This window comes from Rothia nasimurium (genome assembly GCF_928382285.1).
GTDB classification, from domain to species: domain Bacteria; phylum Actinomycetota; class Actinomycetes; order Actinomycetales; family Micrococcaceae; genus Rothia; species Rothia nasimurium_E.
Window position 1 is genome coordinate 287503 of record NZ_CAKMSS010000002.1, and the last position, 57381, is coordinate 344883.

51 protein-coding genes (2 of these 51 cut by a window edge) are annotated in these 57381 nt (G+C 58.8%); 20 read left to right on the forward strand and 31 right to left on the reverse strand.

Features of this window, described 5'->3' with window-relative positions; translation table 11 throughout:
• The 3 genes from L6758_RS04155 to L6758_RS04165 all read right to left on the reverse strand — a co-directional run.
• Positions 1 to 1117: the 5' portion of a PIG-L family deacetylase gene (locus L6758_RS04155; RefSeq protein WP_237204608.1), read on the reverse strand. Its footprint begins 182 nt before the window's first position; only the first 1117 of its 1299 coding nucleotides appear in the window; the start codon lies at positions 1115 to 1117; its stop codon lies beyond the left edge, outside the window.
• Between the two features lie 198 nt (positions 1118 to 1315).
• Complete coding sequence (typA, locus tag L6758_RS04160; protein WP_237204609.1) at positions 1316 to 3229, reverse strand: translational GTPase TypA; 1914 nt, start codon at positions 3227 to 3229, stop codon at positions 1316 to 1318.
• 306 nt (positions 3230 to 3535) lie between these two features.
• Positions 3536 to 5482: a BCCT family transporter gene (locus L6758_RS04165; protein ID WP_237204610.1), complete on the reverse strand. Its 1947-nt coding sequence runs from the start codon at positions 5480 to 5482 to the stop codon at positions 3536 to 3538.
• Between the two features lie 300 nt (positions 5483 to 5782).
• Here L6758_RS04165 and pgi point away from each other — a divergent pair, with 300 nt between their 5' ends.
• Entirely contained in the window at positions 5783 to 7462 is a 1680-nt protein-coding gene (gene pgi, locus L6758_RS04170) for a glucose-6-phosphate isomerase (protein WP_237194541.1), read from the forward strand.
• Between the two features lie 196 nt (positions 7463 to 7658).
• On the opposite strand, the gene L6758_RS04175 is transcribed toward pgi, so the two are convergent.
• Positions 7659 to 8336, reverse strand: a complete 678-nt coding sequence (locus L6758_RS04175; protein ID WP_237194543.1) for a pyroglutamyl-peptidase I family protein — start codon at positions 8334 to 8336, stop codon at positions 7659 to 7661.
• Positions 8337 to 8370: 34 nt separating this feature from the next.
• Between L6758_RS04175 and L6758_RS04180 the strand changes: the two genes are divergently transcribed.
• The 3 genes from L6758_RS04180 to L6758_RS04190 all read left to right on the forward strand — a co-directional run bounded on the left by L6758_RS04180 (position 8371) and on the right by L6758_RS04190 (position 11049).
• Positions 8371 to 8838, forward strand: coding sequence for a DUF805 domain-containing protein (locus L6758_RS04180; protein WP_237194545.1), 468 nt, complete (start codon positions 8371 to 8373; stop codon positions 8836 to 8838).
• Positions 8839 to 9088: 250 nt separating this feature from the next.
• Positions 9089 to 10294, forward strand: a complete 1206-nt coding sequence (locus L6758_RS04185) for an LPXTG cell wall anchor domain-containing protein (RefSeq protein ID WP_237218608.1) — start codon at positions 9089 to 9091, stop codon at positions 10292 to 10294.
• A 170-nt stretch (positions 10295 to 10464) separates the two neighbouring features.
• Entirely contained in the window at positions 10465 to 11049 is a 585-nt protein-coding gene (locus tag L6758_RS04190) for a TPM domain-containing protein (RefSeq protein WP_237194549.1), read from the forward strand.
• Between the two features lie 99 nt (positions 11050 to 11148).
• On the opposite strand, the gene L6758_RS04195 is transcribed toward L6758_RS04190, so the two are convergent.
• The gene (locus L6758_RS04195) at positions 11149 to 13152 is read right to left on the reverse strand and encodes an alpha/beta hydrolase family protein (RefSeq protein ID WP_237194551.1); all 2004 of its coding nucleotides are present in this window, start codon (positions 13150 to 13152) and stop codon (positions 11149 to 11151) included.
• 68 nt (positions 13153 to 13220) lie between these two features.
• On the reverse strand, positions 13221 to 14066 hold the full coding sequence (locus tag L6758_RS04200; protein WP_237194553.1) for an NUDIX hydrolase: 846 nt from the start codon (positions 14064 to 14066) through the stop codon (positions 13221 to 13223).
• Positions 14067 to 14192: 126 nt separating this feature from the next.
• Here L6758_RS04200 and L6758_RS04205 point away from each other — a divergent pair, with 126 nt between their 5' ends.
• Positions 14193 to 16415 (forward strand): NADP-dependent isocitrate dehydrogenase, encoded by a 2223-nt coding sequence (locus tag L6758_RS04205; protein ID WP_237204612.1) that lies wholly within the window; start codon positions 14193 to 14195, stop codon positions 16413 to 16415.
• Positions 16416 to 16640: 225 nt separating this feature from the next.
• Entirely contained in the window at positions 16641 to 17717 is a 1077-nt protein-coding gene (locus L6758_RS04210; RefSeq protein WP_237204614.1) for a hypothetical protein, read from the forward strand.
• A gap of 64 nt (positions 17718 to 17781) precedes the next feature.
• On the opposite strand, the gene L6758_RS04215 is transcribed toward L6758_RS04210, so the two are convergent.
• The 3 genes from L6758_RS04215 to L6758_RS04225 all read right to left on the reverse strand — a co-directional run bounded on the left by L6758_RS04215 (position 17782) and on the right by L6758_RS04225 (position 20328).
• Positions 17782 to 18645: an NgoMIV family type II restriction endonuclease gene (locus tag L6758_RS04215; protein WP_237204615.1), complete on the reverse strand. Its 864-nt coding sequence runs from the start codon at positions 18643 to 18645 to the stop codon at positions 17782 to 17784.
• Positions 18626 to 19588 carry a DNA cytosine methyltransferase gene (locus L6758_RS04220; RefSeq protein ID WP_237204616.1) on the reverse strand — a complete coding sequence of 321 codons (963 nt, stop codon included), beginning with the start codon at positions 19586 to 19588 and terminating at the stop codon, positions 18626 to 18628. The genes L6758_RS04215 and L6758_RS04220 overlap by 20 nt, the downstream gene beginning before the upstream one ends.
• Positions 19589 to 19740: 152 nt before the next feature.
• Complete coding sequence (locus L6758_RS04225) at positions 19741 to 20328, reverse strand: NADPH-dependent F420 reductase (RefSeq protein WP_237204617.1); 588 nt, start codon at positions 20326 to 20328, stop codon at positions 19741 to 19743.
• 354 nt (positions 20329 to 20682) lie between these two features.
• Between L6758_RS04225 and L6758_RS04230 the strand changes: the two genes are divergently transcribed.
• Together L6758_RS04230 and L6758_RS04235 are read left to right on the forward strand one after the other, a co-directional pair.
• Entirely contained in the window at positions 20683 to 21363 is a 681-nt protein-coding gene (locus L6758_RS04230) for a DUF6318 family protein (protein WP_237204618.1), read from the forward strand.
• A 42-nt stretch (positions 21364 to 21405) separates the two neighbouring features.
• A complete protein-coding gene (locus L6758_RS04235) occupies positions 21406 to 22335 on the forward strand; it encodes a hypothetical protein (protein ID WP_237204619.1) in 930 nt (309 codons plus the stop codon).
• 12 nt (positions 22336 to 22347) lie between these two features.
• On the opposite strand, the gene L6758_RS04240 is transcribed toward L6758_RS04235, so the two are convergent.
• The 3 genes from L6758_RS04240 to L6758_RS04250 all read right to left on the reverse strand — a co-directional run bounded on the left by L6758_RS04240 (position 22348) and on the right by L6758_RS04250 (position 25261).
• The gene (locus L6758_RS04240) at positions 22348 to 22968 is read right to left on the reverse strand and encodes a thymidine kinase (RefSeq protein WP_237186064.1); all 621 of its coding nucleotides are present in this window, start codon (positions 22966 to 22968) and stop codon (positions 22348 to 22350) included.
• Positions 22969 to 23212: 244 nt separating this feature from the next.
• On the reverse strand, positions 23213 to 24691 hold the full coding sequence (locus tag L6758_RS04245; protein WP_237204620.1) for an amino acid permease: 1479 nt from the start codon (positions 24689 to 24691) through the stop codon (positions 23213 to 23215).
• 114 nt (positions 24692 to 24805) lie between these two features.
• Positions 24806 to 25261, reverse strand: coding sequence for an OsmC family protein (locus L6758_RS04250; RefSeq protein WP_237199220.1), 456 nt, complete (start codon positions 25259 to 25261; stop codon positions 24806 to 24808).
• Positions 25262 to 25401: 140 nt separating this feature from the next.
• Between L6758_RS04250 and L6758_RS04255 the strand changes: the two genes are divergently transcribed.
• Together L6758_RS04255 and L6758_RS04260 are read left to right on the forward strand one after the other, a co-directional pair.
• Positions 25402 to 26229 carry an AzlC family ABC transporter permease gene (locus L6758_RS04255; RefSeq protein WP_237204621.1) on the forward strand — a complete coding sequence of 276 codons (828 nt, stop codon included), beginning with the start codon at positions 25402 to 25404 and terminating at the stop codon, positions 26227 to 26229.
• On the forward strand, positions 26222 to 26548 hold the full coding sequence (locus tag L6758_RS04260) for a branched-chain amino acid transporter permease (protein ID WP_237204622.1): 327 nt from the start codon (positions 26222 to 26224) through the stop codon (positions 26546 to 26548). The genes L6758_RS04255 and L6758_RS04260 overlap by 8 nt, the downstream gene beginning before the upstream one ends.
• A gap of 248 nt (positions 26549 to 26796) precedes the next feature.
• On the opposite strand, the gene tpx is transcribed toward L6758_RS04260, so the two are convergent.
• A complete protein-coding gene (tpx, locus tag L6758_RS04265) occupies positions 26797 to 27291 on the reverse strand; it encodes a thiol peroxidase (protein WP_237199217.1) in 495 nt (164 codons plus the stop codon).
• Between the two features lie 130 nt (positions 27292 to 27421).
• On the opposite strand from tpx, the gene L6758_RS04270 reads away from it, so the two are divergent.
• From L6758_RS04270 to L6758_RS04280, 3 genes are all read left to right on the forward strand, one after another.
• The gene (locus L6758_RS04270; RefSeq protein WP_237204623.1) at positions 27422 to 29785 is read left to right on the forward strand and encodes an ATP-binding cassette domain-containing protein; all 2364 of its coding nucleotides are present in this window, start codon (positions 27422 to 27424) and stop codon (positions 29783 to 29785) included.
• 94 nt (positions 29786 to 29879) lie between these two features.
• Positions 29880 to 30530, forward strand: a complete 651-nt coding sequence (locus L6758_RS04275) for a TetR/AcrR family transcriptional regulator (RefSeq protein WP_237204624.1) — start codon at positions 29880 to 29882, stop codon at positions 30528 to 30530.
• Entirely contained in the window at positions 30523 to 31215 is a 693-nt protein-coding gene (locus L6758_RS04280; RefSeq protein WP_237204626.1) for a TetR/AcrR family transcriptional regulator, read from the forward strand. The genes L6758_RS04275 and L6758_RS04280 overlap by 8 nt, the downstream gene beginning before the upstream one ends.
• Positions 31216 to 31316: 101 nt before the next feature.
• Here L6758_RS04280 and L6758_RS04285 read toward each other — a convergent pair whose 3' ends face one another.
• From L6758_RS04285 to ychF, 5 genes are all read right to left on the reverse strand, one after another.
• Complete coding sequence (locus tag L6758_RS04285) at positions 31317 to 31994, reverse strand: hypothetical protein (RefSeq protein ID WP_237204627.1); 678 nt, start codon at positions 31992 to 31994, stop codon at positions 31317 to 31319.
• A gap of 163 nt (positions 31995 to 32157) precedes the next feature.
• The gene (locus L6758_RS04290; protein WP_237204628.1) at positions 32158 to 33534 is read right to left on the reverse strand and encodes an MFS transporter; all 1377 of its coding nucleotides are present in this window, start codon (positions 33532 to 33534) and stop codon (positions 32158 to 32160) included.
• Positions 33535 to 33557: 23 nt separating this feature from the next.
• A complete protein-coding gene (locus tag L6758_RS04295; protein WP_237204629.1) occupies positions 33558 to 33914 on the reverse strand; it encodes a zinc ribbon domain-containing protein YjdM in 357 nt (118 codons plus the stop codon).
• A 122-nt stretch (positions 33915 to 34036) separates the two neighbouring features.
• A complete protein-coding gene (locus L6758_RS04300) occupies positions 34037 to 34495 on the reverse strand; it encodes a hypothetical protein (RefSeq protein WP_237204630.1) in 459 nt (152 codons plus the stop codon).
• 172 nt (positions 34496 to 34667) lie between these two features.
• Positions 34668 to 35753 (reverse strand): redox-regulated ATPase YchF, encoded by a 1086-nt coding sequence (ychF, locus tag L6758_RS04305; protein ID WP_237188077.1) that lies wholly within the window; start codon positions 35751 to 35753, stop codon positions 34668 to 34670.
• A gap of 152 nt (positions 35754 to 35905) precedes the next feature.
• Here ychF and L6758_RS04310 point away from each other — a divergent pair, with 152 nt between their 5' ends.
• Positions 35906 to 36937 (forward strand): GNAT family N-acetyltransferase, encoded by a 1032-nt coding sequence (locus tag L6758_RS04310; protein ID WP_237204631.1) that lies wholly within the window; start codon positions 35906 to 35908, stop codon positions 36935 to 36937.
• Here the strand turns inward: L6758_RS04310 and L6758_RS04315 are convergent.
• Positions 36934 to 37257 (reverse strand): DMT family transporter, encoded by a 324-nt coding sequence (locus tag L6758_RS04315; RefSeq protein WP_237199204.1) that lies wholly within the window; start codon positions 37255 to 37257, stop codon positions 36934 to 36936. The genes L6758_RS04310 and L6758_RS04315 overlap by 4 nt on opposite strands.
• An 85-nt stretch (positions 37258 to 37342) precedes the next feature.
• Between L6758_RS04315 and L6758_RS04320 the strand changes: the two genes are divergently transcribed.
• Complete coding sequence (locus tag L6758_RS04320; protein ID WP_237204632.1) at positions 37343 to 38650, forward strand: amino acid permease; 1308 nt, start codon at positions 37343 to 37345, stop codon at positions 38648 to 38650.
• A gap of 88 nt (positions 38651 to 38738) precedes the next feature.
• On the opposite strand, the gene L6758_RS04325 is transcribed toward L6758_RS04320, so the two are convergent.
• A complete protein-coding gene (locus L6758_RS04325) occupies positions 38739 to 39830 on the reverse strand; it encodes a 4-hydroxy-3-methylbut-2-enyl diphosphate reductase (RefSeq protein ID WP_237204633.1) in 1092 nt (363 codons plus the stop codon).
• Between the two features lie 20 nt (positions 39831 to 39850).
• Positions 39851 to 41050 carry a hypothetical protein gene (locus L6758_RS04330; RefSeq protein ID WP_237204634.1) on the reverse strand — a complete coding sequence of 400 codons (1200 nt, stop codon included), beginning with the start codon at positions 41048 to 41050 and terminating at the stop codon, positions 39851 to 39853.
• 243 nt (positions 41051 to 41293) lie between these two features.
• On the opposite strand from L6758_RS04330, the gene xseA reads away from it, so the two are divergent.
• The gene (gene xseA, locus L6758_RS04335) at positions 41294 to 42616 is read left to right on the forward strand and encodes an exodeoxyribonuclease VII large subunit (protein WP_237204635.1); all 1323 of its coding nucleotides are present in this window, start codon (positions 41294 to 41296) and stop codon (positions 42614 to 42616) included.
• 36 nt (positions 42617 to 42652) lie between these two features.
• Positions 42653 to 42892 carry an exodeoxyribonuclease VII small subunit gene (locus tag L6758_RS04340; protein ID WP_135013197.1) on the forward strand — a complete coding sequence of 80 codons (240 nt, stop codon included), beginning with the start codon at positions 42653 to 42655 and terminating at the stop codon, positions 42890 to 42892.
• Here the strand turns inward: L6758_RS04340 and L6758_RS04345 are convergent.
• Genes L6758_RS04345 through L6758_RS04355 form a run of 3 tightly spaced genes read right to left on the reverse strand, consistent with a single transcriptional unit; the run spans position 42889 to position 45770 of the window.
• Complete coding sequence (locus tag L6758_RS04345; RefSeq protein WP_237204636.1) at positions 42889 to 44106, reverse strand: pyridoxal phosphate-dependent aminotransferase; 1218 nt, start codon at positions 44104 to 44106, stop codon at positions 42889 to 42891. The genes L6758_RS04340 and L6758_RS04345 overlap by 4 nt on opposite strands.
• A gap of 10 nt (positions 44107 to 44116) precedes the next feature.
• Entirely contained in the window at positions 44117 to 45301 is a 1185-nt protein-coding gene (locus tag L6758_RS04350) for a glycine betaine ABC transporter substrate-binding protein (RefSeq protein WP_237204637.1), read from the reverse strand.
• Entirely contained in the window at positions 45294 to 45770 is a 477-nt protein-coding gene (locus L6758_RS04355) for an NUDIX domain-containing protein (protein WP_237186041.1), read from the reverse strand. The genes L6758_RS04350 and L6758_RS04355 overlap by 8 nt, the downstream gene beginning before the upstream one ends.
• Before the next feature lie 126 nt (positions 45771 to 45896).
• On the opposite strand from L6758_RS04355, the gene L6758_RS04360 reads away from it, so the two are divergent.
• Entirely contained in the window at positions 45897 to 46937 is a 1041-nt protein-coding gene (locus tag L6758_RS04360) for a mechanosensitive ion channel family protein (RefSeq protein WP_237204638.1), read from the forward strand.
• Between the two features lie 33 nt (positions 46938 to 46970).
• Here L6758_RS04360 and L6758_RS04365 read toward each other — a convergent pair whose 3' ends face one another.
• From L6758_RS04365 to galU, 5 genes are all read right to left on the reverse strand, one after another.
• Positions 46971 to 47897: a LysR substrate-binding domain-containing protein gene (locus tag L6758_RS04365; protein ID WP_237204639.1), complete on the reverse strand. Its 927-nt coding sequence runs from the start codon at positions 47895 to 47897 to the stop codon at positions 46971 to 46973.
• Positions 47894 to 48358: a hypothetical protein gene (locus tag L6758_RS04370; protein WP_237204640.1), complete on the reverse strand. Its 465-nt coding sequence runs from the start codon at positions 48356 to 48358 to the stop codon at positions 47894 to 47896. The genes L6758_RS04365 and L6758_RS04370 overlap by 4 nt, the downstream gene beginning before the upstream one ends.
• Before the next feature lie 360 nt (positions 48359 to 48718).
• The gene (locus L6758_RS04375; protein WP_237204641.1) at positions 48719 to 50359 is read right to left on the reverse strand and encodes a CYTH and CHAD domain-containing protein; all 1641 of its coding nucleotides are present in this window, start codon (positions 50357 to 50359) and stop codon (positions 48719 to 48721) included.
• Between the two features lie 129 nt (positions 50360 to 50488).
• The gene (locus L6758_RS04380) at positions 50489 to 51379 is read right to left on the reverse strand and encodes a hypothetical protein (protein WP_237204642.1); all 891 of its coding nucleotides are present in this window, start codon (positions 51377 to 51379) and stop codon (positions 50489 to 50491) included.
• Positions 51380 to 51580: 201 nt separating this feature from the next.
• Positions 51581 to 52486 carry a UTP--glucose-1-phosphate uridylyltransferase GalU gene (galU, locus tag L6758_RS04385; RefSeq protein WP_237204644.1) on the reverse strand — a complete coding sequence of 302 codons (906 nt, stop codon included), beginning with the start codon at positions 52484 to 52486 and terminating at the stop codon, positions 51581 to 51583.
• A gap of 100 nt (positions 52487 to 52586) precedes the next feature.
• Here galU and L6758_RS04390 point away from each other — a divergent pair, with 100 nt between their 5' ends.
• Both L6758_RS04390 and L6758_RS04395 read left to right on the forward strand, forming a co-directional pair.
• Positions 52587 to 53192, forward strand: a complete 606-nt coding sequence (locus L6758_RS04390; RefSeq protein ID WP_237204645.1) for a 5-formyltetrahydrofolate cyclo-ligase — start codon at positions 52587 to 52589, stop codon at positions 53190 to 53192.
• Between the two features lie 64 nt (positions 53193 to 53256).
• Positions 53257 to 53439, forward strand: a complete 183-nt coding sequence (locus L6758_RS04395) for an FmdB family zinc ribbon protein (RefSeq protein WP_135013206.1) — start codon at positions 53257 to 53259, stop codon at positions 53437 to 53439.
• Positions 53440 to 53496: 57 nt separating this feature from the next.
• Here L6758_RS04395 and L6758_RS04400 read toward each other — a convergent pair whose 3' ends face one another.
• Together L6758_RS04400 and L6758_RS04405 are read right to left on the reverse strand one after the other, a co-directional pair.
• Positions 53497 to 53739 carry a hypothetical protein gene (locus tag L6758_RS04400; RefSeq protein ID WP_237204646.1) on the reverse strand — a complete coding sequence of 81 codons (243 nt, stop codon included), beginning with the start codon at positions 53737 to 53739 and terminating at the stop codon, positions 53497 to 53499.
• Positions 53732 to 57381, reverse strand: the 3' portion of a protein-coding gene (locus L6758_RS04405; RefSeq protein WP_237204647.1) for a DEAD/DEAH box helicase. It continues 262 nt past the right edge of the window; only the last 3650 of its 3912 coding nucleotides appear in the window; its start codon lies beyond the right edge, outside the window; the stop codon is at positions 53732 to 53734. Before L6758_RS04405 ends, L6758_RS04400 begins: the two co-directional genes overlap by 8 nt.

The following is a 57381-nucleotide window of genomic DNA, read 5'->3' on the forward strand; positions in this document are numbered from 1 at the left end:
GCAGGGCTGCTGCCCAGTTTTTTTCGGTGTGAATGGCAACCCAGGTTGAAGCGAAGTACACGGTCAGGATGCCCAGGGCAGCACCCCAGGGTACCCAGAGCGTACTAGTGGGGTACCAGATATGGGCGTGGTACATGGTTCCGGCAAAACCTGCAATCAGCCCGAGGGCGATCGCGGAAATGGCTGAGTTGATAGGGCCGGGAGCTTCGACGCTCTCTTCGGGGGCAGCGTCCGCGGGGGTTCCCGCTTGGGCAGTACCCCAGAGTAGGCGGTAGGTTTCGGTGGGGTTGATGGGCTGGGAGACCCCGTTTGAGTATTCGAAGGTGGTATCGCTGGTGATGACAATCTGGGTGGCGTGGGCCCGCATGGCCTCGCGCTTGTGGTCGATGCTGCCCATGATGACGGCTTGCTGGCGGGTATCTTGTGGGTTGGGGTCGCCCTCGATACCCCAGAGGGCGGTGGGGGCTGAGGGGGTTCCCTCCAGGGAGCGGACGGCCGCCAGAGTAGCTTCGTAGGTGCGTTTGTGGTCGGGGTGCCCATAGCCGCCGTCCGCGTCGTAAGTGACAACGACGTCCGGCCGGATCTCGCGGATAGCGCTGGCGATAGCGTCTGCCTGGGGCTTGAGGGGCAGGCGGGTGAGGCAATCGTCGGCTGCGGCGGGGTTGGTGATGGCGCGCCCGTCCGACCCCCACGTCATACCCGAATCACGGTAGCTGGTGCGCTCGCCGGGCAGGTAACTCGCCCCCTCGCCCAGGTAGAGGTGGTGGCGGATGCCGAGGGCTTTGAGGGAGGCTTTGAGCTCCCCGGTGCGGTACTCACCCAGGGCATGGCCTCTGTCAGTGTTAGCGGGGTGGGTTGCTTCGAGATGACGCAGGGCAGGGTCGATGACTTCGCCCATTTCGCCACGGGTCATGGTGAGCAAGTATACAGTGACGCCGGCGTCGGTAAGAGCGCCGATGGTGGCACCGGTCGATGAGGCTTCATCATCTGGGTGGGCGTGCACGAAAAGAACGGTGGTGTCTTTGGGCTTGAGGCCTTCGGGAATCAAGCTAAAAGTAGCGGTATCGGTGATGACTTCACCGGCAACCGGGTAATGAGGCTGGGCGTCGAGTTCCATGGTGACGGTTTTCTGCTGGGTGCTGTTTGGTTCCTAGCAATTTTAGCTTTACTTACTGAGCTCTAGCTGGGTTTGCTGTTTTGACAATGCGCTTAGATTATCTCGTTCTTATCCCTGTGGCTATCAGTAGGGCCGTGGCCCGCTCCCCTGTTCAGGAGAACGGGCCACGGCCCTGAGAGCGTCTATGCCTTTGTAACCTTAGGCGCGGGCGCGGCGGCGGGCTTCGCGGACACGCTCGTTGGAGTCCAGGATGACCTTGCGGATGCGGATGGCTTCGGGGGTGACTTCCACGCACTCGTCCTCGCGGGCCCATTCCAGGGACTCTTCGAGAGTGAGCTTCTTGGGAGGAGTCATGTTTTCGAAGTTATCTGCTGAAGCTGAGCGCATGTTGGTCAGCTTCTTTTCGCGGGTGATGTTAACTTCCATGTCGTCGGCGCGTGAGTTCTCGCCGATGATCATGCCCTCGTAGACCTCTGAGGTGGGTTCGACGAAGATGGTGCCACGTTCCTGCAGGCCGATGATGGCGTAGGGGGTGACGACGCCGGCGCGGTCAGAAATCATGGAGCCGTTGGAGCGGTAGTCGATGTCGCCTGCCCAGGGCTCGTAGCCGGTGGAGTAGGACGATGAGATACCGGCACCGCGGGTCTCGGTGAGGAACTTGGTGCGGAAGCCGATCAGGCCGCGGGCGGGCACGGCGAATTCCATGCGGACCCAGCCGGTGCCGTTGTTGGCCATGTTTTCCATGCGGCCCTTACGAGCTGCCATGAGCTGGGTGACGGCACCCAGGAATTCTTCGGGCACGTCGATAATCATGTGCTCCATGGGCTCATGGACCTTGCCGTCGATGGTCTTAGTAACAACCTGGGGCTTGCCCACGGTCAGTTCGAAGCCTTCGCGGCGCATCTGCTCAACGAGAATTGCCAGAGCGAGTTCGCCACGGCCCTGAACTTCCCAGGCGTCCGGACGCTCGGTGGGCAGAACCTTGAGGGAGACGTTACCGATAAGTTCCTTATCGAGGCGGTCCTTCACCTGGCGGGCGGTAACCTTAGCGCCCTTGACCTTACCGGCCAGCGGTGAGGTATTGATACCGATGGTAACGGAAATCGCGGGGTCATCGACCTTAATCAGGGGCAGGGGCTTGGGGTTCTCGGGGTCGGTGAGGGTTTCACCGATGGTGATGTCTTCGATACCGGCAACCGCGACGATTTCACCGGGGCCAGCGGACTCAGCGGGAACGCGCTCCAGGGCCTTGGTGGCCAGCAGCTCGGAGATACGAACGTTCTTGGTTTCGCCATCCTGACGTACCCAGGCAACGGTCTGGCCCTTCTTCAGGGTGCCGTTGAAGATACGCAGCAGGGCCAGGCGGCCCAGGAAGGGTGAGGAGTCGAGGTTGGTCACGTGAGCCTGCAGCACCTCGTTGGGGTCGTAGGTGGGGGCAGGAACATGTTCCAGGATGGTCTCGAAGAGGGGCTCCAGGTCATCGTTATCGGGCAGGGCGCCATCGGCAGGCTGGTTCAGTGAAGCAGCGCCAGCCTTACCGGAAGCGTAGACGACGGGGACGTTCAGCAGAGCGTCGATATCGAGGTCGGGAACCTCATCAGCCAGGTCGCTAGCCAGGCCCAGGAGCAGGTCCATAGACTCGCCAACAACTTCGTCAATACGGGCGTCGGGGCGGTCAACCTTATTAACAACCAGAATAACGGGCAGCTTAGCAGCTAGGGCCTTACGCAGCACGAAACGGGTCTGGGGCAGGGGGCCCTCTGAAGCGTCCACCAGCAGCACAACACCGTCAACCATGGACAGGCCGCGCTCAACCTCACCACCGAAGTCAGCGTGACCGGGAGTGTCAATAACGTTGATGGTGATTTCTTCGCCCTTGGCTGCAGGGCCGGAGTAGAACACGGTGGTGTTCTTAGCCAGAATGGTGATGCCCTTTTCCTTTTCAAGGTCACCGGAGTCCATGACGCGGTCTTCCACGTCGGCGTGGGAGGAGAAGGCGTTGGTCTGCTTGAGCATCGCATCAACGATGGTGGTCTTGCCGTGGTCAACGTGAGCCACGATTGCCACGTTGCGAAGGTCGCTCCGTGAAGCGGTGTTCTGAGTTTCAGACATGCGGAAAGTATCTCGCTTACATGTTGGGGATAAGGACGCCGGTGCGCGGCTTATCTGCCGAATTTTCGGCACCAGCGCAGAGGGCTTTCGGTTTGATTATACCGGCGGCACCTAAACTAGCCGCTATCTTCTGGGACACATTAGAAATTTAGGGGCTTATTCAAAAGGGCGGTGTAGCAGGCTCGCAGCGAAGCTGCTGGCTCGGCGGCTGGCGTGAATCGCATTGTGAGCGAAGCGAACCATGCGAGAGGGTCGGCAGCGAGCGCGAGCCTGCGAAACCGTTCTGAATAAGCCCCTATCTATTTCCTATTTATTCCAGGGTGTCTGCTTTACATCATGGGGTTTGACTACCGGAATAGATCCGGTCACCGCACGAATCTGTTCGATTGCGGCGGTATTTGCATCGACCTGGAGAGCTACTTCGTCAACAGCCTTTTCTACGGCCTCTTCGACCTTAGCTTCAACCGCCTTATCCACGGCTTCTTCCAGGGCGGCCTCGAGCTGGCCATCCAGGTGTTCGTCAAGGTGCTCCCCCACAGCTGCGGTGACGCGCTCTTCGACGCCTTCGGCAACCAGCTCGTTGACGCGGTCGTCGATCTGCTCAGCCAGGGAGGCCTCAATCTCATGGCGAGCATTGCGACGCTGGGCGCGGACGAAAAGACGGTGCTCAACGCTCAGGGCCTTGTAGAGGGAGATACACATCAGCACGATCACTACCGAGAAAGGCAGGGCCGTCAGAATTGCGACGGTTTGAATCGCTGACAGCGATTCGCTACCACCGATGACAACCAGGGAGATCGCGGTTGCACCTGCAACCAGTACCCAGAAAACGCGGATCCAGGTTTTGGGTTCAGGTGACCCGTTAGTGGAGAGCATACCGAGCACCAGGGCGCCGGAGTCTGCCGAGGTCACGAAGAAGACGGTAATCAGCAGTACCGCACCGGCAGTCAGAATGACGCCACCGGGCAGATTGTGGAACATCTGGAAGAGGGCATTCTCTGCAGAGACGCTACCGTCTTCGCCCACCAAGCTGGTGCCGGTTCCGAAAAGTTCCTGGTGCAGGGCGGTGCCGCCGAGTACAGAGAACCAGAAGAAGGAGGTCAGAGCGGGTACCAGCAGCACACCGATCACGAATTCGCGCACGGAACGGCCCTTGGAAACGCGGGCGATGAACATGCCGACGAAGGGCGACCAGGAAATCCACCAGCCCCAGTAGAAGGTGGTCCAGGCAGCCTGGAACTGTTCACCGTCAACACCGTAGAGGGCCAGGGTCTCGAAGGTCATGGCAACGACGTTTTGCAGGTAGTTACCGATGGACCCGATGAAGTTACGGAAGAGGAAGAGGGTGGGTCCAACCACCAGCACGAAGAGGCAGACGACAGCAGCCAGAATGAGGTTGCCGTTGGAGAGCCACTTCATACCCTTTTCTAGGCCGGTGACCACGGAGAAGAGGGTGATACCCATGAGCACCACGATGATGCCCACCAGCCAGCCGTTACCCTGGGCGGGGATGTTCATATACCCCAGGCCCGCAGCAATCTGCATAACGCCAAGACCAAGAGAGGTCGCTACACCGAAGAGGGTGCCAACCAGTGCGACAACGTCGATGACGTCACCTGCGCCACCTTTTACGCGGTCACCCAGCAGGGGCTTGAGGGAGTAGCGGATAGAGAGAGGCAGCTTGAGGCGGTGGGTTGCATAGGCAATAGCAAGACCCACGATGACGTAGATAGCCCAGGGGTGCAGGCCCCAGTGCAGGAAGGCCTGGCTCATCGCTGCCTGGGCGATCTCTTCCTTGGTGCCGTCGCCCACGCCGGGGCGGGGGTCAACGTAGTGCATGAGGGGTTCGGTTGCCCCGTAGAAGACCAGGCCGATGCCCATACCGGCAGCGAAGAGGAAGGCGAACCAGGTGGTGAAGGGGTAGGCGGGCTCGTCATCGTCGTCGCCTAGTTTGACGTCACCCATGCGGGAGAAGCCCAGGTAGAGGGCAAAGATAACGAAGAAAGCAACGATAGCGACGTAGTACCAACCGAAGTAGTTAATAACGTCGGCCTGCAGGGCATCGAAGATTTCTTTGGTGCGATGAGGGAAGGCCAGGGTGATGCCGATAAAGGCAGCCATGATGACGGCTGCGGGAATAAAGACCTTGGGCGCCAGGGAACCTTCACGCATGTTTTCCTTAGCGGCCGCGTCGATATCCCCCTTCCGCAGGTCGGGGCCCGAGCCGGGCGGAGTTTGCTGGGTAGTAGCCATGAAAGTGTCCTTTATATCTTCTTACGTTTCGACCTAGTTGACATGCAAAAGCACCCCGTATGCCGCGTCCGCACCCACACCTAAAAGAGCCAGGAGCTCGCACAGCGTGGTTCAGGAAGGGGCCAGAGATGCCTGTTCCACTTCAATAATAACACCACTGATAATAAGTAGGCATCCTCTTGGTCTGCTTAATTGCCTATAAAACCACAAAAAACCACACCCACCACCGGGGTCAAAAACTACCAAACCAACATAAAATAGAGGTAAGAACACCCAAATCGACAGGAAGGCAGAGCACGTATGTCTCTCCCCGCCATCACCGATCCCGTCCAGACTAAAGCCTGGGCAGCCCTGACCGAGCACCAGCAGAAGACCACCGCTGATTTACGCGCCTGGTTCGAAGCCGACCCCGCCCGCGCAGAAAAGCTGAGCTTCACCGCCGCCGACCTCTACGTTGATCTCTCCAAGAACCTCATCACCGAAGAGACCCTGGCCCTGCTAACCCAGCTGGCCGAAGAGGTCAACCTCGAAGAACGCCGTGACGCTATGTTCGCCGGTGAGCGCATCAACGTCACCGAAGACCGCGCCGTCCTGCACACCGCCCTGCGCCGCCCCAAGGGGGCCACCCCCGCTCTCGTGGTTGATGGTCAGGACGTCGACGCCGACGTCCACGAGGTCCTCGCTAAGGTTTACGACTTTGCCGACCGCGTCCGCTCCGGCGAGTGGGTAGGCATTACTGGCAAGCGCATCGAAACCGTTGTCAACATCGGCATCGGCGGCTCAGACCTGGGCCCCGTCATGGTCTATGAGGCACTGAAGCCCTACGCCCAGCCCGGCCTAACCGCCCGCTTCATCTCCAACATCGACCCCACCGACGCCGCCGAGACCGTCAAGGACCTAGATCCCGAGACCACCCTTTTCATCGTCGCCTCCAAGACCTTCGGCACCCTCGAAACCCTCACCAACGCCCGCGTCTGCCGCGAGTGGCTGCTCACCTCCCTACGCGAGGCCGGTGCCCTAGAGGGCAAGGATGAGAAGGACGCCGTCGCCGCCCACTTCGTCGCTGTCTCCACCGCCCTGGATAAGGTCGAGGCTTTCGGCATCAACCCCGAGAACGCTTTTGGCTTCTGGAACTGGGTAGGCGGACGCTACTCCGTCGATTCTGCCATCGGCACCCCCCTGGCCATTGTGCTCGGCCCCGACGTCTTTGAGCAGTTCCTGGCAGGCTTCCACGCCATGGACGAGCACTTCCGCACCGCGCCCCTGGCCCACAACGTACCCGCCCTCATGGGTCTGCTGAACATCTGGAACGTCAACTTCCTTGGCGCCGAGACCCACGCCGTCCTCCCCTACGACCAGTACCTGCACCGCTTCCCCGCCTACCTGCAGCAGCTGACCATGGAATCCAACGGCAAGTCCGTACGCGCCGACGGCAAGCCCGTCACCACCACCACCGGTGAAGTCTTCTGGGGCGAGCCCGGCACCAACGGCCAGCACGCCTTCTACCAGCTAATCCACCAGGGCACCCGCCTAATTCCCGCCGACTTCATCGCCTTCGCCAACCCGGTTCACGCAACCCGCGACGGCGAGCAGGACGTCCACGAGCTCTTCCTAGCCAACTTCTTCGCCCAAACCAAGGCCCTGGCCTTCGGCAAGACCGCCGACGAGGTCCGCGCCGAGGGCACCGCCGAAGAAATCGTTCCGGCCCGCGTCTTCTCAGGCAACCGCCCCACCACCTCCATCATGGCCTCCCAGCTGACCCCCGCCGTCCTGGGCCAGCTCATCGCCCTCTACGAACACATCACCTTCGTCCAGGGCATTGTCTGGGGTATTGACTCCTTCGACCAGTGGGGCGTTGAGCTCGGCAAGCAGCTGGCCCTACAGCTGGCCCCCGCCGTGGGTGGCGACCGCGAGGTTCTGGCTCAGCAGGATTCCTCAACCCAGGGCCTGATTGGTTTCTACTTGGATCAGCGCAAGTAATTTAGCTACCGCAGGACGCCCCTTGGCCGACTAACCTTCTTGGTCTCGCCCTGGAGGGCTCGCCCAATTCATGCCAGCCCCAGCCAGTCGGCTGCAGGGGCGCCCTACGTTAGCTTTAGATATGCTGCCTTTGATCAGGTACGCAAAGCCCACCATGCAAGAGCCCGGTAACTTGGTCAGTTACCGGGGTCTTGCGTTAAAGCTGGGCGAGCGTGGCAAGTACGGCCAGCTCGATAATTCCGATGACCTGGGACTCAGGCAGGGTAGGCAAGCTTCTTCTTTCGACTCCCCCAGCGTCCACATTTGCCGTGACAGGCGGACGCTCGGGCGCGGCGTCCGCTCCTCCACCAGCTTCTACATGTGTGAGGGGAATGTGGATGAAACCTGCCGGTATTGCCCCTTTGGTTGCGTGCATGAGCTCGTAAAAAACGTGGTTGCATACAAATGTTCCGGCGGTGTACGACAGCTCTACGGGCAGTTGCTGGGCAGCTAACTGCTCAAAAATTGCTCGGGTAGGCAGGGTGGAGAAGTAGGCATCGGGGCCATCGCCGCGGATGGGCTGGTCGATGAGCTGGGCACCGGAATTATCTGGAATACGAGCAGAGTCGAGATTGATGGCAACTCGTTCCAGGCTGACCTTATCGCGGCCAGCCGCAACGCCAAGACTTATGGCTAGCTCAGGCTTGATGCGCTCTAAGAGCTCGCCCAGCACCCGGCTTGATTCGGCGAACTCCACCGGCAGCTCATGCACCTCAACAGTGAGTTCCGGTGCCGAGGCTTCCAGGACGTATTGCGCCCCAAGTGCCACTGCCTGACTGGGGTTAATAGGAACCCCTTCAAAGGGGCCAAAATAGGTGAGCAGAAGGGTGGTCATCGTCGACTCCTGCAGTTTAGGTATTGTTAGAGGTATGTCTGAGCACAAGCCTACTCGCTATATCCACCACAAAGAGCCCCTGGAAGATACTCCCGAGGCTCTTAACCTAGACAGCTTCGACGATGAAGAACACCCGGACGAACGCCGTGCCCCAGCCGTTGCTCAGAAAGTAGGCTTTGCAGGCGCTGTACGCCTTTTTTATCGACACTACTGGAATACTAAAGGGCAAGCATCTGCCAGCGAATTCTGGTGGGCACTGCTCTACCTAGTAGTAGGTACCGTGCTATATTTTGGTACCACTATTTGGCTCAACTATCTCACCCTGCCAGAAAGTGCCTCTTCACTATTGCGCACCGTTTTTATGCTGCTTGTAATAACAAATCCTTTATGGGTTGTGATTAATGTCGGCCCCACAATATCTCTCATCAAGCGACGTAAACAGGCAATATCGATGAACTTGTCTCCAAAAAAGCATCCAGATATAGAGCAAACTGCCTTGTAAGTCAACACTTTCACTAAAATCCAACATTATTCTGCTTCAAATATGGAATTTTTCGAAACTTTTAGTCATAGTTCCTAGTCGGAATATTTTGTCCGCTAACTAGTGGATATTCTTCACGTGTTTTGGATTACCATAAAACTGTTACAGGGGACTACCAGCCACTACGCAATAGTTCTCCAGGAGCGCTTCACGGTGCTCCAGCGTAATCCCCGCCCACCTATTGGGCGCCACACACCTAAGAGAGGTTACGATGACTTCATTCCATAAGCCTTCCAAGAAGACCACCGGTGCTGCTGCTGTGCTTTCACTCGGTATGGCTTCATTTGTAGGTTCCCCCGCTTTCGCTGCTGAAACCTCGGAGTGGGTAGATCTTCCCACCGTCACTAACGAGGGGTCAGCCTGGGTAGCCGAAAACGGCAACGTTGATGGCTCAGCTTTCACTACCGATACCGTTAACACCGGCGAAGCTTCAGCCACTTCTGAGTGGGTTGACTTCGAATCTGAAGAAGGCGGCTCCGCATGGGTTAACGAAGACGGCACCATCGACAACGGTTCAGGCTGGGTCAACGAAAACCTCAACCCCGTTGTCACTGACAAGGGCCCCGGCACCACCCACGAGCTCCCTGAAGGCCACATCGGCATCAACGGCCCCGGCACCACCCACGAACTGCCTGAAGGCCACATCGGCATCAACGGCCCCGGCACCACCCACGAACTGCCTGAAGGCCACATCGGCATCAACGGTCCCGGCACCACCCACGAGCTCCCCTTCCTGCCCGTTGACGGCTCCACCTGGGTTGACTTCGAATCTGAAGAAGGCGGCTCCGCATGGGTTAACGAAGACGGCACCATCGACAACGGTTCAGGCTGGGTCAACGAAAACCTCAACCCCGTTGTCACTGACAAGGGCCCCGGCACCACCCACGAGCTCCCTGAAGGCCACATCGGCATCAACGGCCCCGGCACCACCCACGAGCTCCCTGAAGGCCACATCGGCATCAACGGCCCCGGCACCACCCACGAACTGCCTGAAGGCGAGATCGGCATCAACGGTCCCGGCACCACCCACGAACTGCCTGAAGGCCACATCGGCATCAACGGCCCCGGCACCACCCACGAACTGCCTGAAGGCGAGATCGGCATCAACGGCCCCGGCGTAACTGCTGAGCCCAAGCCGACCATCGATCCCTCAACTGTTGTAGCTGAGCCTAAGGTCGAGGCTACCCCCGTAGAGACCCAGGCTGAAGCAGCTCCCGCTCCTGCAGAAACCACCAAGGCTGAAGCAGCTCCCGCTCCTGCAGAAACCACCAAGGCTGAAGCAGCTAAGGCAACTCAGTCACAGCAGCAGCTTGCCAACACCGGCGCTTCCAGCGCAGCTGTATTGGCTCTTAGCGGTCTAGCTGTTGTTGCGTTGGGTGCAGGCGCAGTATTCGCAACTCGTCGAGCAAAGGCATAATCGCTCAATTCCTACTATTTACCAATAGAAGGAGTACGCGATAACTGACTCCCAGTGAGTCGGACGGCGGGTACGTAGCGATATAAGCTACGTACCCGCCGTTCTCGCTTTGGGCGCAGTTTCGTATGCTGCCTTCCCCGCTCCATTTCACTTTATTTCCAGAAGGTCCCATGAAAAAACTAAAAGGCTTCGCTGCCTATGCCTTTACCGGACTAGCCATCACAGGTACCTTACTCCTCAGTAGCTGTGGTTCTTCTACTACTGCAGAGCCAGCGTCAGAGCCATCATCAGCAGCTGCACAATCAGTCCCTGTTATTACAGATACAGCTGATATTCTTACGGACCAAGAAGAACAAGAGCTCACCCAGCGTATCTCTGACTTAGAGCAGGAGCATAACTCGCCGCTCACCCAAATCTTTATTATCGATGACAGCAGTAAAACAAACTTTGCAGCTGAGGTAAATCAAAAGCTCACGGAACAAGAGTCGAATTTTCAAGAACAAGGCGTCATTATCGGCATCAACCTTGGCAGCAAGTCAGCATATATAGCTCGGGGCTCTGTAGCTAGCCAAAACCTCACCAATGAGGAAGCATCCTATATCGTCGATAAGGCGATTCTCCCCTACGTTACAGCAGAAGATTACAACGGTGCGATGACCAACGCCCTTGATGGTGTCTACCAGCTTTCGCACAATAACACCACGGCTGACTCATCGCAGGGTAGCGCTAGTGCAAGCCCCACGGCCACTAGCTAGAAATGTCCCCCACGCTTTAAAAAAACAAACAGTAAATAAAAGTAAGGCCCTAGCCGTACCCTGCGGCTAGGGCCTTACTCGTTCTTTAAGTACTCTCAGCTAGCCAAGAATAGCTGGCGCCTCAAAGGCTTTCCCTGAGAGATGCTGATCTAACCAGGCTGTGAAGACCTGGTACCAGAGGCGGGAGTTGCCGGGTTTCAGGATCCAGTGCCCTTCATCGGGGAAGTAGAGGTACTTGTGGCCTAGCTCCGGGGAGTGGCGCTGTAGGTCAGCCCAGAGGTGGTGGGCCTGGCCGATGGGCACGCGGTAGTCCTTATCGCCGTGAATCACCAGCATAGGAGCCGCGATATCGGCAGCGCGGTGACGGGGCGAAATGCTGTCGCTCTCTCCCCCGAACTCGACCTTCCATTCGTGCCAGGCACCGTTATCTGAGAGGTAGTACATGGTGTTGTAGTCCCAAATTGAGGCGTGGGTGACGTAGCACTTAAAGCGGGTGCCCGCGCGTCCTGCCACCCAGTTGGTCATAAACCCGCCGTAGGAGCCGCCTGAGAAGGCCACGTTATCGCCCTGGATATCGTCGCGGGCGGCAGTCTCTTCGACCACCTGCATAATGTCGGTGTAGGGGGTGCCGCCCAGGTCGTCGCCGCCGCGGTCGAGCATGTGCTGGCCGTAGCCGGTGGAAATCGCGGGATCGGGCATGAGCACGGCGTAGCCGGCTTCGGTGAAGGCCCAGGGGTTCCAGCGGTAGGTCCAGGAGTTCCAGGACCCCCAGGGGCCACCGTGCGCAAAGACGAGCAGGGGCAGGGGGCCGTCCGCATCCTTTTCGGGCAGGGCGAGGAAGGAGGTGAACTCGGTGCCGTCGGCCGCGGTGGAGCTCAGGCGCTCGAAGCGGCCCGGGGCACGCAGCTCTTCGACCGGCGAAGCCAGACGGGTGATATCGCCGCTTTCGATATCGATCCGCACGGGGTAGGCCGAGTGCTGGTGGGCATCGCGCAGGGCAATCAGGGATCCTTCGTTGTAGGCCAGGGCCGAGAAGTGGCTGGCACCGTCCTCAACCAGGGTGCGGGTGGAGCCGCCGATGCTGCCAGTGAAGATGGCGGTAGCTCCCAGGTGGTCGGTGACGAAGGCGTATCGGGTGCTATCAATCCACACGATGTCGCCAGCCCAGCGGTCGACGTCGCGGGAGAGCTCGGTCAGCTGGCCGGTCTCGAAGCTGTAGTGGCTGGCATTGACCTTGATGGACTGGCCGGGCAGCCAACGGCGTACCTCGGTGATAGCCAGGCCGCTGCCGTCCGGGGTGAAGGCACCTGCTGAGTAGTCGTGGGTTTCGGTTGCTTCGGCCAGCAGCTGGGGTTCTTTCTCGCCGTTGAGGTCAAGCAGCCAGGTGCTGTAGCGCTGGTGGATGCCGCGGGCCTTGGTATGCAGGGTGATAGCGGCGCGGTCGCCGGTGGGGCAGACTTCGAAGCCGGCGAGTTCTGCGCGGTCGCCGGGTAGGGCGATGCGGCGGGGTTCGCCGTCCCCGTCCTTAACGAAAAGGGCGCGGACGCCGGTGCCCAGGTCGTGGTCCCAGAAGCGGGTGGGGAATTCGGTGTAGAGCACGCCGGAGGTGGCGGTTTTCTCGCGTTCGTCGAGAGTCTTGGCCTGCTCTTCGAGGCTGCCCCGGTGGGCTTTGGCGCTGTAGATGTAGCGGGTGGTTTCACCGCGCTGGCGTACTGCGAGGGCGTCCACGCCGCCGGGGTGGGTGAAGATGAGTTCGGGTTCGCCGTGCTCAGGTAGGCGGTAGACGCCTTTGAGGCTCTTGGAGTCGGCTTCGTCCACGTCCTTGCCCAGGGTCAGGTAGATGTGCCCCTCGTCGGTGATGGTCAGGACGGAGGCGCCCGACTCGGGTGCCGTCAGCGGGTAGGGCTTGTCCTCCTGCCCGGTGGGAAGGGCCCAGAGGCGGGGGCGCCACTTTGCGCCGTCCTTGTTGAGGGTGTTGACGGTGAGCACGGGCGCGCCGGTGCGCCCTGACGCGAGCCCGACCATGCGGGGGTGTTCGATGAGCTGCTTGAGGTAGGCAGCGTTTTTCTGCTGATCTTTTTCTTGAGGTGTGGTGTCAGTCATAGGTTCTACGGTATCACCAGCACCTGTTGAGGTGATAGCGTATTACCCTCCCCTTCTTAACATTGCTCCTAGCTGACAGGCAAACGAGCAAAAGTTCCGTCGTCCATACCTGCACCAAGGTAGGCATCTAGAACCTGCTCTGCGTGGTGCGGGGCAAGAACCCGAATAATGGCCAGAAGGTCTTCCCTTGTGTTCAGAGGTTGCTCTACTGCCGCCGTTAAAATAGGGGCTTCTTCCGCGGCTGCCGCCCCAAAGATGATGTGCGGTGCACCGTGGATACGGTCACGACAAATACCCAAAGCGGTGTTAAGTGCAAAGAGGTTGCGGCCCTTGATCGCGGCACGAGCGCAGGTCGCCTGATAGCTAAAGCGGCTCTGAAATTCCACCTGCATGTACAGGGTATCTACCAGGTTTTGGAGTTCAGCAACTTTTGCCTCTAAGTGTCGATACTGGGCCACGCTAACCGGGGCGTCCTCAAAATCATCGCTGGTGAGAAGCGGGAAAATATGCTGAGTATTCAGTGGGGCCTGGTTGCTGTGGTCATCGCGTGCAGGGTCGGGGTGAACCCACCGGATTTCCTCGATTTCAGCGCTGGGCGCGGCCTGCTCCAGATCAGCAACACCCCCGGCAGTTACCAAGAGGTAAACATGGGCGCGGACGGTTCGCCCCGCTTCGTTGAGGGCCGCCGCCTGGTAGGTACCCACATTCATCAAGGAATAGCGGTCAAGAACAAGGCCCAGTTCCTCGGCAGCTTCACGGCGAGCGGTTTCTTCGGCGGTTTCACCCGGCTCAGGTTTACCGCCGGGAAGCATGAACCCTGTGGTGCCGCGTTTGCGAACGGTGAGCACCTCGCCCAAGGAATTACGAATGACAAGTGCAGAAACAACAATCGGGGCTGAAGTATCGGTACTCATATCAGTAACCCTATCTCAGTAGCCGATTTATCTTGTCACACAGGCACTTCTTATTTAGTGAGCGCTGGCACATCGTTGTATTCTTGGAAATGAAACTGCCCACAAGCGACAAGGGAGACGCCCTTCATGGCAAAGATTATCTACACCCACACCGATGAGGCTCCGCTGCTGGCGACCTACTCCTTCCTGCCCATTCTTGAGGCTTACGCTTCAACCGCCGGTGTTGAGGTAGAAACCCGCGATATTTCACTTTCGGGCCGTATTCTGGCTCAGTTCAGCGATATTCTCCCTGCAGAGCAGCAGGTAGCGGACGCCCTGACCGAGCTGGGCGAGCTGGCTAAGACCCCCGAAGCTAACATCATCAAGCTGCCCAACATTTCGGCGTCCGTGCCCCAGCTCAAGGCCGCTATCGCTGAGCTGCAGGCCAAGGGCTTCGCTATCCCCGACTACCCCGATGAGGTTGTAACCGAGCAGGATAAGGACGTCCGCGCCCGCTACGACCGTGTCAAGGGCTCAGCCGTGAACCCGGTTCTGCGCGAGGGCAACTCAGACCGCCGCGCCCCCCTCTCCGTTAAGAACTACGCCCGCAAGAACCCCCACTCCATGGGCGCCTGGTCAGCAGACTCAAAGACCAACGTCGCCACCATGGGCCACGACGACTTCTTCTCCAACGAGAAGTCAGTGATCATTGAGGCTGACGACACCCTGAAGATCCAGCACATTGGTACCGACGGCACCGTGACCGTCCTCAAGGAATCCGTGCCCGTACTGGCTGGTGAAATCGTCGACGGCACCTACATGAACGTGGCTGAGCTCGATAAGTTCCTGGCCGAGCAGGTTGCCCGCGCCAAGGCTGAGGGCGTGCTCTTCTCGGTCCATCTGAAGGCCACCATGATGAAGGTGTCAGACCCCATCCTCTTCGGCCGCGTCGTGCGTGCTTACTTCTCCGAGCTTTTTGAGACCTACGGTGAGCAGCTGGATGCCGCCGGCCTGAACGGCAACAACGGCCTGGCCGCTATCATCTCCGGCATTGATACCCTGCCCGAGGATATCCGTGAGGACGTCCGCGAGCTCATCCACAAGGGTCTGCAGGAAGGCCCCGAGCTGGCCTACGTCAACTCCGACAAGGGCATCACCAACCTGCACGTCCCCTCAGACGTCATTGTGGACGCCTCCATGCCCGCTATGATTCGCACCTCTGGTCAGATGTGGGGCGAGTCAGGCCAGCAGGCTGACACCCTGGCTGTGCTACCCGATTCTTCCTACGCTGGCGTCTACCAGACCGTCATCGAGGACTGCCGCGCCAACGGCGCCTACGACCCCACCACCATGGGCACTGTGCCCAACGTGGGTCTGATGGCTCAGAAGGCTGAGGAATATGGCTCCCACGACAAGACCTTCCAGCTAGAAGCGGACGGTAAGGTTCAGGTGGTGAACTCTGCCGGTGACGTTCTCATTGAACACGAAGTTTCTGCCGGTGATATCTGGCGTGCTTGCCAGACCAAGGACATCCCCGTTCAGGACTGGATCAAGCTGGCCGTCACCCGCGCCCGCGATTCCCAGACCCCCGCTGTCTTCTGGCTGGACAAGAACCGGGCCCACGACGCAAACCTGATTGCCAAGGTCGAGAAGTACCTGCCCGAACACGATACTGAGGGCCTTGATATTCGTATTCTGGCTCCCGCCGAGGCAACCCAGTTCTCGATTGACCGTATCCGCAAGGGTGAGGACACCATTTCGGTGACCGGCAACGTGCTGCGTGACTACCTGACCGACCTCTTCCCCATCCTGGAACTGGGCACCTCAGCCAAGATGCTGTCGATTGTTCCGCTCATTAACGGTGGTGGCCTCTTTGAGACCGGCGCTGGCGGTTCTGCACCCAAGCACGTTCAGCAGGTTCTGGAAGAGAACCACCTGCGCTGGGATTCCCTGGGTGAGTTCCTGGCCCTGGCTGCCTCGTTTGAGCACCTGGCCAAGACCACCGGTAATGCTTCTGCCCAAGTTCTGGCTGACACCCTGGATAAGGCGACCGGTACTTTCTTGAACGAGAACAAGTCACCTTCCCGCCGTGTGGGCGAGATTGATAACCGTGGCTCGCACTTCTACCTGGCTAAGTTCTGGGCTGAGGAGCTGGCTGCTCAGGGTGAGGACGCCGACCTGGCGGCTAAGTTCGCTCCGGTGGCTGAGGCCCTGGCTGCCAACGAGGAGAAGATTGTGGCTGAGCTACTGGAGGCCCAGGGCTCCCCCGCTGACCTTGGCGGCTACTACAAGCCCGAGGACGCCAAGGCATCAGCGGTCATGCGCCCGAGCACCACGCTGAATGAAGTGGTGGATGGGTTAAAGAAGTAATTCTTTGAAAGATAAGGGTTAGAGCCTCGACGAGGCTCTAACCCTTTGCTAATTACTAACTCTAAGAGCTAACTTCACAAGTCCAAAATGAGAATTTAGTGGCTAGAATTTCACTTCAGGAAATCACCTTATATAATCCATATAAAATTTATATAAATATCAAAAATCACATACTCTAATCAATCAACATCACTTGAAGAAATCATTAAGCCGGAAGAGATTACCATGCTAAAAGATATTGATAACATTAAATTTATTCATCCATTTTCACGAGTCAACATAAAACCCGATTTGGTTATTTTGGACACCAACATCCTGATTAAACTTTGTCAGTTATTTTACAATGGCTCCACCAACGAAACAACTCGAGAAAAATTAAGTTTAGCACTCCAGCAAATACCTGCAACGCGCCCCCAAGATAGGGCAAACTTTATAGAAGTTAACTACGGCTATGCACTTTACGAAAGTGCCACAAATCGAAAAGGTGACTTTAAATTAGATCAGTACTTGCGAAATAGATTTGCAATTGAGGAAATTATTTCCTGGGATAAGGACCAGATCTCAAGGTATTTTAAGGACCACCGCCCGCTAAGCAGATACAGTAAAAAATACAAGAAAAACCACAACCGCCCGGTGAAAGGAGATGCACCAAGCACCTCGTTTATGAAAACCCCATTTCCATTCATTGTATCTGGGTATCTATACTTTTTAAAGATTGCCGAGCTGAATGAACGTCAAGATCTGGCCCCTGAAGAAAAATTTAAAACCTACATTGATTGGATGAACCAGTATTTCCGCGTATCTTACTTCATAAATCTCGGAAGCACAATCTTTCTGTGTAGTAATCAAAAAATATCCGGGAAAGCAAAGAAAATATTTAAGTACAGCGGAAAATCTAGTTCGAATATAGATAAGTTTGCGGACAGTTGCTGGAATGGCGCTTGGGACGTGTTCCTTACAGGCCTAACTGAGATGTCCACCACCGGACAAATCAAAGTATCCCAATATAAAGATCACCCCTACACGGTCCTCCTAACAGAAAACAAAGATCCAGAACTGCTTAGAGAAGAGGTGAGCGTGGACATTGTAATTGAATTTACAGATTCTATAACTTCAACGATAATGAACCTTGAATTAAATATGGATGAGAAATATCGAGAAATGGGACTCCACGAATACGCCGAGCTGAGTCCGTTTGAAGCAACCCAACGCCAGTTTAGAAAAATTCCAGATGATATGGAAGATAAACTCATAAAGGAAAGGGATAAACTTGAAAAGGCACTTGGAATTATAACAAATTAGAAAATTTGACACCATTCTTCATCACCCTCATATTTGAACCTCTCCCAAATATTTCTAAAAGCAGTTAACCAACAAAATCTAGACTCAAATCTGAAATATCGCTTAACCTATTTCCTTGAATCAAGATTTCAAGCATACTAGCCGCCTCGTCGTTGTTCGAGGCGGCTACTGCTTTCTGCAGCTCTGGTAGCGCAAAATGATACACCATATCTATATCGCCTGTGCCCAAAGCTAAAGAAGCTAAGCGTGAAGGCGTAGGTTCCCCCGTCACTACCACAATATGCGGTGTGCGTCCCTTACGGTTACGGATTATATTCAAGGCCTCAGAGCGTGCGTTCTGGGCACGGTCACTCCGCAAAGTCCACTTACAGCTGATAATGGCTTCAACAAACTTAGCCTCGTTATTTACAAGGCGGCGTGGTGTCAGCGTAGCGACAGAATCATCGACCCGTAGAGCACCATCATTGAAATAGGCATCAGGCTGAGGTGCCTTCGTCATAATCACGTCAGGACTGATATCGTAAGAATTTCCCAAAACCGTAGACAGAGTAGGGTCAGACTCTACAGCCCCAGCAAGCTGCTTCAAATGTAAATACGGTACGAACTCAGCCAAATAAAAGCCATGTCCACGCTTCACCACATGCTCAATCTCAGTACCTGGTGCAACAATATGGCTAAACTCCGCTAAGGTTCGGCTCAAGAATCGAGTCGTAGCAGCTTCAAAAACATGCCCCGCTGTCTGACCGGCCAATTTCTCGCCACCAGGCTTCACACCCAGTTGTTCAGCAATCGAAAGAGCAATAGCCTTACTAGTCTTCTGAGAGCTATCGGCATTAGAAGCCACCCCAGATTCAGTAACAGCAAGAACACCTAGGTCAATCAGCTCCTGGTGATATTCCTGGCGGAGCCTACGCAGCGACGCGACCATCCTTCACCTCCACATTCTGGTTTAGCAAATTAGCAATCTCAGTACCGATGGCGCAAGAAACCGGGGGCGGGAAAGCATTACCCACCTGCCGATAGGCAGCAGTTTTACGCCCGGTAATCTGCCAATCGTCAGGGAACCCCTGAATACGAGCAGCCATACGAACCGTCAGTCTAGGCATCTCAGCATAACCAGGCTCAGGAGCGACCTCAGCAATCGATTTACCGTTTACACCCATCTCAGCCCAGGCAGCCTTAGCCCGAGTAGGCCCCAGATCTGGGCCACCATGCTTCTTCGAGCCCCCCACCAATGTAGGCGCGATCTTCTGAGCTCCCTCGGCCCAAGCGTCCGCGCCCTCCCAGCCATTAGAAGCCATCAGGTCATGCAGAGTATCCCCTACCGTTGACGCTTCGTCTGGACGCCGCTCTGGCCACACAAAACAACCATCCAAGTCCTTATGAGTAGCAACTAAAATGCTGCGCGGTCGCAGCTGTGGCACCCCGTAGTCAGAGGAGTTAATAAGCTGCCAATCCACCACATAGCCAAGCTTCCCCATAGCCTTGATAATCTCATTGCGGTAATCAGCAAAACGCTTTGATAGCAGGCCTTTCACGTTCTCAAGCATGACAGCCTTGGGCTCAAGAACCTCAATAATCTCAAGTGCTCGAGGGAACAAATCACGTTCATCATCTGCACCAAGCTGTTTACCTGCGACGCTGAAAGGAGGGCATGGAACGCCACCCGCGAAGAGGTCCACACCTTTGTAAGGGGTAGGGTCCCACTCATTGAGGTCAGATTCAATTACGTTCCAATTAGGGCGATTAGCCCGGAGCGTGTTGCAGGCGTCCGAATCTATCTCCACAGCAGCAAGGTGCTCAAAACCCGCCATCTCAAGGCCAAGAGCCTGCCCACCAGCACCAGCACAAATCTCCACTGAAGTCAGCATGCGTGATTCCCCCATCTACTCATCTCAGCAATCGAATACATATTCGAATATATAAACCACTATACAGGCGCTTATGAGAGCTGGGAACCCTCTCAACAGACCTTCTTAGTCTACGGATGCAACAAGCCCACATCCATTATTTCTTGTGAGCTTTAGAGCTCACCAAGCTCGGTTATCTGCTCTTTCGTCAGGAAGGCGCCGAAGGCGTCCCCGTCTGGCTCGAACAGGTGCGCTGCAGATTCAGGCATCAGCACAGCGTCAAACCCCAGCGAATCCACTAGCTGGACAGCCGTATCTAAAGCTTCGCTCCCCTGGCCCGCATCAATCACCGCAACAGCCCGCGGCAGCGCATGCGGATTCAACGCCCGGCTATCAGACGTCAAAGCATCATACGCAATATGGTTCAACGTACGAATAACAGGAACCCGCACCCCCGGTAACTCAAAGACAGCGCCCGCTGTACCGGCGGCGTCCCAAGGGTTCGTAGCGTCAACCACCACACCACGAGCCGCCAAAAAATCAAAGCCGGGCAAGGCCGTGCGCGGCAAAGCCACAATCACAACATCAGCATCAAGCGCGCCCTCAAAATCCACCAGCTGCGCATCAGGCACCAGCGACCCCAAAATAATATCCAACATAGGCTTAGGCCGCGCATACACCAACGTCTCATGACCAGCAGCAACAGATAAACGAGCAAGCGCCGTACCGAGCTTACCGGCACCAAGAATCGAAACCTTCATACCCCTCATAATCGTTGACAACGCAAGTTTATTCCACGGTGTTTCAGAAGCAGGCGCCTTACACCCGTACTCACTGGATATAAGACGCCTGCAAGCAGTTAGCTAGTTATTACAGTCTCGCAAGCAGTTAGCGGATCCGGCGACAGATGGACCAGCGAAAATACCTGCTGCCTAGTGGTTGTTGTGTGGGCCTATTTGCCCACATCAGGCCCGAAATCTGTGGAAAACGCTTCACCATGTGCGTAATGTGCCGTTAAAAACCAGTCAAGAGGACTAAACCCCTTGCCAAGACGCACACCCCGAACTATAAAAACACATAAGACCTAGTCACAAAGACGTAGCCAGGAGAACCCCATGAAGCACACACCCACCCGCACCCTCACGCTCGCCACTATCGCACTGCTGGCCCTCACCGGCTGCGGCGCACAGGCCACAGGCAGCATTCCCGAAGCGGACGCCAGCGCCACGACTTCTGCAAGCGCATCCAGCACCTCAGGCGCAGCTGATGCAACCGCTAGCACAGCTGAAACCAACTACTCCGGCGAATCCAAAGCCCCCGACGGCGAATACCGCGCCGCCGACGAACACGGTCCCGCCCAAAACGTACCCAAACCAGTAGCACCCGACGGAATGAACGTAGAAACACCAGAAGCAATGGAAAAATTCATTACGTACTGGAACGATATGCGGAATTATGCCAATCAAACTGGCGATGTGACAGATGTGAGAAAACTGGTAGATGAATCCTTTGAGCAAGAGCAGAAGTTCTACGATTCTCTACATGCTATCTACCAAGCAGATGGGTGGGTTATCGGTGGTAGCCAAGTTGTTCACTACGATAAGAATCTACTAGTCTCGCAAGGCAACGGAGAATATTCTATTGGTGCTAATTTCGAGGTAGAAAATTCTGTACTCTGGGTCAACGGAGAAGCCCGGGCCTACGATAATTCTCAAGCTATTTATGAAGGGGTAGAACTCAAAACAAAATTTTCTAACGGTTCATGGAAAATAGTCAGCGCAAAGGTAGTTAGCTAAATGAAGACCAGAACACCTATCTCGTTAGCGTTAGTAGCTTGTTTGTTTTCCCTTAGCCCTAGCGCCCACGCCGATGATAACGGCACTATTTCAGACGATGAATTTGCCGTAATGATTGATGGATACGAGAATGGCCTCGTGACTGCTGAGGATAGGGTAGTTCCAACCACGCCCATCAACAGTGAACCTTTGGATACTCCTGCGGCTGGTCTCAAACTCATTTACTTCGAAGCTCCCAATGATTCCAATCGCGCCCGGCTCCAAATAAACGGCTCGGTGCGGTCCGGTACCTACTGCCTTGCAACCAACGGGGACCTCGGCGTCCTTTCCCTCGTACCGCCCGATTGGTCCGACGGCTCAGACACCCCCTACAACACACCACAAGGCACCCTCGGCTGTGTGCCCCTCACCCCAGCAGAACTAGCCGCCGCAGGCCTCGAAATCGCAGAAGAAAACGGCCAAACCGTACTACGCACCATCCGCGTCACCCTCACAACCCACGACTTCGACACCTTCCCCATCGCCCCTGCAACACCCCACCAAGAAAAAGCACCCCACACCCTCAAAAACTACAACACCAACTTCTGGGCAGACCCCAACCCCCAAGAATTCACGCGCACCATCAACGGCCAAAACGTCACCCTACGCGCAACACCAGTCACCTACACCTTCACCTACGGTGACGGCAGCGTGCTCGGCCCCACCAGCTACCCCGGCCAGGCCCTCGGCGAAGACATCTGGGACCAGCCCACCAGCACCTCCCACCAATACGCAGAGCCCGGCGACTACCAGTTCACCCTCACCACCACCTACCGGGGTGAATACTCAGTAGAGGGCGGTCCCTGGCAGGTCATCGACGGCACGGTTAGCCGCACCAGCGAACCTCAGCTCGTGAGAGTATGGCGTACCCAGGTTGGGCTAGTCGCCGATGACTGCACGACAAACCCCAACGCCTGGGGCTGCGAAAGCTAAAACCGGTACAGGCTACTGGTAGAGCTTGCCGCCCGATTCTTCCAGGTAGCAGGTGGGGCAGAGGGACTCGTAGCCCACATGCACACCGTCAATGGCCACCTGGTCACCGGCAAAAACAAACTTTCCATCAACAGTACGGCCGTTAAAGAGCGCCTTCCGTCCGCACCGGCAAATAGTCTTCAGCTCTTCAAGCGTATGGGCGATCTCCAGCAGGCGGGCAGAGCCGGGGAAGGCCCGCGTCCTAAAATCCGTACGAATGCCGTAACACATCACCGGCACGTTCTCTACCACCGCAATCCGCATCAGATCATCCACCTGCTCAGCAGTCAGAAACTGGGCCTCATCCACCAGCAGACACGAGACCGGCAGATGCCAGTGCATACGGTCATCATCGGCATTAGGCTCAGCAGCAGCGTGGAAGAGCTCACGCACCGAATCGTCCGCCCCCACCAAAAAATCAGCCTGGCGAGTCACGCCCAGACGAGACACAATCTCAGTATCGCCCTTGGTATCAACCTGCGGCTTAGCCAGCAGCACGCGCTGGCCCCGCTCCTCATAGTTATGGGCAGCCTGCAACAATGCGGTGGACTTACCCGAATTCATGGCACCAAAACGGAAATAGAGCTTAGCCACGCGGCCACACCTTTCAACCCAGAACACGTACAAGAGAACAAAACCAAACCACACCATTCTAGCCCGGTGCACTCCCCCGCTCACAGGCGTCCGCGTCCCGACCAAACGACTTTGTACCACGCAGTGTTCAGAAATCAGCCTAAAAGTGGGCAGGGGCTGGTACAAACCGGAGTCAATGCACCTAGGTATACAAAAAGGGAGTGCCCCGGAAACCCCGGTACCCTCCCTGTTCCTCACAAGTAACTTACTTGCCTGAGACCTCGAGGCCTGAGACGTCCACGTCCTTGAGCGGGATAGTCTTTGAACCGGTCACCAGCTTGTGCACTAGCCACACGCCAATAATGATGGGCAGACCAATGTAGGCCGAGACAACCTCGAACCAGTGCCCAGCGAAGATAGCGTTGTAGTTCTGGCCGGCAATCACCAGCAGGCACATCAGCAGCGCAACGATGGGGCCAATCGGGAAGAGAGGGGCCTTGTAAGGCAAATCATTAACATCGTTACCCTGAGCCACGTAGGCGCGGCGGAAGCGGTAGTGGCAGATAGCCACACCCACCCAGGTGATGAAGCCCGATAGGCCAGAGATGTTAATCAGCCAGGTGTAGGCAGAACCCTCGCCCACCACGGCAGAGACGAAGCCGAAGAGGCCGATAGCGGCGGTCATGAGTAGGGCGGGCATGGGAATACCGCGGGAGTTCACGCGGGCAAAAATCTTGGGAGCACGCCCCTCCAGAGCCAGGGCGTAGAGCATACGGGATGAAACGTAGAGGCCCGAGTTACCGGCAGAGAGAATCGCGGTCAGAATGACGGCGTTCATCACCGAAGCGGCAAATGCAATACCCAGGTTCTCAAAAACCATGGTGAAGGGTGAGTAGGCGATATCGGTGGCGTCCGCACGCAGCAGGTTGGGGCTGGTGTAAGGAATCAGGGTACCGATAATAGCGATAGCACCGATGTAGAAGAGCATGATGCGCCAGAACACGCTCTTGAGGGCGCGGGGCACATCGCGGCGGGGGTTCTCAGACTCACCGGCGGCAACACCAATCATCTCGGTGCCCTGGAAGGAGAAACCAGCAACCATGAAGATAGCCAGGATAGAGAGGAAGCCGCCCTTGAAGGGTGCTTCGCCGTCGGTCCAGTTAGAAAAACCGTTGCCGTGATTGCCCAGAATACCGAAAATCATGGCGACACCGGCAATCAGGAAGACAATAACGGTGACCACCTTGATGGTAGCCAGCCAGAACTCTGATTCGCCGTAGGAGCGGGCCGAAAGCACGTTGATACCCAGGATGATGGCCAGGAAGACGCCTGCCCAGACCCAGCCGGGAACATCCGGAAGCCAGTAGGACATAATGACGCCGGCAGCCACCAGCTCAGCAGCTACAGTAATGGCCCAGTTGAACCAGTAGTTCCAGCCCATGGCGAAGCCGAAGGAGTCTGAGACGTAGCGGGAGGCAAAGGTCTGGAAAGAGCCTGCAACGGGCAGGTTTGCTGCCATTTCGCCCAGGGACTGCATGAGGAGCAGCACCATGATGCCGATCAGGGCGTAGGCCAGCAGGGCGCCGCCGGGGCCAGCTTCAGCGATGGTGGAGCCGGAGGCAACAAAGAGGCCGGTGCCGATGGCGCCGCCGATGGCGATCATGGAGAGGTGGCGGCTGGCGAGGCCGCGCTTGAGCTCTTCTTTGGTCTGCCCGGTGGGTGCAGACTGCGCTTCAGTAGACATAGTGTGCTGCTACTTTCGGTGGTAATGAGCCCCCAACAGTTTTGCTTAGGGGGCATAAGACAAACTTTAGATTACCACCGCGAGCGCCCTGCTCCCCCGGGTGTGCGGCGTGATTTAGCTCTGCTTATCTTCGTTGATGAAGGTGACGGACGCGCCGTGTTCGACGGTGCGGGAGACGGTGCAGTCTTTTTCGGCGGAGAGTTTGATCAGTCGGTCGACCATGGAGCGGGCTTTTTCGCCTTCTTCGGTGGCGGGGAAGCGCACGTTGAAGCTGACTTCGATGTCGTCGAGGCTGACGGCCTTGTTTTCGTCGACCTTGCGCAGGCCAGAGGAGTGCACGGTGAAGGTTTCGGGTTCTGATTTGCGGCCGGTGACTACATCAACGTCGATGGCGGAGCAGCCAGCGATAGCGGCTAGGAGCAGTTCGACGGGCGTGAGCAGGCCTTCGCCCTGGCCAAAGTCGAGGGTGTCGCCCTTAGCGTTGATGGCGCGGTAGTGGCGGGAGGCGACCCGCTCTACGGTCACGGCGCGGTAGTTGGGGTCTTCGGTGCGGGTGGTCTTATCGGTCATGGTTCTTCCTTACTGTGGGGTGGGGGCGGACGCCGGTACTCGGGTAACGGCGCCAGCACAGGTTTTATTTCTTGGTGGGTAAGGACTTACATGGTGAACAGAAGGTGGGAGTAAGTCTAGTTTTATCTAAACTTATTGCTATGCACCACACCAGCCCTGATACAGGCCAGCTTGACGCCGTCCCCTCTCCTAGCCCTCTGCCCAGCCCTGCCAGCGGGGCGGCGGCGTCCGCTCCCGTTACGGGTGAGCATGTCCACCAGCTGCCCGGCGAAAGCGGCTTTAGGGAGGGCCTGCGTGTAGCGGGCGTGCTCTGCCTGGGTTTTGTTGTTATGGGCATGGGTCTGGGTGTGCTGGTTGCCTCGGTGGGGCTGCCCTGGTGGGTGGCCCCTGCCCTTTCTGCTATTGTCTTTGCCGGTTCGGTGGAGTTCTTGCTGGTAGGTCTGATTGCCTCTTCTGCCCCGCTTGCCCTGGTCGCCTCAACCACCCTTCTGATGAATGCCCGCCACCTGGTCTACGGTATCTCCTACCCCCTGCAGAACGTTAAAGGAAATCTGGCCAAGGCCCTGGCTGTGTATATGCTCTGCGACGAGGCCTACGCCCTGAATACCGCGCCGGGGTCGCAGAATTTTCGTAGCTCCCGCATCATGACGGTTTCTGTGGTGCTCTGGCTCTCCTGGTGGGGCGGCTCCACCCTGGGCGTGATTCTAGGAGCCACTTTCCTCTCCCATTTAGAGGGCGTTGACTTCGTGATGACCGGTATGTTCCTGGTGCTCTCTATCGACGCCTACCGGGCGGTCAAGGACCGGATCACAGCGTCCCTTGCGGTAGCCGCCTCGCTGACGGCCATCGTCCTTGCCCCGCATTCTATGCTGCTGGTGTCTCTGTTGACCCTGGTGGTCCTGCTCATGATCCGTCACCTTGCCACCCAGCGTGCCACCACCCCTGCGAAGGAGGCTCCCCGTGCCTAGCACCGGCTACATTCTCTCAGTTATCTTACTGGCCGCCGGCATCACCTTTGCCCTGCGACTGATTCCCTTTGGGGTGAAGTCCGTGCTCAAGGGTTCAGCCCTGGTGGCCAACCTTGCCGCCTGGCTGCCCATGGGAGCCATTATCTGCCTGGGCTTCTACGTGCTGGCAGAAATCGACTACTCTTCCCGCGAGACGGCCCTGCCCTACCTCGCGGGTATTGTGGTCACCGTAGTCCTGCATCTTTGGCGCCGAAACCTAGCCCTTTCTTTGATTGCGGGCACGGCAACCTGCGTCGTGCTCGCTAACTTGGTCTTCTAAGGAGATACCGTCAAGAGCTACCTACCAAAAAGCGCAGCAAACATACTCGGAGCCGACTGGCTGGGTCTGGCGTGAATCGCGACGAGCCTCTAGGCGAGGAGCGAGAGGGTCAGTCGGCTCCGAGTATGTTTGCTGCGCTCATTTATTGCGCGGTGTCTCTGTTTTAGAGGGCGGCGAGCGCCCCAGCGCGAGCTGGGAGAGGGTCAGCAGGCGGAAGGGATATACCCACCGCGTAAGTGATGTTGGTTTTAGAGAGCTGCGAGCGCTGCCTCGTAGTCGGGCTCGGTGGTGATTTCGTCGACGAGCTGGGTGTAGACGATTTCACCGGCGGCGTTGACGACGACAACGGAGCGGGCCAGCAGGCCGGCCAGGGGGCCGTCGGCCATGGTGACGCCGTAGTCTTCGCCGAAGGAGTCGCGGAAAGCGGACGCTGATACAACGTTCTCAATGCCTTCGGCACCGCAGAAGCGGCTCAGGGCGAAGGGCAGGTCCTTGGAGACGCACACGACGGTGGTGTTCTCCAGCTTGGATGCTTCTTCGTTGAATTTACGGACGGACGCGGCGCAGACGCCGGTGTCGATGGAGGGGAAGATGTTGAGGACCAGGTTCTTACCCTCGAATGAGTCTGAGGTGACTGCGTCGAGGTCGGTGCCCACCAGGGTGAATGCGGGTGCTGTGGAACCTACGGCGGGCAGGTCGCCTACGGTCTGTACGTCATTGCCTTCAAGATGTGTAGTAGCCATAGTTGTATTGTGGCGCAGGCAACCGGGGTGGTGCAAGGTGTTGCGCTGTGCGGGGAACCGTAGGTCTTAGCGGGGGTGAGGGGTTCGATAGACTGGTGTGCAGCTAACTTTCGCATTTTAGGGAGATTTCGTGTCTGCAACCCATCCCGCTGATTCCCATCAGGCTATTCGTATTACCGGTGCCCGCAATAACAATCTCAAGAATGTGTCGGTTGAGATTCCCAAGCGTCGTCTGACGGTTTTTACCGGGGTGTCGGGGTCGGGTAAGTCGTCCTTGGCTTTCGGCGTGGTGGCAGCTGAGTCCCAGCGCCTGATTAACGAAACCTACTCGGCCTTTGTGCAGGGTTTTATGCCCCACCAGGATCGCCCCGAGGTTGATGCGATTGAGGGTCTGACCAGCGCTATTATCGTGGATCAGGAGCGTCTGGGGGCTAATCCGCGTTCTACCGTGGGCACGGCAACTGACGCTCTGCCCATGCTCCGTATGCTCTTTGCCCGCGTGGGCACCCCTAATCTGGGCTCCCCCACCGCTTTTTCTTTCAACCAGGCGACCGTGCAGGGTACCGGGGCACGCAAGGTGGGCGACGGTAAGGCCGAGCACGTTACTTTCTCCCGTACCGGCGGTATGTGCAACCGCTGTGAGGGTCTGGGCCGTACCAGCCAGATCGACCTGGCTGAACTTTTTGATGAGAACCTGACTATGGAGGACGAGGGCTTCTTCAAGGTCCCCGGTTTCTCTACCAGCGGCTGGTCTGCCCGCCTCTACAAGGAGTCGGGCCTCTACCCCACCGATATTCCGGTCAAGGATTTCACCGAGCAGCAGCGTGCCGACTTCCTCTATAAAGAGCCCACCAAGATGAAAATTGCGGGCATCAATATGACCTATGAGGGTCTGGTGCCCCGCATTGAGAAGTCCATGCTCTCCAAGGATAAGGAGGGCATGCAGGCCCATATTCGCGCTTTTGTTGACCGGGCGGTCACTTTTGTCCCCTGCCCTGACTGTGGCGGCACCCGCCTGTCGCAGGCTGCCCTGGCGTCCAAGGTCAACGGGGTGAACATTGCTGAGCTCTGCGACATGCAGGTTACCGACCTGCTTGCCTGGGTGCGTGAGCAGGACATCCCCGAGGTCGCTCCCCTGCTCGCTGCGCTGGAGCATCTGCTGGACTCTATGGTCACCATCGGCCTGGGCTACATTGCCCTCTCCCGCTCTGCCTCCTCGCTCTCAGGCGGTGAGGCCCAGCGCGCCAAGATGGTGCGCCACTTGGGTTCCCCGCTCACCGACGTCACCTATGTCTTTGACGAGCCCACCGCGGGCCTTCACCCCCACGATGTCACCAAGATGAACGAGCTGCTGCTGCGCCTGCGCGACCGCGGTAACACTGTGCTGGTGGTAGAGCATAAGCCCGAGACCATCGCCATTGCCGACCACATCATCGATATGGGCCCGGCTGCCGGTTCGGCAGGTGGTACCGTGGTCTACGCCGGAGCCTTCGAGGGGCTCAAGCAGGCTGATACCGTCACCTCCCGTCACTTCTACGACCGGCAGGGGCTTAAGGACGCCGTCCGCCCGGCTACCGGGGCCCTGCAGGTTACGGACGCAACCCGCAACAACCTCAAAAATGTTTCCGTCGCCGTACCCACCGGCGTCCTGACCACCTTTACCGGTGTGGCAGGTTCCGGTAAGTCCTCCCTGATCACCGAGCTGCTGGAACAGCACACAGACAGTGAAGAGCGCATCATCTACATTGACCAGGCACCCATTAAGGGGTCACGCCGGTCTAACCCGGCCACCTACACCGGCCTGCTCGAACCTATCCGCAAGGCTTTTGCCAAGGCTAACGGGGTCAAGCCCGCCCTCTTCTCAGCTAACTCTGAGGGCGCCTGCCCCGAGTGTAAGGGCTCCGGCGTAATTGAAACCCAGCTGGGCTTCATGGAAAAATCCACCGCCGTCTGTGAGGCATGCGAGGGCAAACGCTTCTCCCCCGGCGTACTCGAATACCGCCTGGGCGACAAGAACATCAGCGACGTTCTGGCCCTCTCCGCATCCGATGCTCTCGCCTTCTTTAGCGCCAAGGAGACCAAGCTGGCCGCCGCAACAAAAATCTTGCAGCGCCTAGTCGATGTAGGTCTGGGTTACATCACCCTGGGTCAGCCCCTCTCCACCCTCTCCGGCGGCGAGCGCCAGCGTATCAAGCTAGCCACCCATATGGCAGAACCCGGTGGAATCTACATCTTCGACGAACCCACCACGGGCCTGCACCTGGCCGATATACAGCAGTTCCTCGGTCTTCTGGATCAGCTGGTCGACGCCGGTACCACCGTGCTCTGCATCGAACACCACCAGGCCGTGATCGCCCACTCTGACCACATCATTGACGTAGGCCCAGCAGCAGGTCACGATGGCGGTACAATCGTGTTTGAGGGAACTCCCGCCCAGCTTGCTGCCGCAGACACCCTCACCGGGGAGCACCTGGCCGCCTACCTAGCATCCTAGAAGTTCCCCTCCTTCGCCACGTCATATTCTCGTTATCCGACGAAATAAGACAGGGCCTAGCATCAGTAACCACACCACCATCTAAAGTTAAACCGTGCCTAAACTCATTAACCACGAAGAACGCAAACAAGAAATCGCCCAAGCTGTCTGGGCGGTACTGTCCCGCGAAGGCGTCCGCGGGGTCTCAGTGCGTACCGTAGCTGCCGAAGCCGGCATCTCCACAGGCTCCCTGCGCCATGTCTTCCCTTCCCATGAAGAGATGATGCGGTTCTCCCTCGACTTCGTGGGTAAGCGCTTCATCCGTAGCCTTACCAGCCGCACCTTCAACTACGAGCTGATTTACAGCCTCGAAGAGATTTTCACCGAGCTTTCTCCCGTTTCTGAGGACGGCAAGCTCTTCATCACCGTGGTTGCGGGCATGCTAGCCGATGCCTCAACGATTCCCGGTATCGCCAAGATTCTGCAGTCCCACGAAAAGGACTTCCTCTACGCCTACGGCTTCCTGCTCAGCCAGCTACGGGCCCAGGGCTTTGTGCGCGACGATATCGATATCGACCTAGAGGTAGAAAAGCTTGTAGCTCTGCTGTGGGGAATTAATTGTCTCTACCTGCTCACCGATGGCGAGGCAAGCGACGAAGAGCTCATGGCCCCCATGCTCACCCACTTCGAGACCCTGCTTGAAATCTTCACCTACCCTGAGGATCAGGACCTCGACTACTTCAGTCAGGAGTTCTTCAGTGCCTAAACTCATTGACCACGACGAACGCAAGAAAGTCATTTCCCAGGCGGTCTGGAAGCTCCTCAACGAACGCGGCGTCAGCGCTATCACCATTCGCAACGTGGCAGCCGAAGCCGGCATTTCCACCGGTTCCCTGCGTCACTCCTTCGACAGCCGCGTCGAACTTGTCACCTACGCCCTGGAACTTATCGGTGTAGAGACCGAGGCCAGTATGCGGGCGGTATCGGTACAGGGGCAGGACGTGCTCAACACCATCAAGATTCTTGAGCACTTCATCCCACTCACCCCGCGCTCCCGCGCGGTTTCCCGCATCACCCTGGGCATGGTGGCCGAGCTGCGTTCTACCCCCGAAATTAAAGATATTTCGACTGCCAGCCTGGAGCGCATCCGCACCCTCTTCTACGACATGCTGGTGCACCTCGACGAGGCAGGACAGCTTAAGGCAGGAACCGATATCAAGGTGCAGGCTAACCAGCTGACCATGCTCAGCTACGGCCTAACCACCAAGGCTATTATCGGCGGCAAGGGGTCAGACCCGGTCAACCTCAGCTACATCTTCCGCTCCAGTATCAACGAGCTGCTTGTACACCCCGTACCCTATGCAACCCAGGAAGACATCGACGAATTCATTGCCCTGTCTGAGGGCGTGGGCGAGCTGCACACCCCCGAAGAGACCGCAGAAGAAAACTAAAAGCGGGGCAAACCTATAGCGAAACTCTTTAAACGCCACAGCGGGCGGAACCGGTACCGGTTCCGCCCGCTGTGTGTATAGGCTTCTGGCTAAAGTACCTGCTACCAGGCGAAGCCGATAGAATCCTCAATCTTCTTCACGAAGTCAGGGTTGGCCTCGTCGACCAAGATAGCGGCGTGCATCAGCTCGTGCCCGTTATCCAGGGTGAAGATATAGCCGGGGGCGTTACTCGAAGCAAAACGTACCTCGGAGCGAATCACACGCACACCGTCTTCGCGGGTGTAGTTAATGGTCTCAACGGTCTCATTGATAGACCAGGCCGGGGTAAGTCGGGCGACGGTTTCTTTCTCCATCTCTTCGGCGCTGCGCCCCTGCTCATCGTTATAGGGGGTGCCCACCATAAAGCGGCCTGCGGCATCCTCTGCGCTACGGTAGTGGGTGAACTGGTAGGTGAAGATTTCTGCCTGGGAGGGAGCGGCGTCCTGCACGTAGTCCTGGGGGACGAAGAAGGTCACGCCGTTCTCGGCAAAGACAGTGCCCGGGAAGGGGTCCTCGGGAGTGGGCTCAGGGGTCGGCTCTGCGGTGGTCGATTCGGGAGTCGGCTCCGGGGTGGGCGTTGCGGTGGTCGCCTCAACGGAGGGGGTAGGGCTGGGCGATGCTGAACTTGCGCTTGCTGAAGCGGTCTGCGGGTCAACGCGGGTAATCACTTCTTCCTGCTGGCAGGCGGTGAGGGCCAGCAGGGCAAGGCTAGTGAACAGGACGACTGATTTTCTGGTCATGTTTCCTTCACAGGTTAAGGCGTGGTGTGCGGCTTTTAATTCTAAAGACCGCAGTAGCACCTGCCCAGTGAAAACCGGAAAATGTGGGCAAGATACCGTGCCCCTCCCCGCGCATTTGCTGCCTGTCGGCTGGGAGGGGCGGCGGGCGTCCGCCCCTGAGAAACTAGGACGCCTGTGCCCGGCCTGCCAGCTCCCGCTTGGCCTTGGGGTAAAGCAGGGCAATCATGAGAATACCCAGCAGAATTACCGGGATGTGGCTGGCCATAGCCCAGCGGAAGGCCTCAAGGGTGTAGGTTTCGGGGGTGCCGGCGCCGAGGCTGTCAAGAATCAGGCCGATCAGGAACACGATGGTGAGGGCCCCTACGAAGCCACCCATATTGGCGATGCCTGTGGCCAGGCCCCGCTGGTGCTGAGGCACATGCGAACGCACCACCTCAAAAGCTGCCATGGACACCGGGCCGTTGATGCCCAGAGTAATAGCCGCAGCGTACACCAGGGCGGTGGGGGCAATTCCGGGCCAGAAGAAAATCAGGGACCACAGGCTGAGGTTGAGCAGGCTGCTGCCCACCGCAATATGCACCCGGTAGGGAGAAAAGCGGGAGAGAATCGAGCCGGTGAAGAACCCGGCAATGACGATGGAGGCCACCACTGTGCTGACGATGCCCGATGCCAAGGCCCGGCTATAGCCCAGGCCCCCGGTCAGGAAAGGCATGCCCCACAGCAGCATGATGGAGAAAATCATGGAGGCCGTCACATAGTGCACCCAAAAGGCCAGGCGCACACCGGGGTAGGCCAGCACCTGTCTGATGGAGGCCCCAAAGCCTGAGCCCGAGGCCGGGGGAAGCACGGGCAAAGAGTCAGTGACGGGGTAGGGGTGGTCGGCGCGGACCCGGTTGGTTTCTTCCTGGTCAGGGAGCGGACGCTGGGCGGACGCGCTCCCCCGTCCGCGCCGGGCTCGGCGGCCCAGCCCCTGGGCTACGGTAGCCCTGCCGGGAGCCGGCCTGAGCGTAAATAGGGCCAGGATCAGAAGGCAGGAACCGATAGCGGCGAGAACAGTAAATCCGCCCTGCCAGCCCAGGGCACCCACCAGGGTGACCAAGGGCGTGACGGCAACCAACTGACCCATCTGGCCCATATTGGCGCTAATTTGGTTGACCACCGGAATCTGTTTAGGGGTAAACCAGTCTGAAATCAGACGGATCAGGCTGACGAAGATACAGGCGTCTCCGCTGCCCACCAGCACACGCGCCAGCAGGGCGAGGGGAACGGTCTCGCTCTGGGCCAGGAGAAACTGGCCAGCCGTCATGAGGGTCAGGCCACCGGCAATCAGCACCGGCGCCCCCTTACGGTCAAGCAGGGCGCCCACCGGCACCTGCCAGCTGGCGTAAACCACCAGCTGCAGCATGATGAAAAGGGAAATAGCTGTCGCCTCTACCCCAAAGTGGGTTTGGGCAGTGGCCCCCAGCGCCGAGAAGGAGCTGCGGTTAATAATTGAGAAGACGTAGGCGGCTATAGCCACCGCCCACACTAGCCATTTCATAAGTGGGCCACTGCTTTCGGGGGTTAGTTGCTCTTCTTGACCACGGAGGACTTCAGGTACATCTGGCCTGCGCCGGGGACCTTAGCTTCAATATCGTGGCCGTTGACGGGGCTTTCGAGCAGACGGATACCGCGTACCTTGGTGCCAGCCTTGATATCGGTACCACCCTTGACCTTGAGGCCCTTGGTGATGGTGACGGAATCGCCGTCTACCAGCTCGTTGCCGACTGCATCGAGTACCTTGGAGCCGGTCTCTTCTGCCTCAGTGGTATCAGCTTCGGCCCATTCGTGACCGCACATGGGGCAGACCCAGAGGTCCCCCTGCTGATAGGAGTACTCTTCAGAACAGGCGGGGCAGGCGGGTGCGGGGGCGTCAGACATGGGGGGTCTCCAAAAGTTAGGTGGTGTCTAGGTCGCTCCCCATTATCCCAGATAGAAGCACAAAACCTTCCGCTCTTCGGGGCGTCGAAGAGCGGAAGGTTCTTGGCTTAGACGTAGGGGGCTTACTTGGTGGTTGCCGGGCCTTCGTCGTTCATGTCGGTGGCAGGGTCTGAGACGACATCGGCAGGGGCCTCGTCGGCCAGCTTCTGGGCCTTCTTATCGGCCTTCTCGGCTTCCTTTTCGGCCTTAGCTTCTGCCTTTTCTACCTGCTTCTCGGCCTTAGCTTCGGCGCGGGCGTCCTTGACCTCTTCAGCCTTTTCCTTGGCTTTCTCGGTGCCTGCGGCGGCAGCTTCTTTAGCCTTTTCGGCACCTGCCGCAGCTGCTTCCTTGGCCTTTTCGGCGACGACGGGTGCCTGTTCCTTGATGGTTTCTTCGGCGGTCTTGATGCCGTTCTGCACCTTGGGGTCGTTCCAGACGTTGGCAGCCTGGGTCTTGATCTTTTCGTACTGGCCGCGGCCTGCGCGAGCACCCAGCACGTAACCGATACCTACACCGGCGATGAACGCTAGACGTGCTTTCATGATAAACCTTCTTTCATCAGGTAGCTTGGTACCCACTATTGTGCCAAAAGCATACTTATGAGCGGTAGACGACACACCGCACACGTACCCAAGACACCATCGAAAAAGTGCAAGTGCCCCGCACTTTTCACGGGGCACTTGCACTTTTCCAAGGGAAAATCCGATTTGGAGGCTAGACGTTGAAGCGGAACTCCACCACGTCGCCGTCCTGCATGATGTAGTCCTTGCCTTCCATGCGGACCTTGCCGCGGGCCTTGGCCTCAGCCATAGAACCGGCGTCGTCCAGGTCGGAGAAGGAGACAACCTCAGCCTTAATGAAGCCGCGCTCAAAGTCGGTGTGAATGACGCCAGCTGCCTGGGGGGCGGTATCACCCTTGGTGATGGTCCAGGCGCGGGTTTCCTTGGGGCCGGCAGTCAGGTAGGTCTGTAAGCCCAGGGTGGAGAAGCCCACGCGGGCCAGCTTGTCGAGGCCGGACTCGTCCTGGCCACTCATTTCCAGCATTTCGCGAGCCTCTTCTTCAGAGAGCTCAACCATGTCAGCCTCAAGCTTGGCGTCCAGGAAGACGGCCTCAGCGGGAGCAACCATGGCGCGCAGTTCAGCCTGCTTTTCCTCAGAGGCGAGGACGCCCTCGTCCGAGTTAAAGACGTAGATGAAGGGCTTGGAGGTGAGCAGGTTCAGCTCCTTGAGCAGGGCCATGTCGATTTTGGCTTCTTCGTACTTGGAAATCAGGGTATCGCCCTGTTCCAGCACGGCCTGGGCCTTCTTGTATTCCTCAAGCTGGGCGGGGTCGCCCTTCTTGATTTTGACGGCCTTTTCCAGGCGGGGAATAGCGTTTTCCAGGGTCTGCAGGTCAGCCAGCACCAGTTCGGTGTTGATGGTTTCCATGTCGCTGGCGGGGTCTACCTTGCCGTCGACGTGGATGACGTCGGGGTCGTCGAAGGCGCGGACGACCTGGGCGATGGCGTGTGCCTCGCGGATGTTCGCGAGGAACTGGTTACCCAGGCCTTCACCTTCGGAGGCGCCGCGAACGATACCGGCGATATCAACGAAGGAGACGGTCGCGGGCAGAATGCGCTCGGAGCCGTAGATTTCAGCCAGGCGGGCCAGGCGCTCGTCGGGCAGGTTAACGACGCCCACGTTGGGTTCGATGGTCGCGAAGGGGTAGTTCGCTGCCAGGATGTTGTTTTTGGTCAGTGCGTTAAAGAGGGTCGACTTGCCGACGTTGGGCAGACCCACAATTCCAATAGTTAAAGCCACGGTTTCTAGTTTACAGGGGCGAGTCAAGCGAGCACGGGAGCGCTGGAGAAGCCCTGCACGCGGTGCGGACGCCCGGCCCCAGTGGGTAGGTCAGGCAGCTTCCGCCCACCCACCTCTTGTTACTTGGAGCACAGTATTTTATGCTGGTCAGCATGACAGTAGCGCAGTTTTCACCTCGGGACATCACCATTCGCCCCATCAACCTTGACTCCGATAACGACATGGAGCAACTCAACGCCCTCGATTCTGCCTGCGAGGAAAAGCTCTACGGCTTCCCGTTAACTACATCAGTCGAAGAACGGCGGGCTATTCTTGCCCCCTCCAGCTACTACGAAAACCACCGCTGGGTTGCCGAGGTTCAGGGGCAGATTCTCGGTATTGTGCTGGTTTCGCTCCCCCTCAAAGAGAATCTAGACGGCCTGAACTTCCTTCTCGCCGTCCATCCCGAGGCTGAAGGGCGGGGTCTGGAAGAGGCGCTTACCCGCCATGCCCTGGCAGAAGCTATCAAGCCCAGCGGACGCACCCACATCACCTACTACGGCTACCTCATGCAGGACGACAACAAGGACGACCCCGCCCTGCCCATCAACAGGGTTGCGGCTCTTCTAGGCCTAGAACCTAAGAATTCTGATATCACAAGAATTGCTCCCCTGCCGATCCCCGCTAACCTCGCGCAGGCGGCTGAGCGCAAGACAATAGCCGACCCCGCCTACACCTTTGAGGTCTGGGAAAACCACATTCCCGACCAGTATTTAGAATCAGCAGCAGCTGCTTACCACCAGCTGGAGGTAGATGAGCCCATAGGAGAAGCCCACCGGGAAGCTTCAGACTTCACCCCTGAGCGTCTGCGCGAGAGAGAAGAGAAAGCCCATGCAACAGGAGATGAACTGATGTATGCGGTTGCCTTACACCAAGGAAAGATTGCAGCGATAACAGCCCTGACCTATCCCACCGATACACGCAATGTATCAGCCTGGCAGGAATCTACAGTGGTCATGCCAGAGCACCGCGGCCTTGGTCTCTCCCGCACTCTCAAGGTGCTCAGCCATACCCGCCTGCCGGCGTCCGCGCCCCACATTCGGCAAATTATTACCATGAATTCGGCCGTCAACCCGGCCATGATTAGGGTTAATGAGGAGCTGGGCTACCGGCCCGTCTGGGAAGAAATCTGCTACCAGAACTAGTGGCTAGCCCCGCCCAGGTTGAGCACCAGCACACCGGCCACAATCAGGGAAATACCCACAACCTTGACCAGGGTGATGGGCTCCCCTAGGAAGAGGGCGCCAATAGCGACAATCGCCGCCGTACCCAAACCTGCCCACAGGGCGTAGGCAACTCCCACCGGAATGTCCCGCACCGCCAGCGACAGCATGAAAAAAGCGAAACCGTAGCCCACCAGGCACCCCAGGGTAAACCACAGTTTGGTGAACCCCTCAGTGTATTTCAGCAGGGTGGTGGCAATGAGCTCCGAGCCAATGGAGAGCGCGAGGAAAAGGTAGGGCATAGGCTCATTCTACATGGCTCGTACAAAAAAGGCTAGAATAATAAGTACACGTATCTCACAACGATGTGAATCTAGGAGTTTTTGTATGTCTCACAAGGGCAGCCACGAATACACCGATGTCTCCACCGCAGCCATAGAAATGGGCGACGCCGCAACCCGGGCGCCGGGGTGGAACCGCACAGACACAGCCTGGACCGTCAGCCTCTTCGGCACCGCCGTCGGCGCGGGCATCCTCTTTCTCCCCATTAACGCGGGCGCCGGTGGTGTCTGGCCCCTGCTGGCCGCAACCGTCCTGATTTGGCCCATGACCTTCCTCGCCCACCGAGGGCTCTCCCGCATGGTCTCCGCCAGCTCCAAACAAACAGCAGATATCACCGAGGTCGCCGAAGAATTCTTCGGCCGAGGCTTCGGCAAGATCTTTACCCTGCTCTACTTCCTCTCCATCTACCCCATCCTGCTCATTTACGGCGTCAGTATCACCAACACCGTTGACTCATTCCTGACCAACCAGTTCGGGCTAGAACCCCTACCCCGTTGGCTCCTTGCCGCCCTGCTCGTCGGCGCCATGAGCGCCGTCATGATTATCGGCCAGAAACTCATGCTCACGGTCACCCAGTTCCTGGTCTACCCCCTCATTCTGGTACTCGCCGCGCTCACCCTCTACCTCATCCCCCACTGGTCACTCGACGGCTTTAGCCAGGTACCGGCCCCCGGCAACTTTTCTATGACCCTCTGGCTCATGCTGCCGGTGCTCGTCTTCTCCTTCTACCACGCAGCGGCTATCTCCCAGTTCTCAGTAGCTATGCGCAAGCAGTACCACGGCTTCGCTTCGGTCAAGGCCTCCCGTGTACTGCGCGTTACCTCAATCATTCTGACCGTCTTCACCATGGGCTTTGTCTGGTCCTGCGTACTAGCTATCGGTCCGGACGGCCTCGCTGAAGCCCGCGCCTCCAACCTCCCCATCCTCTCCTACCTGGCCAACGAATTCGACGCCTCCTTCATCAACTGGCTCGGCCCCATCGTAGCTATCGCAGCAATCGTCTCCTCCTACTTCGGCCATTGGCTCGGCGGGCACGAAGGAGCAGCGGGTATCGTCCGTAAAAACTTCGACCCCGAGAAAAAACGCATCAGCGACAAGGCCCTCAACGCGGCAATTAACGCCTTCATCGTGATCACCGTCTGGGTCGCCGCCGTGCTGAACCCCAGCGTCCTCTCCCTCATCGAATCGCTGGTAGGCCCCGTCATGGCCCTGGTACTCTTCATCGTGCCCATGTGGGCCATCCACAAGGTACCGGCCCTAGCCCCCTACCGCGGCAAACTCTCCAACATCTTCGTGGTGATCTCAGGCATCGCAGCCTTCTCCGCCGTCGTCTACGGCCTGATCCCCAGCTAACCAGCCCCACAAGAAAAGGCCCCCGTGCGGGGGCCTTTTCTTACAGGGAAACTCTTCGCGCAAGGTAAATGGAGTTCGCTTCCCGATTTTACCGACTCGGCTTCGCTCCTCGTCCTCCCAATCGCATCGCGGGCTCACCCGAATCATTCTTCAGGGCCGCGCGGAGCTCCTTGGGCAGCGAGAAGAGAATATCTTCTTTGGCGGTCTCAAACTTCTCAACGTCAACGTAACCGTAGTCTGCCAGCAGACGCAGCACGTCCTGCACCAGCACCTCGGGCACAGAAGCGCCAGAGGTCAAACCCACGGTGGTCACACCCTCGAACCAGGCCTCGTCAACCTCGTTGGCGTAGTCCACCAGGTAGGCCTGCTTAGCGCCATATTCCAGGGCGACTTCCTTCAGGCGCACAGAGTTCGACGAGTTGGTCGAGCCCACCACAATCACCAGGTCAGCCTGCGGAGCGATCTCCTTGATAGCGCCCTGACGGTTAGACGTCGCATAGCAAATGTCGTCGGAGGGCGGGTCCTGTAGGGTGGGGAAGCGCTCACGCAGACGGGCAACGGTTTCCAGGGTTTCGTCCACCGACAGGGTGGTCTGAGAAATCCACACCACCTTCTCGGGGTCGCGCACGGTCACCTGATCAACCTCGTCAGGTGAGTTCACAATCTGAATATGGTCGGGAGCTTCGCCAGCGGTACCCTCAACCTCTTCATGGCCGGTGTGGCCAATGAGCAGGATGTCGTAGTCCTGCTTGGCAAAACGCACAGCCTCGCGGTGCACCTTGGAAACCAACGGGCAGGTAGCGTCGATGGTATTGAGCTGACGCTCTTCCGCTGAGGCCACAACAGCCGGTGACACGCCGTGGGCGGAGAAGACGGTGACGGCGCCCTCGGGGACTTCCTCCACCTCGTCCACAAAAATTGCGCCCTGAGCTTCGAGGGTTTCAACCACATGGCGGTTGTGAACAATCTGCTTGCGCACGTAAACGGGAGCCCCGTAGTGGTCTAGGGCCTTTTCAACGGCGATGACGGCGCGGTCAACGCCGGCACAGTAGCCGCGGGGCGCTGCTAGGAGTACCTTCTTGTCGCCGGTGGGGGCGGCTGCCTCAACTTCTTCGCGGGTCCTGCGCACGCGGGGTACGGTGGGCAGACCCAGTTCAATGGTCTTCTCTTGGGTAGACATAGTCTCTATCCTACGTGGTTCTAGCGGGTGCGTGCAGTGGCTTCTCTCGCAGTCAGCCCCATAATCGCTGAGAGAAGAGCAAGAAGTGTCAGTACCGCCCCCGCAATGAGCAGGTTGAGGGCCAGGCCGTTATGGTAGCTGGCGAAAGATGCGGTGATGGTTTCAGACAGTTTTTGCAAGAAAAGGACGGCCGCGTTGCTAGCCGGTAGCTGTATCCCGGCGGTGAGCGAGGCACCGCCACCCAGGAGGCCAGCGATCCAGAGTAGGGCTGCTGCGCTGAAGGCGATGAAGGCTAGGTAGGCGAAGCGGTTGCGGGGCCAGAGCAGGAACCCGAGCAGGGCGGATACGCCACTAACCACCAGCAGGGGCTGCCAAAGGGAGGCCAGCCATATCAGGGTATTGACAGTGGAATTGATAGGCCAGATGTTCTGCCCCGTATCCAGGGTGATGGTACGGCCGGGCAGGCTTGAGGTATCAACACCAAAGCCGGTCGCCGACTGCACAGACGCCCCGGCCTGGTCGTAGAGGGCAGAAAGGTCAAGCACCGCCGGGCGACTTTCACCCGAGAAGTTATAGGCGTGGGTATCTGAAATCACCTGGGCCCACAGCTGGGGGTAGGCATCGGAGGTCACCAGCGAGTTGGTAGCCCCGTCGACCAGGGTGTAGGTCTGGTCATAGAGCCAGTTCTGCACTCCCCCGTACCAGGCGGTGGAGTTCCCGTCGCCCAGGTAGGTTTCAATAGCGGGTGAGGCCATGATGTCGTCGGTAACGGCGCTTGCCAGACTGGTTTGGAAGTCCTGGTCGTAGGCGATGGACTCGGTCATCGCCGCAAAGTTTTCGGTATCTACCAGGGTAGTTTGCGCCCAGTAGGCTGTAGCTGCGGTCAGCCCGGTAGCTAGCGTAAAAAGGGCTAGCAGGACGCAGAGAAAACGCCTGGCCAGGCTAAAGGCCGGACGGCGGTGCTGGCGTCGAGGCACCCGTGGGGGCGTGTAGGACGCCACCGGGGCGGACGCTACCCCCTGCGCCTGCGCTTCAGGCGGGTAGGACCCCTGGGTATAGTGAGCCGAGGCCGGCTCTGCATAGGGGTGGGTGTAGCCCTGGGGCTGCTGGGCATAGGCTGCCTGGGCTGCTTCTTGGGCGCGCTGATTTTCGGCCTGAACGTAAGGGTTCGTCCAGTTGCCGTCGCCGTAGTCTTCTGTGCTCTTGCGGGTACCCGTCATGCTTGCATAGTAGCCGGTCTTACTGAGTATTTGCTTGAGCAGTTCTTATAGGGGGAGCAGGCTCACAGCGAAGCTGCTGGCTCGGGGCTGGCGTGAATCACCTTGTGAGCGCTAGCGAACCGGGTGAGAGGGTCGGCAGCGAGCGTGAGCCTGCGTAACCTTTCAAAAACCCACAGCAGAAAGAAGACAGTTTTTCTCGGCTCAATGCTTAAAGTGTCAGCCAGCGGTGGTAGAAGTAGGTGTATGAACAGTTTTGGTGATTCGGCACCCGGCCATCTGACGCTGGCGCAGCTACAGGCCCAGCAAGAACAGCAGGCCCAGGGCACACCCCGGCAGCTAGCGGAACGTGCTGGCCAGACCAGCGTCGATAACCCCTGGCCCCTGCATGTGCTGTCGAATAAGATGCACGAGTATATTGCCCGTTGCGTACCGACCTGGGTGGAGGGGCAGATTATTGAGCTCAACCACAGGGGTCGGGTTTCTTATGTGACCCTGCGCGATATTGAGCAGGAGGTCTCGGTATCGGTCACGGTCTGGGGCTCAGAGATGGCTAAGGTGCAGGGCCAGTTGGAGCGGGGCTCTCGGGTGGTTTTGCAGCTCAAGCCTGATTTCTGGGTGAAGACCGGCCGCCTATCGATGCAGGGCTCTAACATCAAGCCGGTGGGTGTGGGTTCTATGCTGGAGCTTATTGAGCAGCTGCGGGGCAAGCTGCAGGCTGAGGGTCTCTTTAGTCCCGAGCGTAAGAAGCCTCTTCCCCTACTCCCCCGCCGGGTGGGTTTGATTACCGGCCGTGATTCGGACGCCATGAAGGACGTCATCCGTAACGCCTCCCTACGCTGGCCTGCCGTTGATTTTGAGGTACGGGAGGTTGCGGTGCAGGGCGTGAACGCGGTTGCCCAGGTGACGTCTGCGCTGGCTGAGCTTGATAGCCGGGATGACATCGACGTGATTGTGATTGCCCGCGGTGGCGGCTCCTTTGAAGACCTGCTGCCTTTCTCTGAGGAGGCAATGGTTCGGGCCGTTGCAGCGGCACATACCCCGGTTGTATCGGCTATTGGCCACGAGGCTGATTCTCCTCTGATGGACCATGCAGCAGATTTGCGAGCTTCGACCCCTACCGATGCGGGTAAGCGTATTGTTCCGGACGTCCGTGAGGAGCGAGAACTCTTTGCATCGGCTCGCTACCAGTTGCAGCGAGCAGTAGATCAGTTGATAGCGGCTGAGCGGCACGGGCTAGCCCAGGTGCGTTCCCGCCCGGTTCTTGCCAACCCGGGCTCAGCCCTGCTGGCTAGGTCAGAGGATATTGAGCGGCTGCGGGCGAGGGCTTCGAGCGCAGCCGTCCACCGTCTTGCCAGGGACCGTGATCTTATTAGCCAGCTACGGGCGCGGGTTACGGCCCTGTCACCCCAGCAGACCCTGGAGCGCGGCTATGCGGTGATGCAGGACGCCTCCGGCCAGCTGGTACGCGATGCCCGCACCCTGCACGAGGGGCAAAACATTAGTGTGCGCGCGGCAGCCGGCGCTGTGGACGCAACCGTTACCGCCGTACACGAGAAAAACCACTAGAACCTGGTCAGATGCCAGGTCGAGGAAAGGAAACCTATGAGCAACACCATCGAATTTAAGACCGAGCTGAATGCCACTCCGGTTGAGCAGCTGACCTACGAGCAGGCCCGCGAAGAGCTTTTGCAGGTTGTAGCCCGCATGGAGTCCGGTGCGAGCACGCTTGAAGAGTCTATTGCCCTGTGGGAGCGGGGCGAGGCCCTTGCCCAGCGCTGCGAAGCCTGGCTCGACGGCGCCCAGGCTACCCTGGACGCCGCCCGCCAGAACCAGACGTCCTAGTTCTGCTTGTAGTCAGCCAGGAAGTTGCCCAGACGCTCCAGGGCATCGGCCAGGGTACGGGTGTCGGGGAGGAAGACCAGGCGGAAGTGGTCGGGTTCTGACCAGTTGAAGGCCGTGCCGTGGCTCAGCAGAATCTTCTGCTCCCGCAGCAGATCAAGCATGAACTGCTCGTCGCTGGTGATATTGAACTTATCAATATCGAGCTTGGGGAAGAGGTAGAGGGCACCCTCAGCCTGCTGCACGGTGACGCCGTCCATCTCACTGAGCATCTTGTAGGACAGATCGCGCTGCTCTTTCAGGCGTCCGCCGGGCAGAATCAGGTCGTTGATGGACTGGTAGCCGCCCAGGGCGGTCTGCACAGCGTGCTGGGCGGGGACGTTGGCACACAGGCGCATATTAGCCAGCAGGTTAATACCTTCAATGAAGGGGGCAGCCGCAAGCTTGGGTCCCGAAATAGCCACCCAACCAGCACGGTAGCCGCAGACCCGGTAGGCCTTGGAAAGACCCGAGAAGGTTAGGGTGAGCACGTCGTCGCCTGCAAAAGCTGCCACGTGGGTCATCTGGGCGCCGTCGTAGAGAATCTTCTCGTAGATCTCATCAGCAAAAATTACCAGCTCGTGCTCCCGTGCCAGGTCAACAATCTGCTGGAGTACCTGGGGCGTATAAACAGCACCGGTGGGGTTATTGGGATTAATCACCACGATGCCGCGGGTGTTGGGGGTGATTTTTGATCTGATGTCCTCGAGATCGGGCAGCCAGCCGTCCTCTTCATTGCAGAGGTAGTGCACCGGCTTGCCCCCTGCGAGCTGGGTAGCAGCCGTCCACAGGGGGTAGTCGGGGCTGGGCACCAGAATCTCGTCCCCGTTATCGAGCAGGGCCTGCAGGGTCATAGGAATCAGCTCCGAGACGCCGTTACCCAGGTAGACGTCGTCGGTCGTGATGTTCATGATGCCCTCGTTCTGGTAGTACTGCACAATGGCGGTACGGGCAGAGTAGAGGCCACGGGAGTCAGAGTAGCCCTGGGTGTAGGGCAGGTGCTCGATGATATCCATCATGATGGTTTCAGGCGCTTCAAAACCGAAGGGCGCCGGGTTACCGATATTGAGCTTGAGAATACGGTGACCGCGCGCTTCCATACGCTGGGCTTCTTCCAGAATGGGCCCGCGAATATCGTAGAGAACGTTTTGAAGTTTTTTTGATTGCTTGAATGCCATGAGATTTAGATTACCCTTTCATGCGGGTCAACCAGAAATGGGCGGCGTCGGTTTCTGAGACGGGGTTATCGCCGCTCGTGAGCGTGTTGAGGCGTACCAGAGAATCGGTGTCGAGGTTAGCAGAGACATCGTTGATGATGTCCTTGACCTGCTGGGGCAGTTCCCCGGCGCGGGTGACGGGCACGATGTTTTGCGCCAGCTGGGTGCGCTCGGGGTCCTCTAGCAGCACGAGGTTGTTAGCCGGAATCTCTGCGCTGGCTGAGTACATGTAGCTCATGCTGCTTGCGCCGGTGATGAGTTCCTGGGCCTGGTCTGACCGGCTATCAGCGGTCTTGCTGGCTCCCGGAGTGCAGCTGTAGTGGGTGCTCAGCGAGGTAGCACCGCTAGGGTTGGTGGCGTAGCTTTCGGGGGCAACCAGGCTGAGCTCAGAGCAGGCCTGCCCCAGGTCGCTCATGGTCTCAAGACCGTAGCGCTGGGCAGTGGCTCGGGTGACCACGTAGCCATACCGGTTGGTGGCGCTCGAGGGCGAGAGCACCTCAGCACTATCGGGCAGGGCACGGTCAACATAGCTGACGATATCGTTGCTGCTGAGCCCGCGCACGTTCAGCGAGGTAGCGCTGGGGCTGGGCGTAGCAGTAAGACTTGGTGTAGCGGTAGGGCTGGAATCAGCGGATGCGCCCGCACTAGCTTCTGCGCTCGCAGTCGAGTCTGGCGCGGGGCTGGTTTCTGCCGCGGCGCTAGCCCGCTCCTCTTCGATAATGGTGGGGCTAACCGCTCCGTTATCGGTGAGGTAGAGCAGCAGGTCACCAGATAAATCAGGGGTGATATGCACAAGCCCCTCTACCGGCTCGGTCGCAGTAGGGCTGGCTGTAGCGGTGGCGGCGGTGTCTATCCCCATACTGGCAAAGTAGGCGGGTCGGCTACCGTCGGTCTCAACCACCTCAACGGTGTAGCCCGCTTCTTGCAGGGCAGCCTGGTAGATATAAGCTGCGTGGCGGGTCTCAGCCGTCAGCCCGGTACCGATACGCAGGGTAGCGGTCGTGGCGGGGCTGGTCGAGACAGTTGTGTTGCTGCCGGTCGTTGAGCTACCACAGCCGCTCAGCAGAAGACCTGCGGCCGCAGCGAGAGCAACCAGCTGGGCGCGGTAGCCCTGTGCGCGTGGGCGTCCTTGTTCCTTAGTCGCTTCCCTAGTCATGCGAACCCTCCCGGTAGCTAGCTGCCAGCTCGCGGGCGTCCGCGTACCCTAAGAGGCGTGCAGCCTCGTCCACCAGGGAGTAGTAGAAATGCTGGTCTAGTTCAGCCAGCGGAACCCACTCGGCCAGGTCGGTCGATCCGCCAATCTCGGCAGTAAGTTCTCCGCCGGTGATATGGGCAGTGTAGATGGTACGCAGGGCGCAGAAAGGACGGGTTGCCCCGGCTTCGGGCTCAAAGTAGGCCGCGTGCACCCCCAGCAGGCGGTCAAGTTCCACCCGGTAACCGGTTTCTTCAAAGACTTCGCGCACGGCAGTCTCATGGGGTTGTTCGCCGGGGTCCATGCCGCCACCGGGTAGGGTCCAGCCGGGGCGGTAACCGGGAATATGCGGTACCCAGCGGGAGAGCAGAATCTTGCCGTCCTCAATCACCACGGCGTAAGCGGCCGGGCGGGTATCCATCACCAGGGGCATCTCTTCTTCCTTTGTTCGTCTCTGAAAAACCAGTCTATTGCACCCTTGGCTCAGGTGCGCCGCCCTAGCGTTCGCGGGCAGCTGGCATTCCGGTTTTCTTCAGCCAAAGACGATAGGCTCGTAGGTATGACAGCGACCGGGATTTTAGCAGCAGAAACAACACCCCTTGAAGAAAGCGCCGAGGCCGCCGGAACCGTAATGGCCAGGCTGGCCAGCCTAGATTTTTGGCTGGGAGCGCCTCTGCGCATACTCATTATTATCATCCTCGGGTTCGTCTTGCACGGCCTGGTGCGTGTGATCATTCGCCAGGTCACCGACTCTATCGCCCGCGGCACCCGCAACCGGGTGGTTGCAGCAGAAGAGAAAAAGGGCGGCAAAACTAGCCGGTGGAAGACCGATACGTCTCTGGCGAGCACCCGCCAGTCCCAGCGAGCGCAGACCGTTGGCTCGGTGCTCCGGTCGGTCTCATCGATTGTGATTTGGACGGTCATGATCGTCATGATTATCGCCGAGCTGGGCTTCAATATTGCCCCCGTCATTGCCTCAGCCGGTGTAGTGGGTGTGGCGCTTTCGTTCGGTGCCCAGTCTCTCGTTAAAGACTTCCTCTCGGGTATCTTCATCGTGGCCGAAGACCAGCTGGGCATCGGTGACTGGGTCAACTTAGGTGAGGCCGAGGGCGAGGTGGAGGCAGTGGGTCTGCGCACCACCCAGGTGCGGGATACGGCAGGAACCCTCTGGCACGTGCGCAACGGCGAGATTCTGCGCGTGGGCAACTCTTCCCAGGGCTGGGCCCGCACCATCATCGACCTGCCCATTCCCTACGATGCCGATATCGACGAGATGGCGAGCTTCCTCATGACCTCAATTCAAAAAGCCATCAAGCTACCCGGTATCAAAGAGAACATCTCGGGTAAGCCCCAGTACCTGGGTGTGCAGTCTGTAACCGGCGAGTCGGTGGTACTGCGCCTGACAGTCAAGACCGCTCCCTCCGAGCAGTTCGCGGTGGGGCGTAAGCTCCGGGAAGAGCTCAAGAAGGCTATGGATCAGCGGGGCATTCGTATTCCGCTGGCTAACCAGTCGGTGATTCACAGCGAGATACACGAGGAACGCGCCGTGGTTTCATCTTCTGCCCAGAAAGCAGAAGAAAAGACCGACCAAAAGAGCTAGCTCTCGGTTAGCCCCCTCAGCACAACTTGTTATTTAGCGCTTTTTGCCCCGGGAGCCTCGGCCCGAGCCCTTAGCGCTCCCCCTGCCACCCTTCTGGGCCTGGTACTGGCGCAGGTTGCCGTTCTTCTGGGCGTTCCGCTTCTTGCGGTCTTCCGCTTCACGGCGCTTGTTGGCAGCCGCCCGCTTCCGCTTGGCCTCTTCCTTCTCGCGCCGCTGCTTCTCAAGGGCCACCTCGCGGCTATCACTACCGCGCTGAGAGGCAGCGGTGCGGCCGCGGGTAATCCCCACAAAGTCCTGGATTACCTGCTCGCGGGCGTCCTCACGCGCCTCCCGCTTCCACACCAGCAAAACCGGGTACTCACCCAGTCCCTCAACCGGGCGGTAGGTCAGGTCTTTGCGGTGGTAAAAACGGGCTACAGACATCGGCACCACCAACAGGCCCAGCCCGGTAGCCACCAGCTCAATCGCGTCGGCCCGGTGCCTCATTTGAGGTAGCGGACGCGGGTTCTCAGCTCGGTAGTCGGCGGAAAGGTCGCGCCACTCGGGTACCTCATCGGGGCTCTGGAGCAAAAATTCTTCGGCCAGCTCGGCAACCGGAACGGTCTCGAGCACCGTCAGCAGGTGATCCTTAGGGAGTACCACCACCGGGGTTTCCCGGTAGAGTTCAATCGCATGGTAGCGCTTCTTATCGCGGGCTTCGGGCTCGTCCTCAGCGCGCACCAGCGCCATATCCGCAAAAGCATCGAGCGAAGCAAGGCCCTGCCCCTCAGCTAGGGCTACGTCGGTTAGAGGAGCCAGCGCCGAATAGCGCTCCCGCCACCGGGTAAACCACTTACCGGGCATAACCCCGGGAACAAACCCCACGCAGAGACCGGGCACCTGCCCCACCTGCTCATAGCGGGCGGTCTGGTCGTCAACCAGCAGGTCGGGGTGGGCAAGAATCAGCTCGCTCAGGGTCATAGCTTGGTGTCTTTCGGTAGTCGCGGCATGGAACGTTTCCTGTCCCGGATTTTTACGGTGATAATGACGGCCGCCAGCAGGGTCAGCACCAGGGCGGCTACCTGCGGGTTCTCAAGCCAAAGCCAGACAACCGACATACCAACCGTTGCGTAGATGGTACCCCACATAAAAGTGCCCACCAGCATAGCTGGAATCCAGCGGGACAGGGGCATACGGGTAAAGCCGGTAGTCAAAATAACCGCAGTTTGAAAGCCCACCGTCAAGAAACAGGCGGGAACAGCCAGCACACCCCAGCGATTCACAAAATACTGAGCCCGGCGGTAGAGGGGATGGTCCATCAGGTGCTGTATCTTCTCAAAGCAGGAACCCCCAGCCTGGGCTAACCAGCCCAGAGAAAAGACGAGGGAGGTACGCACAATACCCACCACCCACATAAAGCCGATGGCGGCAACCCAGTGCAAACTTTCAAGCCATTCCCTCACCCCACCAGTCTAGCCTGTTCTCAGAGTCTGACGCGGCGACGTCCACCCCTCTTCCACCAGGGATGACCCCTTCTTCTCTTAGTGACAAGGTAAAACAAGTACTTTTTTAGGTTCACCTACCCCGCAAAATAGGTTAACCAAAAAAAATTTTTGCCAAAGGCTAGCCAGAGGGGGCTTAATTAGGTTATATTTTTATTACCAAATAGCCGCAAGGCCCTGTGGGAGGGCTGGCTAGGCGGTACAAAGAAGACTTTTCTTCCTGTGTGTGATGCAGCTAGAGGCACCTGACTGAGGTGCCTCTAGCTTTTTAAAGAGGGTCAGCTACGAAGCCGCAGGAGTTTAGGTGAGCTTGATACCTTTTACTTTCTTGAGGACACGGGGCAGGGCGTCAAAGGCAGTCATGCGAAGCCCCATAGCCAGTAGCTCCGAGCGACCCAGCAGGTAGCCGACCGCGAAGGGATCAAGCCCCAGCTCATTAGCCTGAGCACGCAGGCCCAGAAGCCAGTCCCCCATCGTCAGCTCATCGGTCAGCTCACCCAGCTCTGCCTGAACAGCCTTAGCCCGCGCCACCAGCTCAGCCTGGGGCTCGGTCAGGGGAAGCCCAGCATCGGCAGCAACAAAGAGACAGTAGCGCACCGCCTTAGCAGCCTTACGCACATCATGAAGGCCCTCATCAAAAGCAGCGCCCGCCGAGAAATCAGCCGCCTGCTCTGGCCAGGTAGCCACGGCCCGTTCCCCCTGCTTGACCAGGCTCTTCCGCAAACGCTTAGCTACCTTATTCACGTAGTTCTCACTATTGAGGGGGAGCTCCACAGCCAGGGTCACATCGGCCAGTAAGGATTCGAGAGCCAGCTGAAGTTCCAGCCTCCCAGCAGAGGCCAGGTAGCGGCGGGCCTGGGCAGCTGCGTCCGCCTGCTGGTGTTCCATGACCGCATCGAAGGCAGCGCCTGCGCTCTCCCCCAGCACCGGGTGGGCCTGCAAGACCTGCTGGGCCATAGGGTGTACAAGCTCACCGTTACGGTGCATTTCTAGCTGGCGGGCATAGGTTTTCAACCCCTGCATCATATCTTCAAGAGCCGGAGCAAAACCGCTGCGCGCATAGGGCAGGGCCATGTACTTCAGCACGCTCCGCAGCTGACGGGCAACAATGCGCCCCTGGTGGGTGGCATCGGGTGCTCCCGCTGCCACTAACAGATCAGCCTGGGCAAGCCGTTGGGTATGAGAGGCAAGTACCCGGGTCAGTAGCTCAGCAGAGCTCGGCACCGGGGGAAATTCAACTGCCAGAGCCTTCTTTTTCTTTTTCGCTGCTTTCTTACCCTGCCCCTTAGCTTTGCCGCCCATTCGCCGGGCCTCGAACTCGGCGTCATGCCCCAGGGCCCGGGCAATCTTAGCCGGCGACTGCGAGGGCACAGCCCCGACAGCCTGCAGCTGACGGGCAACGTCCGCAAAGAGCGCCTCCGTGAGCTTACGATCTTGGGCGGTCTGCCCCAGCAGCTCTATCTCCCACTCGTGCCAGGCCCGTTCCTGGCCGGTGGCATAGTCAAGGGCCTGCACCCGGTCATCGCAAATCTCAGCTAACTGTTCCCCGGCTTCATCGAGGATCACGGTACGGGTCCGCTGGGTTTTCAGAGAAACCCGAGGCTCCAGCTCCTCTCCGAGGGCTGGCACCTGCACAAACTTCCTCACCGCAGCGGGCATAGCGGACCGGTTAGATAGCAGGTCAAAGGTCACCTCATGGCGCTGGCCCGCAGCATCAAACTTGATGTGCCACCCCTGGTCGTAGCCACCCAATCGACGGCGCAGAGCTACCTTATGCCGCCCCAGGTTGCCCGAGGGGGTGTCGTAATAGGTTGCATCGAGCTGCTCTGTTACAGGCTCACTGACACTCCACCTTTCAAAGCTCCACTCCACCGAGGGAACCTCACTGTTCACATCGGCAAGCTCAAATTTCTGCTCAATTTCCAGGTGGTGTGTAGCCATACGGTTAGCCTTCCTCAGAATATCGTGGGGCGGTGTGGTCCTGCCCCTCAAACAGAATACCCAGCTTCGCGGCCTCTCAGGGTGAGGCTACGGCTGGGTATCTATTCTTTGAAAAAACTTCATCTTCGCCTAGGCGCGGCGGCGCTTCAGCACATCGTCAAGGTTGAGGCTTGCTGCCTCGGCCAGGGTCTGGGTCTGGGCCTTCGGAGCTGCTTCAGTCTCAAGCGGAGCAGGAGCTTCCCTGCGCACGGTCTCTGCCTCAAGATAGGTAGGCAGGGGTACCTCTGTGACCTGCCAGCGGGTATCGGGCAGAGCCTCGTCCATGCGTAGGCGGGCGGGCTTTTGCTGGGTAGCGGCCTCGCCGTCAGCAATGGGGGCGGGTGCAGCTACCACCGGGTGATGCTGAGTTTTGGCCCGCCGGAGGGCCTTGGCAGCGTGGCTTACGGGCATCTGCTGGCGGGCACGGGCAGGACGCTCGGGGGCAGGCTTCAACTCGACAGTAGAGACGGTAGCTGCTGGTTGAGCCTGCTGGCGGCTGGGGGCGTGAGAGGTGCTTGAGGGGGCAGAAGGACGCCGCTGGGCCTGGCGCTGTTCAACAGCCAGTACGGTGCGGGCCCGCCTACGGTCGCGGTCACGCAGGGCCAAAACCCGCAAGGTAGCCAGGCAGGCCAGGCTAGCAAGCAAGAAGAGGAGGGGAAGGAGCGGGGCTGCTCCACCGGTGAGAGACAGAACCCCCGTAACCAGGCTGGCCAGCGCAAAGGCTAGAGCTAGCCCGAACACAGCCAGACGGGTGGGTTTCAGCCGAAAAGCCGGGGCGGTTTCGGTCGCGGCCTGAGCCGGAGGGGCGGACGGCGCACGGCGGGCCTCAGCCTCACTGGCGTGGCTCTCAACAATATCGGCAACGAACTTCTCAGCCCCGATGCTGGTCACAGAATCTGACTTACGGCGGCGCACAACGAGCCCAAGGCCAACCAGCACGCATACCAGCAAAATAAGGCCTGAACCACTCAGGAAGTCCATCGCTGCCCCCGTTCTCTCAACTCTGTGACACACATATCTAGTTCATTCTACCCCAGTACTCTGGCCGAGAGCAGGGCTGGGATACAAAAACTGGGTGCCTTCCCTGTAGAAGACACCCAGTTCTTTCATACAATGCAGTTTGCTAGCTAATGGAGCGGGGCTTCCCTTAGCCCGGCGTCCGGCCAGCAAGAATCTTGCAGCTTACAGCTCGGCTGCGAATTCTTTGATCCAGGTACGCAGCTCGGGGCCCAGGTCATCGCGCTCAGCAGCGAGAATGACATTGGCTTTGAGGTAGGAGAGCTTGTCGCCGGTATCGAAACGGCGGCCCTTAAAGACCACACCGTAGACACCTTCACCCTCACCGCTGCCCTGGGCAAGGGTCTGGAGAGCGTCGGTTAGCTGAATCTCATCGCCGCGGCCCGGTGCGGTGTTCTCCAGCACCTCAAAAACCTTGGGAGAGAGAACGTAGCGGCCAATAACGGCCAGGTTGGAGGGGGCGTCCTCAACGGCAGGCTTTTCCACCAGACCGGTAATCTTTACGAAGCCGTCCTCACCCTCAACCGCTTCAACGGCGGCGCAACCGTAAGCAGAAATCTGCTCTTCGGGGACCTCCATCAGGGCAACGACAGAGCCGCCGGTCTTCTGCTGAACAGCAACCATGGCAGAGAGCAGGTCTTCTTTTTCGTCAATCAGGTCATCGCCCAGCAGCACAGCAAAAGGCTCATTGCCAACGTGGACCTTGCCGCGCAGTACAGCGTGGCCCAGACCCTTGGGGTCGCCCTGGCGGACGTAGTGGATCTCACCCAGGTCGTTGGAATCTTCAACGCTCTTGAGCAGGGCGTCCTTGCCCTGGTCAGCGAGCTGCTGTTCCAGACCGGGTACACGGTCAAAGTGGTCCTCTAGGGCCCGCTTGTTGCGGCCGGTAATCATCAGAACGTCGTTCAAGCCAGCGCGATTGGCTTCTTCGACAACGTACTGAATCGCAGGGCGATCCACCACGGGCAGCATCTCCTTAGGAGTGGCCTTGGTGGCGGGAAGGAAGCGAGTGCCGAGACCGGCGGCAGGAATCACAGCCTTGGTCACGGAGAGTGATTTATTTTCAGTCATACCTTTCAGAATACCCAAAATTTAGAGTTTGTCTGCATTCCAGGCTTTCATAGGGGGTAAATTGTGACTAGATTCAGCTAACACCTCAGTAGGACGACCCATGACATCCTCTACATCAGCACATACGGCCCAATCTAAAGCCCTGGCCCGCAGCTACCTGCGTCGACGACGTCACCAGCATCCGGCAGATACTAGCATCGCTCAGGATTTTGAACGCACCCTAGCGCCCCTGTGGCGAGCGCTAGCGCCGGGCTCCACCCTTGCGGCCTTCCATCCTCTTTCCTCTGAACCTCCCCTACTACCGGCCCTGAGCCAGGCCGTGGCCGAAGGGCATCGGGTACTGGTGCCGGTCGTCCGCCCCCAACGCCAGCTAGCCTGGGTGAAGTGGCACCCTGATGTCGAGCATACTGTCAATGCCCTGGGGATCCTTGAGCCACAGGGGGAGCTCCTGGGGAGTGAGGCCTTTATTCAGGCAGATCTGCGTCTGGTACCTGCCCTGGCCTATGATCTGGCCGGGCGGCGGCTGGGGCAGGGCGGAGGCTACTATGACCGTCTCTTTGAGCGGCTTGGACCCCTCGCGCAGGCCCCCTCGACGGTGGGGGTTGTGTTTGAGCGAGAAATTCTAGATTCCCTCCCGGCTGATAGCTGGGACGCCCGGCTGCGCTTTGTAGCGACAGAGAAGACCCTGCACCGCCTGGGCAATTGAAGTTAAGCTGTCATAGCAGAGTAGAATAACCCCCAGATTTATCGCCTATTTGATGGAGTTATCCGTGCCTGTTTACGTTTACCAGTGCAAGAACTGCGGCCACGTGTTTGAGCAGCACCAGTCGTTCTCGGACGACGCGCTCAAGACCTGCCCCGAGTGCGGCCAGGACACCCTGCGCAAGAAGTTCGGCCAGGTCGGTGTGGTTTTCAAGGGCTCTGGTTTTTACGCCAACGATAAGGGCAAATAAGCCTAGAGACGTTCAAGGGGCTGCCTGTCACGGTATGTGGCAGGCAGCCCCTTCTTTTTATTGCCCGTAGTGGGGTGGGCGTTGTTCTTTGAGCCAGGTTGCTCGGGCGTCCTCCCCCTCGGTAGCAGGGGCGGACGCGCCTGGGTCGGTAAGCCCTGCCAGTTTGGGTTCGGTGCCGGTGAAGGCTGAGCCGCCGGTGGCCCGGCGGTGGCCGCGCCGTTTTTTGGGTACGGGACTGTAGCCGGGGCCAGGGATTTTAGCCCCTGCACCTGCTGGATCAGCGCCTGATGGCTTACTCATTGCGCCCCAGCCCCAGGTAGCTTCCAATCCGGCCGACCAGGGCCTCGGGGTCGGAGAAGACCTCAATGGTCCAACAGGTCATGTGGTTCCAGCCGGTACGGGCCAGGAGCTCAGGGATCAGGCGGGATCGTTCGCGCACACTCATGGCGGCGTAGGCGTCTGATCCGTCGGATACGACGGCCAGGGGTACCCTCACCGGGGTGGTACGGTCCACGTCCTGCACCATGGTGCGGGCCCGGGGGCTAGCCACTGCTCCGGCCAGTAGGGATTCTTCCTCGCTCGTCACAATCAACGAAATCAGAGGAACAGCTGATTCATGCAGGGTGACCTTGTGCTGGCCCAGGCGGCGAACCAGGTCGTTGAGCAGCCAGTCGCCCATGTCGATGGCTTCTAGGTGGTCGTTTGTGAGGAATTCGTTGACCGGTAGTTTGTCGGTGATGGGCTTGGTCAGCTCCTGAGCAGCGCGGGCTTCTTGCTCACGACGGTAGGCCAGCAGGAGTCGGTAGATATCGAAGGCCCCGTACTCTAGGCGCTGGGGGTCTAGGTCTTCGGGGGTTACGCAGGTGACCAGGCGGGTGAGGTGGCGGGCGCGGGTGGTGGCAAGCACAAAGCTTTCGCGGCCGCTGCGCTCGGAAAGGTGCCCGAAGTGGTGGGCTGCCCCCTGGGCTGTTTTGCCGGCACCGAGGGCAAAGATAATGACGTCCCGTTCCATGTCGACGGCGCGGGAGACATCAACGACGCGGAAGGATTCGTCCCCCGCTGCGAAGTAGGGGGCGAATTGGGGGTAGCGCACCAGTAGCTGGCGGACTGCCTCGGCGATACGCTGGGCGTGACGGGCTGTGGTAGTAACTACTGCCAGGGTCTGCTGGGGGCTGCGGTAGGCGTGCTCGATGACCATTTCGGCTACCCGCTGTACCTCAAGGCTGGGTGAGTCGAGGGCGGCGTTGTCGGAGACCCGCCCGGTGACGTCCACATATTCCACGGTGAGAGCCGGGGTGCCGTCGGTAATTTCTTCGCCCCAGGGGTAGCTGGTGAGGGCCCCGCCGTAGAAGTGCTCGTTGAGGTAGGCAAAGAGGGCGGGGTCTACGGCTCGATTGACGGTAGCTAGGGAACGTGAGGGCAGGACCTTGGCTAGGGCTTCGAAGGTGCTGACCAATTTTTGGTTCTTGATGACCGGCGCGTTCTGGGCTACCGCAGAGACCATGAAGGGTGAGGGGAAGCCGCTGTGGGGGTCACCCAAGGCAATGACCTGCTCTGCCCGGATGAGGGCAGGTAGGTTAGCTGCCAGCGGGGTGGATTCGGCATCGAGCAGGATCGCTGCGTCAAAGCGCATACCGGTGGGCACCTTGCCGGAGAGGGCGAAGGGGCTGGTAATCCACAGGGGTAGCAGGGTGGTGGCCATGGTGGGGGCATGGGTCAGCACCTGCTGGAGGTTGAACTCGTGGCTCTTGAGCTGGCTGCGCAGGAAGGCCGCTTCGTGGTCGTACTCGTGGATGCGGGCGCGCCAGGTATCGGCTACGCGGGCATGCAGGCGGGCAGGGGCGGACGCCAGGTGCGAGTAGTCTGCCCGGCGGAAGCGGGTTTCGAGGTCGCGCAGGGTGTCTGCACTCAGAATCTCAAGTTCTTGAGAGGCCAGCATCATTTCAAGGGCGGTCTGCCACCAGGCAAGTTCAAGTTCGGCAGCTACAGCGTCGCTTTCGAGCTGGCGTTCGTAGAAGTCGTCGAGGAGTTCGCCCAAGCCCTGGTCGCTCAGTTCCCGGGTGAGGCGGACGCGCTCGGGCAGGGTGCGCAGTAGCCATTCGTCGTCGATGAGGGCGGCGAGCCTCTCTTCGAGCTGGTTGAGGGGTGTGGATGAGAAGCGGGTGCCGGCCGGGGAATCTTCCAGCACGATAGCTAGCCCCGTGAATTCTTCGAGCAGGGCGGTATAGCGGGCCCGCAGGTCGGCGAGGTTCTCGGGGATAGTGGGGACGCGTTCGTCCTTAGCCAGGCCAATCCATTCTTCGCGCTGACCCTGAACGATGAAGAGGTTCTCGTGCAGGTCTGAGATGTTAACGCCGGGCACGATGTATTCTTTGGCGGCCCGGCGCAGGCGGGAGCGCTGGATGCTCGACATGTCGATGCCGTGCTCTCGTCGCCAGGTTCCACTCGCGGTGGCGGCAATCAGGTCGGTGACAGGTCGGTCGAAGATATCGGGGCTGAAGCGGGTGAGGGTATCAGCGATATGTTCGAGCAGGTCAAGCTGGGTTCCCCAGTCGTCCATGGTAGTGGCGGGCTTCAGGCCGGTTTCGTCGGCCATGAGGGTCATGCCCGCTGACACCTCGTTCAGGGAAGTACGCAGGCTCTTGACCAGGGCGTGGGCGGCTTCGGTATCTTCTGGGCTGGTGAGCTTAGCCCGGTGCCAGGCTGAGGCCCGGGTTGAGGGGCGGAAACCGCCAAGGTCAGCTAGGCGCTGGAGCTTGTGGACGGTCTCAGCGCGGTGGCTGAGGGCATCCATGGTGGCGCGGGTGAGACGCACCTGGGTGGAGGGCGCTGGGTCCTGGGCTGTAAGCGCGGCCAGGGTCTGTAGGGCCTCATAGACCGAGCAACCCCAGCGGGATTCAGTAAACCGTAGGGATTCAGTATGCCCGCGGAGCTTATCACGGGTTTCCACCAGTTCTCGGTGGATGTCGGTGACGTTGGGGGCAGGAGCCTTCTCATCGCGCACAATCGCTGAGATGAACTCCTGCCGGTAGGCCTCTGAGTCCCGTTCGGTCAGCAGATCGAAGGTGAGGTCAGTGAGGTGGGTACGCTCTAGCAGGCGGTTGAAATCGTTGAGGGTGGAACGCTTCTCCCCTACCACAAGCACAGATTTCCCCTGGTGAATCAGGGCAGCGGCGATGTTAGCTGCGGTGCCGAGCTGGTCGGTACCGGGAGCGGTGGTCACAGCCAGGGAGTGCCCCAGATGGGCCAGGTCAACGATGTCCTGCCCGCTGGCGTCCGCGTCCACCACCAGCATGTCGGTGTCAGGGTCGCGGCTATCAAGGGGTTCGCGGGTGTTATGGATGGGGGCAACGAAGGGCTGCTCCAGCGGGTTGAGCTTGAGCTGGGCAATATCGCGGACGAGCGGGGTGTGGGCGGTTGCCGGTAGCTCCCCGGTGCTTTCCTTGAGATCTGCGAAGGTCGAGATGAAATAGGTAGAGCGAATCGTCATGCCGGGTACGGCTCCGGTCGTAGCCCGCATGCGTTCAATGACCGGCTCGGGGTCTAGCTTGCGCATGGAGTTAGCCAGCTGGGCAACGTCCATGGTACCCAGGTCGATGCCATACTCTTTCTTGATCTGCCGCACCATGGCGGGGTTCAGCTGGGCAGGGCCAGTCAGCTGGATCTCGAAGTCATCACTGGTGGGGTGGGGGGTGATAGCAAGAGGAGCCATCAGGATAGGGGCGATAAATCGCTTCTCCCCCACCATACCGTCCTCTCGCACATCGCGTGAAAGCCAGGAGGCTGTACCCGCTACGAAGTAGCCAGCATCCAGCCCATGCCCGGTTGCCAGCTCAAAGATTTTGGTGCGCAGGGCGCGGGCAGCCACCATACCGGCCTCAAGCTTGGCCTTGTCGCGCAAGATGGTAGAGAGGCGGGTCTTTCTGCCCATAAACATCTGGG

Excerpts from the sequence above, each read along its gene's own strand:
- typA (WP_237204609.1), bottom strand. The coding sequence starts at position 3,229 with ATGTCTGAAACTCAGAACACCGCTTCACGGAGCGACCTTCGCAACGTG.
- L6758_RS04165 (WP_237204610.1), bottom strand. The coding sequence starts at position 5,482 with ATGGCTACTACCCAGCAAACTCCGCCCGGCTCGGGCCCCGACCTGCGG.
- pgi (WP_237194541.1), top strand. The coding sequence starts at position 5,783 with ATGTCTCTCCCCGCCATCACCGATCCCGTCCAGACTAAAGCCTGGGCA.
- L6758_RS04175 (WP_237194543.1), bottom strand. The coding sequence starts at position 8,336 with ATGACCACCCTTCTGCTCACCTATTTTGGCCCCTTTGAAGGGGTTCCT.
- L6758_RS04180 (WP_237194545.1), top strand. The coding sequence starts at position 8,371 with ATGTCTGAGCACAAGCCTACTCGCTATATCCACCACAAAGAGCCCCTG.
- L6758_RS04185 (WP_237218608.1), top strand. The coding sequence starts at position 9,089 with ATGACTTCATTCCATAAGCCTTCCAAGAAGACCACCGGTGCTGCTGCT.
- L6758_RS04190 (WP_237194549.1), top strand. The coding sequence starts at position 10,465 with ATGAAAAAACTAAAAGGCTTCGCTGCCTATGCCTTTACCGGACTAGCC.
- L6758_RS04195 (WP_237194551.1), bottom strand. The coding sequence starts at position 13,152 with ATGACTGACACCACACCTCAAGAAAAAGATCAGCAGAAAAACGCTGCC.
- L6758_RS04200 (WP_237194553.1), bottom strand. The coding sequence starts at position 14,066 with ATGAGTACCGATACTTCAGCCCCGATTGTTGTTTCTGCACTTGTCATT.
- L6758_RS04205 (WP_237204612.1), top strand. The coding sequence starts at position 14,193 with ATGGCAAAGATTATCTACACCCACACCGATGAGGCTCCGCTGCTGGCG.
- L6758_RS04210 (WP_237204614.1), top strand. The coding sequence starts at position 16,641 with ATGCTAAAAGATATTGATAACATTAAATTTATTCATCCATTTTCACGA.
- L6758_RS04215 (WP_237204615.1), bottom strand. The coding sequence starts at position 18,645 with ATGGTCGCGTCGCTGCGTAGGCTCCGCCAGGAATATCACCAGGAGCTG.
- L6758_RS04220 (WP_237204616.1), bottom strand. The coding sequence starts at position 19,588 with ATGCTGACTTCAGTGGAGATTTGTGCTGGTGCTGGTGGGCAGGCTCTT.
- L6758_RS04225 (WP_237204617.1), bottom strand. The coding sequence starts at position 20,328 with ATGAAGGTTTCGATTCTTGGTGCCGGTAAGCTCGGTACGGCGCTTGCT.
- L6758_RS04230 (WP_237204618.1), top strand. The coding sequence starts at position 20,683 with ATGAAGCACACACCCACCCGCACCCTCACGCTCGCCACTATCGCACTG.
- L6758_RS04245 (WP_237204620.1), bottom strand. The coding sequence starts at position 24,691 with ATGTCTACTGAAGCGCAGTCTGCACCCACCGGGCAGACCAAAGAAGAG.
- L6758_RS04250 (WP_237199220.1), bottom strand. The coding sequence starts at position 25,261 with ATGACCGATAAGACCACCCGCACCGAAGACCCCAACTACCGCGCCGTG.
- L6758_RS04255 (WP_237204621.1), top strand. The coding sequence starts at position 25,402 with ATGCACCACACCAGCCCTGATACAGGCCAGCTTGACGCCGTCCCCTCT.
- tpx (WP_237199217.1), bottom strand. The coding sequence starts at position 27,291 with ATGGCTACTACACATCTTGAAGGCAATGACGTACAGACCGTAGGCGAC.
- L6758_RS04285 (WP_237204627.1), bottom strand. The coding sequence starts at position 31,994 with ATGACCAGAAAATCAGTCGTCCTGTTCACTAGCCTTGCCCTGCTGGCC.
- L6758_RS04290 (WP_237204628.1), bottom strand. The coding sequence starts at position 33,534 with ATGAAATGGCTAGTGTGGGCGGTGGCTATAGCCGCCTACGTCTTCTCA.
- L6758_RS04295 (WP_237204629.1), bottom strand. The coding sequence starts at position 33,914 with ATGTCTGACGCCCCCGCACCCGCCTGCCCCGCCTGTTCTGAAGAGTAC.
- L6758_RS04300 (WP_237204630.1), bottom strand. The coding sequence starts at position 34,495 with ATGAAAGCACGTCTAGCGTTCATCGCCGGTGTAGGTATCGGTTACGTG.
- L6758_RS04310 (WP_237204631.1), top strand. The coding sequence starts at position 35,906 with ATGACAGTAGCGCAGTTTTCACCTCGGGACATCACCATTCGCCCCATC.
- L6758_RS04315 (WP_237199204.1), bottom strand. The coding sequence starts at position 37,257 with ATGCCCTACCTTTTCCTCGCGCTCTCCATTGGCTCGGAGCTCATTGCC.
- L6758_RS04320 (WP_237204632.1), top strand. The coding sequence starts at position 37,343 with ATGTCTCACAAGGGCAGCCACGAATACACCGATGTCTCCACCGCAGCC.
- L6758_RS04325 (WP_237204633.1), bottom strand. The coding sequence starts at position 39,830 with ATGTCTACCCAAGAGAAGACCATTGAACTGGGTCTGCCCACCGTACCC.
- L6758_RS04330 (WP_237204634.1), bottom strand. The coding sequence starts at position 41,050 with ATGACGGGTACCCGCAAGAGCACAGAAGACTACGGCGACGGCAACTGG.
- xseA (WP_237204635.1), top strand. The coding sequence starts at position 41,294 with ATGAACAGTTTTGGTGATTCGGCACCCGGCCATCTGACGCTGGCGCAG.
- L6758_RS04340 (WP_135013197.1), top strand. The coding sequence starts at position 42,653 with ATGAGCAACACCATCGAATTTAAGACCGAGCTGAATGCCACTCCGGTT.
- L6758_RS04345 (WP_237204636.1), bottom strand. The coding sequence starts at position 44,106 with ATGGCATTCAAGCAATCAAAAAAACTTCAAAACGTTCTCTACGATATT.
- L6758_RS04350 (WP_237204637.1), bottom strand. The coding sequence starts at position 45,301 with ATGACTAGGGAAGCGACTAAGGAACAAGGACGCCCACGCGCACAGGGC.
- L6758_RS04355 (WP_237186041.1), bottom strand. The coding sequence starts at position 45,770 with ATGCCCCTGGTGATGGATACCCGCCCGGCCGCTTACGCCGTGGTGATT.
- L6758_RS04360 (WP_237204638.1), top strand. The coding sequence starts at position 45,897 with ATGACAGCGACCGGGATTTTAGCAGCAGAAACAACACCCCTTGAAGAA.
- L6758_RS04365 (WP_237204639.1), bottom strand. The coding sequence starts at position 47,897 with ATGACCCTGAGCGAGCTGATTCTTGCCCACCCCGACCTGCTGGTTGAC.
- L6758_RS04375 (WP_237204641.1), bottom strand. The coding sequence starts at position 50,359 with ATGGCTACACACCACCTGGAAATTGAGCAGAAATTTGAGCTTGCCGAT.
- L6758_RS04380 (WP_237204642.1), bottom strand. The coding sequence starts at position 51,379 with ATGGACTTCCTGAGTGGTTCAGGCCTTATTTTGCTGGTATGCGTGCTG.
- galU (WP_237204644.1), bottom strand. The coding sequence starts at position 52,486 with ATGACTGAAAATAAATCACTCTCCGTGACCAAGGCTGTGATTCCTGCC.
- L6758_RS04390 (WP_237204645.1), top strand. The coding sequence starts at position 52,587 with ATGACATCCTCTACATCAGCACATACGGCCCAATCTAAAGCCCTGGCC.
- L6758_RS04400 (WP_237204646.1), bottom strand. The coding sequence starts at position 53,739 with ATGAGTAAGCCATCAGGCGCTGATCCAGCAGGTGCAGGGGCTAAAATC.